The sequence below is a fragment of the Kitasatospora sp. NPDC006697 genome (assembly GCF_042869935.1).
Taxonomy (GTDB): domain Bacteria; phylum Actinomycetota; class Actinomycetes; order Streptomycetales; family Streptomycetaceae; genus Kitasatospora.
In genome coordinates, this window is the sequence record NZ_JBIAGU010000038.1 from 1 (window position 1) to 57,671 (window position 57,671).

Genomic DNA, 57,671 nt, shown 5'->3' on the forward strand with positions numbered 1-57,671 from the left:
CGAACGCGTCGGTCTCGCCCTGGCCGGAGCCCTCGCGCAGCACGGCGTAGGCCTGCGCGATGTAGAGCGAGGTGCCGCAGCCGACGACGGCCACGTGCTCGCCCGGCTTCGGGAGTCCGGCCGGGTCCAGGGCCATCGCCGTGCGCCAGCAGTCCGGCTGGCTGGCGATCTCGGTGGTGACATGGGTGGTCATGGGGTGGTCCTTCCATGACAGCCGCGAGCGCGGCCATGAGTGAATGTGCACTATTTATAGATGATCCGAGCAACATTGAGCAATCCTGCTCAGGATTCGGGCATCATGGGCTGTGGACGCCGCCGGGAGACGCAAAAGCCACCACCCGCGGCGCGTTCCCGCGGGTGGTGGCGTGTGCCGTCCGGGTGGGTCAGGAGGCCGGCGGTGTGCTGAAGGGAGCGGCCCAGGTCTGGTTGGTCTGGATCGAGCCGGGCGCGGCGCCGCAGCTGTACAGGTCCACCGGGGTGCCGCTGGTGGTGGTCGAACCACCGTAGACATCAAGGCACTTGGTGGTACCGGAGAGCTTCAGGTTGCCGTCCCGGTTGTAGCTCCAGGTCTGGAAGCCGGGGGCCGAGCCGCAGGCGGCGAGGCCGGCCCACTGGCCCTGCTGGCCGTTGATGACGCCGGCGCTGCTGGAACTCTGCGCGGTCAGGCAGAGGTTGGAGGCACCGGACTGGAGCGACTGGACGGAGCCGTCGGCGTTCAGCTGCCACTGCTGGTTGGACCCGCCGCTGCAGGGATAGAGGTCCAGCGCGGTGTTGGTGGTGCGGGACTGGTAGTTGTCCAGACAGAGCGACTCCTTGCCCCAGTTGTCCCGGGAGGCGGTGATCTGGCCGCGCGGGACGGCGGTGGAGCCGCTCGGCGGGGTGATCCGGAGCATCGCGCTGTCGTGCGAGGCGATGGTCAGCGGGACGGTGCCGGTGGAGGTGCTGGTGCTGTGCGCCCACAGGTCCCGGACGGTGAAGTTCGCGCCGCCGCCGGTGGTGAAGCCCAGGGCGTTCAGGTCCAGCGTGTAATTCGCGCTCGCGGCGCCCTTGTTGGTGACGACCACGGCCCGGCTGCCGTCGGCCAGCGGCTTGACCACCACGTCGATGCCGCTGCTCGCGGCCGGCGTGCCGTCGGCGTTGGCCGCGCCGCCCGAGACGCGGTAGCCGCCCGCGCCCAGCGAGTCCTGGTCCACGGCGATGACCTCGGAGTTGCCCAGGATCGCCACCGAGGCGTTCAGGTGGGCGGCCTCGGCCGGGTGGGCGCTGATGTAGGAGGGCTCGAACTTGCGGGCGTCGGTGGAGATCACCAACGGCGCGGCCAGCGCCGAGAAGAGCGACATCTGGCTGCGCTCCTCGGCGGTCGTCATGCCGTTGTCGCCGATCAGCAGCATGTCCGGGTTGCTCCAGTTGCCCGGGCCCTGGTAGCGGCTGAGCTCCACGGTGTTGTCGAAGCTCTGGTAGGCGCCGAAGTTGTAGCCGCCGCTGGGCAGCGCCTGGTTCCACGGGTCCTTGCCGTCACCGTAGTTCCAGATGTCCGGGCCGACCCGCCAGAGCTGGCCGAGCGGGCGCACCCAGTTCATCGAGGCGAACTTCGCGGAGCCGTTGCCGTACCCGGCCGGTGCGGAGATGTCGAAGCTGACGTTCGGCCGGGCGGTGCCGGCCGCGTTGGAGTTGGCGACGGCGGTGGCCAGGTCGCCGGACATCCGGGTGTCCAGCGTCTGGACCGGCTCCGCGTCGCCGCAGTTGTCGTACTTGAGCTGGTCGACGCCCCAGTAGACGAAGGAGTTGGCGTCGGCCTGCTCGTGGTACTCGCTGCCGTTGGCCAGGTTCGGCGCGGTGGGGGTGGCGGTCGAGCAGGTGTGGGTGCCGGAGGTCTCGTAGATGCCGAACTTGGCGCCCAGGCTGTGCAGGTAGTTCCCGTAGGCGGTCAGCTCGTAGTCGAAGCCGGGCTGCCTGGTGGCGTCGCGCACGTCGGTCGCGCCGCCCCAGTTGACGGCGCCGTGCAGGTAGCCGGAGCTGTTGCGGTACATCCAGCAGTCGTCGACCGTGACGGTCTTGTAGCCGTCCGCGATCAGGCCGCTGTCGGACAGCGCCTTGGCGTTGTCCTCCATGTACTGCTGGAACGAGTAGCTGATCTGGGGCGAGCCGTCCAGCGGGGCCTGGGGCGTACAGGTGGCCCGGGCCCAGTTGTTGAAGCCCATCGGCGGGGTGGTCAGGATCGGGCCGTTCGAGCTGGCCGAGGCGGTGTAGTTGGTCGCCGACTGGTTCACGCCGTCGTTCGCCTGGGCGGGGGAGGCGAGGAGCGGACTCGCCAGCAGCAGGGCTGCCAGCAGTGCCGGCGTGGCCCGGTAGTGGAGGTGCTTGTGCACGAGGACGCCGTCCTTGGTGTGGGGGATGCTTACAAGTGACAAAAACTGCCACGTTATGAGCAAATCTGCTCACCGATGGGCTGAGTTTGGAGGTCCCGGCGGCCGCCGTCAAGACTCCGAGGTCGGCGAGTTCACCGACGAGCCGTCAGCCGCTGCTCCGGACGGCCGCTGCTGCGTTCGCCGCGAGTCCGCGCGGATCCTCGACCCGGGGAACCGTTCAGCGGAGGGCATGCCGAAAGGGCTGCCGGCGCCGCTTGGTGCGGAGCGGTGCCGGCAGCCTGGCGGTGGCCGCGCCGACCCTCGACGGCGCGCCACCGCGCCCCGGCCGTCCCCGGCAGGGTGGGCCGCCACGTCCTCGTGGCGGCCCGGTGCGGTTTGCCGGGGACGGGCGGGTGACTGTGGGGGAGGGGAGGTGGTCCGGTACGGCCGGCGCACGGGGCGCGGGCCGCACCGGTGGAGGGTCGGCCACCCCTCAATGGCCACCCTCCGCGTCCCGCCCGGCAACCGGGACCTGGCCGTCGCATGGCTCAAGGCGGCCCCGGTGCGGGCGGGAGTCGGGGGACGGTGGCCAGCCCCGCCGGCCACCGTCCGGTCCGGTGGGTCAGTTCTCGGTGGTGTTGTGGGGGAGTTGGGACTGGATGAGGTTCATGACGGAGGAGTCGGCGAGGGTGGTGGTGTCGCCGACTTCGCGGCCTTCGGCGATGTCGCGCAGGAGGCGGCGCATGATCTTGCCGGAGCGGGTCTTGGGGAGTTCGCTGACGACCTTGATCTGCTTGGGTTTGGCGATGGGGCCGAGGGTCTTGCCGACGTGGTTGCGCAGGTCGGCGATGAGGTCTTCGCTCTCGGTGGCGGTGCCGCGCAGGATGACGAAGGCGACGATGGCCTGGCCGGTGGTGGCGTCGGTGGCGCCGACCACGGCGGACTCGGCCACGGAGGGGTGGCCGACGAGGGCGGATTCGACCTCGGTGGTGGAGATGTTGTGGCCGGAGACGAGCATGACGTCGTCGACGCGGCCGAGGAGCCAGATGTCGCCGTCCTCGTCCTTCTTGGCGCCGTCGCCGGCGAAGTAGCGCCAGTTCGGGTCGGCCGGGTCGTGGCCGTGGCCGAAGCGGGACCAGTAGGTGTCGAGGTAGCGCTGGTCGTCGCCCCAGATGGTGCGCAGCATGGAGGGCCAGGGTTCGGTGAGGACGAGGTAGCCGCCGGAGCCATTGGGGACTTCGGTGCCGTTGTCGTCGACGACGGTGGCGGCGATGCCGGGCAGGGCGCGCTGGGCGGAGCCGGGTTTGGTGGCGGTGACGCCGGGCAGGGGGCTGATCATCATCGAGCCGGTCTCGGTCTGCCACCAGGTGTCGACGATGGGGGCGTTGCCGTGGCCGATGTGCTCGCGGTACCAGATCCAGGCTTCGGGGTTGATCGGCTCGCCGACGCTGCCGAGCACCCGCAGGCTCGAGAGGTCGAACTTGGCGGGGATGTCGTCGCCCCACTTCATGAAGGTGCGGATCGCGGTGGGGGCGGTGTAGAGGATGGTGACGCCGTACTTCTGGACGATCTCCCAGAAGCGGCCCTGGTGGGGGGTGTCGGGGGTGCCCTCGTAGATCACCTGGGTGGCGCCGTTGGAGAGCGGGCCGTAGACGATGTAGGAGTGGCCGGTCACCCAGCCGATGTCGGCGGTGCACCAGTAGACGTCGGACTCGGGCTTGAGGTCGAAGACGGCGTGGTGGGTGTAGGAGGCCTGGGTCAGGTAGCCGCCGGAGGTGTGCAGGATGCCCTTGGGCTTGCCGGTGGTGCCGGAGGTGTAGAGGATGAACAGCGGCTGCTCGGCGTCGTGGGCCTGGGGTGTGTGCTCGGTGCTCTGGCGTTCGGTGATCTCGTGCCACCAGACGTCGCGGCCCTGGGTGAAGGCGGTGTCCTGGCCGGTGCGGCGCACGACCAGGACGTGCTCGACGCCGTCGACCTTGGTCAGGGCCTCGTCGATGGCGGGCTTGAGGGCGGAGGGCTTGCCGCGGCGGTAGCCGCCGTCGGCGGTGATCACCAGTTTGGCGTCGGCGTCCTGGATGCGGGAGGCGACGGCGTCGGCGGAGAAGCCGCCGAAGACCACGGAGTGGGCGGCGCCGATCCGGGCGCAGGCGAGCATCGCCACCACGGCCTCGGGGATCATCGGCAGGTAGACCGCGACCCGGTCGCCCTTGCGCACGCCGAGTTCCAGCAGCGCGTTGGCGGCGCGGGAGACCTCGTCCTTGAGCTGCGCGTAGGTGATCGAGCGGCTGTCGCCCGGCTCGCCTTCGAAGTGGATGGCGACCCGGTCGCCGTTGCCCGCCTCGACGTGCCGGTCCACGCAGTTGTAGGCGACGTTGAGCGTGCCGTCGGCGAACCATTGGGCGAAGGGCGGGTTCGACCAGTCCAGCGTCTGGGTCGGCTCGACGGCCCAGGTGAGGCGCCGGGCCTGCTCGGCCCAGAAGCCGAGGCGGTCCTCGGACGCCTGGGCGTACGCGGCCTCGGTGACGTTGGCGGCCGCGGCGAGGTCTGCGGGCGGAGCGAAACGCCGCTCCTCCTTGAGCAGATTGGCCAGGCTCTCGTTGCTCAACGCGAACTCCTCGACGGTGCAGGACGGTCCCCGAAATGCTTGAACGCGCACAATGTATCGCAGGTTCGAGCATCTTTGAGCATCGACTGTGCAGGAAAGCTCAGCGAGGGCTCTCCCGATGCCGGACCCGGTCCGGCAACGCTGAAGCCGCGCCGATGCGGGAACGCACCGGCGCGGCTTCAGCGGGTCCAGGCGGCGCAGGGTCGGGTCAGACGCAGACCACGTCCACGCCCTTGGCGCTGAACGCCTCGACCAGCTCCTCCGACGCGTCCGTGTCGGTGACCAGGACCGCGATCTCCTCCACCGGACAGACCTGGGCGAAGGCGCGGTGCCCGAGCTTGGTGGAGTCGGCCACCACGATCACCTTCTCCGCCCGCTCCGCAAGGAGCCGGTTGACGCTCGCCTCGCCCTCGTCATGCGCGGAGGCGCCGATCCCCGGGTCGATCGCGTTGACACCCAGGATGGTGAAGTCCAGCGAGAGCTCACGCAGGATCACCGGAGCCAGCGGGCCGGTCAGCTCGAAGGAGTTGGGCCGCACCACGCCACCGGTCAGCACGGTCTTGACGTACGGGCGCACCGCGAGCTCGTTGGCGATGTTGACGGCATTGGTCACCACCGTCAGCGAAGGCCCGTCGGCGTGCTCCGCGAGATCCGCGCGCACCGCCAGCTCGCGGGCCACCTCCGAGGCGGTGGTGCCGCCGTTGAGGCCCACCACGGCACCCGGCGGGACCATCCGGGCCGCGGCCTGGGCGATCCGCAGCTTCTCGTCCGCCTGCCGCGCCGTCTTGTACCGCAGCGGCAGGTCGTAGTTGACCCCGCTGGGCACCGCGCCGCCGCGGGTACGGGTCAACAGCTGCTGCCGGGAGAGCTCGTCCAGGTCGCGCCGCACGGTCGCCGTCGACACCTCGAGCAGCTCGGCGGCCTCGATGACCTCCAGCGAGCCCCGTTCGGCCAGGATCGCGAGCAGCCGGGCCCACCGCTCACGCGTGGCCATCAGGGCTCCCTTCGTTCTTGATCGCCTGTGATCGATCAAAGCCTAGCCAACACCGATCCGACCCGGAGGCGCGGCTGGAGTGGCAGGAGAAGGGGCGGTTCACGCGGTTCGAACAGTGCCTGGGACCGGGTGGGCCCCCGGGCGGCGGCCCTGCCGACCGCGCGGCCGCCGCCCGGGAGAGACCTCTCCGCCGGCGAAGCCGTCGGCGTGCGCTACGGCCCGAGCCTGCTGGTCGATCTCCACAGCGCCCACCAACGGGCCTGTGTCAGCTGTTCGGGCCCAGGACCCGGATCTCGGCCGCGGACGTCCACGGGCCGCGGTTGCCGGCCTCGCTCAGGGCCCGCAGGCGGACGTACCGGGCGGTGACCGGCGCGAAGTCGACGCGCTTGGAGGAGGCGTCGTCCGCCCAGGTCCCCGAGGCGACCGGGGCGCTCCAGGTGGTGTTGTCCGCGCTCACGGAGATCTCGTACCGGCCCACGCGGCCGTTGACCCCGCCGTCCTGCCGGGGCAGGTAGGTCAGGCCGCCGGCGGACTTCGACGCGCCCAGGTCGAAGCGGATCTCGTGCGGCAGTGGGGCGGGACCGCTGCTCCCGCTCCAGGCCGTGTGCCAGTACGTCGCCGGCAGGTTGTCCAGCGCGTTGGTGCCGAGCCCGTTCTCGGCGGCCGTCTCCTGGCTGTCGACGTACGTCAGCGTCACGGGCAGGACACCGGTGATCCCGGGGTCGGAGAGACCGGGGGCGCCGGTCTCCACGTGCCCGGCGAGGCGGCGGACGAAGTCGGTGGTGAGGTTGGAGGTGATGGTGACGTCGTACCAGTTGCGGCAGCTGCCGAGCGGCAGCGCCAGCGGCACGCTCGCCCCCGGTGCGACGGTGACCTGCTGCGGGGTGCCCGCATAGGCGTTGGCCACGGTCAGGACGGCCGTGCTGCTGCCGGCGTTGGTGAGGGTGAGGTCCAGGTTGCCGGTGGCCGCGTTGTGGCGGACCGTCACCTCCGGGCCGGCGGTGGTGCCGGGGTTGCGGAAGCGGCGCAGGAACCCGTTCGGGCCGTGCACGGTGAGGTCGGTGACACCGCCCGAGTACGAGCTGCTCCAGGTGTCCGTGAGGGACTTGCCGGCCTCCGTGGTGTACGTCCAGGGCCCGTCGGTGCGGTTCGGCGAGGTGACGAGGAACTGCGCGCCGGCGGACGGACCCGCGCTGAAGGTCAGGCCGTACCTCCCGGTGCCGGGGTTGGCCGAACCGTCTACGTAGGGCGCGTACTTGAGCGGCCGGGTGGGCTTGCTGCCCGGTTCCTGGGCGGGTTGGGCGCCGGTGGCGGGCGGGGTGGGGACGTAGTCGGGGTGGCGGTTGGCGTCCGGAGGCCGGTAGGCCGCGGTGGACGGCAGGGTGGCGGGCGTCGGGCTGGAGGCGGTGAAGTCGAAGGCGGAGGTCAGGTCGCCGCAGACGGCCCGGCGCCAGGGCGAGATGTTCGGCTCCCGGACGCCGAACCGGGTCTCCATGAAGCGGATGACCGAGGTGTGGTCGAAGGTCTCCGAGCAGGTGTAGCCGCCGGTGCTCCACGGCGAGACGACCAGCATCGGCACCCGCACACCGAGACCGTACGCGCCCGCCCCGTAGGCGGAGTTGCCCGCGAAGTAGTCCAGGCCCGTGTCCACCGTCGACAGGCCCTGGTTGGGGTTGGCGGGCGGGAAGGGCGGGACGACGTGGTCGAAGAACCCGTCGTTCTCGTCGTAGGTGATGAACAGCGCGGTCCGCGCCCAGACCTCCGGGTTCGAGGTGAGCGCGTCGAGGGCCTGCGAGACGTACCAGGCGCCGTAGTTGGCGGGCCAGTTGGGGTGCTCGGTGTAGGCCTCCGGGGCCACGATCCAGGAGACCTGGGGCAGCGTGCCGGCCTGCACGTCGGCCCTCAGCCGGTCGAAGAGCCCGCCGCCGTTCTTGATGTCGGTGCCGGTGCGGGCCCGGTCGTAGAGCGGGTTGCCGGGCTGGGCGTTGCGGTAGTTGTTGAAGTAGAGCAGGGCGTTGTCGCCGTAGGTGCCGCGGTACGCGTCGCTGATCCAGCCCCAGCCGCCGGCCGCGTCCAGGCCGTCGCCGATGTCCTGGTAGACCCTCCAGGAGACGCCCGCCTGCTGCAGCCGCTCGGGATAGGTGGTCCAGCCGTAGCCGGCCTCCTGATTGCCGAGCACCGGGCCGCCGCCGGTGCCGTCGTTGCCGACGCACCCGCTCCACAGGTAGAAGCGGTTCGGGTCGGTCGAGCTCAGCAGCGAACAGTGGTAGGCGTCGCAGAGCGTGAAGGCGTCGGCGAGCGCGTAGTGGAACGGGATGTCCTGGCGGGTCAGGTAGGCCATCGCGGTGGCCGACTTGGCGGGCACCCACTGGTCGTACCTGCCGTTGTTGAAGGCCTGGTGGGTCCCGGCCCAGTCGTGATTGAGGTCCTGGACGAACTGCAGGCCCAGGGTGTCGACCTGCGGGCGGAACGGCAGCACCTCGGTGCCCGACGAACTCGCCTGGTGCCAGACGGACTTGCCGCTGGGCAGGGTGACCGGGCGCGGGTCGCCGAAGCCGCGCACGCCCTTCATCGACCCGAAGTAGTGGTCGAAGGAGCGGTTCTCCTGCATCAGCACCACGATGTGCTGGACGTCCTGGATGGTGCCGGTGGTGCCCTGCGGCGCGATGGCGGCGGCCCGCGCGATGCTCTGCGCCAGGGTGGAGAATGCCACAGTGGCACCGGACAGCTGGAGGAAACGGCGGCGGTTCAGCTCTGCCATGGGGGATGACCTTTGGACACGGGGGTGGGGGAGCCGGCCTTGACGAGAGCCGGTGGGTGCGCGCAGAAACGGTGCATCGCGAGTGATTGCTTTTGCTCTAAAGACGGCAGCCTGAATCACCTATGGGCAAATCTGCGGGGAGGCTGTGCCTGCTGTCAAGGGCTCGTCGAGGCCGGGGCCCACCTGGGTCCGGGTCGCCCGTCGCGGCCTCCGAAGGCGGCAGGTCACGCACCGTCAGAGACCGCTGCCGGCGGCTCGGCTCCTTCGGCGGGGGCGCGACTGCGGCGGTTCCCGGCCGATGCGCCGTCACCCCCGCGACCCTTCCGTACCGCAACAGCCTGGGCTAGCCTGCGGGCACACCACTTCGCCAGGGGGAGGCAACAGTGTCCAGGATCCGTTCCGTCATCGCCTGCGCCGTGCTCGCGCTCGGGACCGTCACCGTCGGCGCCGCCACGGCTGACCGGGCCTCAGCCGACAGCTGCACCACCATCGGCTCGGCCGGCACCATGTCCTTGCACGGGACCGTCCTCGGCCACGTCTACCAGATCTACTGCTCCGGCTCGCGCACCGTGCACGGCCGCTGGATCGCCGACGGCACCGTCACCGGCCCGTTCTCCGTCGACGTCTACGTGCAGGGCCCCACCGGCGCCCAGCAGTGGTCCGGCTGGACCGGCTCCGGCTACCTGGACGGCCCGTCGATGAGCATCGACGCCGTCCCCAACCAGTACGACAAGACCTTCACCGCCAACATCAAGATCGTCGCGGGTTCCTGCAACGGCGCCTACTCCTCGTCCAGCTGGCACAACTACGCCAACGGGGCCGACTCGAACATGAGCGGCTTCGCGCGCTGCTGACGCGGCCGCCGCTCTGCCGCTCTGCCGCTCTGCCGCTCTGCCGCTCTGCCGCTCTGCCGCTCGCGGAGCCTGTACCACAACAGCGGCCGGTCGGAGCCCAAGGGCATTGCCCCGGGCGGCGGAACGAGAGCGGGCTGGTCCTCGGACACTGCTTCCCCCAGTTCGATCGACGGTACGGAATCCCGTCGCCCCGTCGACGGACCGCACCTCCGATGGCGTTCTGCCCCTGCCCGCTCCCGCGAACCCTGCCGGCGACCCGTGGTTTAGCCGTCCTCCAGCACGGAATCACCCTGGAGTCCGTGATCCACACCGCCGCCGCGCGGACGGCCCCCAGCCGCCTCGCCCGGACCGGGACCGCCGTGTCCGCAAGGTCACCGGACGCGACCGGAGGACGTCATGACCACGCGCAAGGGCTCGGCTGCGACGGCCTCCAGGATGCCGCCGCAGCCGAGCCGCCGCGGTCTCCTGTTCGGCCTCCTCGCGGACATCGTCATCCCGATCGCGTTGTACTACGGCCTGCGTGCCGCCGGCGTCAGCGTCTTCGCCGCCCTGCTGGCCGGCGCCCTCCTGCCGACCCTCACCACGGCCGTGCAGTGGGTGCGCACCCGCAGCCTGGAGGGCATGGCGGGCTTCGTCGCCGGGACCATGCTGCTCGGCCTCGCAGCCGCGCTGGTCAGCGGCAGCCCCCGGTTCATGCTGGCGAAGGACGGGTGGCTGACCGCCGTGGCCGGGCTCTGGTTCCTGATCTCGATCAGGGCCGAGCGCCCGCTGCTCTTCCACGGCGGCCGTCCGCTGCTCGAGGGGCGGTTCCGCTCCGACGGCACCTCCTGGGACGTGCTGTGGGAACGCGAGCCGGCCTTCCGGCGGATCTGGCGGGTCTCGACCGCGATCTGGGGCGTGGCGATGCTGCTCGACGCGGTGGCGCGGGTGGTGATGGCCTACGCCCTGCCGGTGGACCTGGTGCCGGGTCTCGGTGCCCTGCTCTGGCCGGTCACGCTGGTGCTGCTGCAGGTGGTCAACGGTGTCTACTACGAAGTGGCCGGGCTCTGGCGGCTGACCGCCGGCACGACGACGCGCCCGCCGGAAGGCTGAGCGCCCACCCGCTGTCCCCCGGCCACCGACGACGCGGAAGGCGATGCCTACTCTTCCCGCCGTAGCTTTACGCGAGTTTACCAACGGCACCTTGAGTCCGACGGAGCGGTCGATGCACAGTCAACTCGCGCTCACCAGCGCCAACTTGCCTTGTGTGCAAGCAAATTGAGTCCGTACCCGGATCAAGAAGAGGGAGTTCGATGACCAGGTCCGCCGCACGCCTCGCCGCTCCGCTGCTCCTCGCCCTGGCCGCCTTCGGCGCCACTGCCGCCCCGGCCCACGCGGCCACCCCGCTCACCGCGGGTTTCGGGACCGGTGCCTGCACGGACGACGGGCTGTACCCGGGCAAGGTGAACGTGGACGAGTTCGACTGCAGCGCCTGGGCCAGCGGGGGAACCGGCAGCTACACCTACACCTTCAGCGGTGTGGCCAACGCCACCTTCCGCGGCTCCTTCAGCCCCGACGACGGCTGGGGCATCTGCGTCCTGGGCCAGCGCACCACCGTCCAGGTCACTGTGACGGACTCCTCCGGAGCCACCGCGACCGCCCAGACCTCCTTCATCTGCGGCGTGCTCTAGCCGGCCTCGGCGACCCTTGCTCAGCCTATCGATATTCGATAGATTCCCATCGTGGATCGATCGGAGGCTGGGTCTTGGGACGACTGACCGTGCGTGCCCTGCACGCCGTACTCGCCGTGGTGCTCACCGGCAGCGTGCTCGTCCAGGTGTTGATGGTGTGGGCGCTGGTCAGCGGGAAGGACCAGGAGGGCGGCTCGCTCCCGCTGACCGCGCTGCGCGTGATCACGATCCTGGGCATCGGCACGGCCCAGGTCGCCCTGGGCTGCGTCTGGCGGCTGGTGGCGATGGTGCGGCGCGGGACGGTGTTCTCCCACGCCGCCTTCCGCTACGTGGACGGCATCACCGGCGCGATCGTCGCGGCTGCTCTCGCGTGGTTCGCGGTGACCGCCGTGAACGCACCCGGCCAGCGCGACGACCCGGGCGTCACCGGCATCATGTGCGGGATCGGCGTGGCCATCCTGGCCGTCGCGCTCATCGTGCGGGTGCTGCGGATGCTGCTCGCCCAGGCCGTCGCCCGCGATGTCGAAGCGGCCAGGATGCAAGCCGAGCTGGCCACGGTGATCTGATGCCGATCGCCGTCGACATCGACGTGATGCTGGCCAGGCGGAAGATGTCCGTCGGCGAGCTCGCGGACCGGGTGGGGATCACCCCGGCGAACCTGGCGGTGCTCAAGAACGGCCGCGCCAAGGCGGTGCGCTTCGCCACACTCGCCGCGCTCTGCGAGGCGCTCGAGTGCCAGCCGGGCGACCTGCTCCGCTGGGAGGCCGAGGACACCGCCGGCGAATGACCCGCGCCTGTCGGCAGGTCATCGCCGACCCCGGTCGGCCAGGGCCTCCCGGGGCCCCGCCCGCCCGTCCTTCCGCACTCAGCCCTTCAGGGCCTTCGCGGCGATGGCGGCCAGTTGCTGCTCGGCGGCGGCTTCCTTGGGCGCGTTGGTCGGCCCGGCGTCGCGGCGGTCGGCGAGGGCCTCGACGCTGTAGTTGCGGCCTCCCACGGTGAAGACGACCTCCGGGTTCCCGCCGTCGTCGCTGTCCTTGGCCAGGAAGGCGCTGTCGCCGATCCCGGTCAGCGGGGTCCGGGTCAGGCCGGTGGCCGTGGTCACCGTGTTGAACTCGTCGGCGCCGACCTCCGAGACGTCCACGTACGACATCCGGGAGCCCCAGGTGCAGGAGTAGGGCTTCTCGGTGGACGCGCCCTCCGCGAGGATCGGCGTCGAGGCGCCCATGATCCGGGTGACCTGGTCGTTCGTCAGCAGCGAGCACGGGTCGGCGGGCCGGTTCCCGGCGGGCTGCGCGCCCGTGCTGGCGGAGAGCGTCACAGCGGCCTGCGGCTCCGACGGAGCGGCCTGCGGGTCCGACGGGGCGCCGCTCGTCCCGGCGGCCGCCGCCGGGGTAACGGCGCCGCTGGTCGGGGCCGGCCCGGCCTTCGATGAACTGCCCGACGACGAACACCCGGTGAGCGCGAGGCCGGCCAGCACCGCGGCGGCTGCCGCGAGCCGGGCCCGCCGCCCGGTCCGACCGGGCACTGCGGAACGGATGTCAAAGGTCATGGCTGCGTTCCCTCCCATAGGCTGGGCCACTCGAGCCTGCGGACGTGGATCCACCCGGGTGACACACCGGCCCCGGCAGCCTACCCAGCACCTCCGATAGGCGCACAACTCCGTTGCAAAGCTGTCGGCTGACGGTTACTCAGTAACCGCGCCACGGCGGCCGGGGTGGTGGCCGAGTCGACTATCACGATGTCCCGGGACGGGGTGTGGCAGACGCCGCCGGAGCAGGCCTGGCCGAGCGTGACGGTGCGGGTCTCCACCGGGCGCCTCTCGCCGTAGGTCATGGTGACGGTGCCCGGGAGCGCGGGTGTGTTGGCGGAGGCCCACGACAGGGCGGTCAGCCCTGCGTCGGGCAGCGGGGGCCGACGAAGGGCCCCGGGTTCCGCGCCACCGAACCGCTCGCGCGATCGCCCCACCGGCGCCCACTGGCGCCTCCCGGGGCGGGGCGGGGTTCCCGCGCCTGCCCCGCCCCGGGAGGAGGGGTCACTGGTCGGTGTAGCTGAGGTCGCCCACGGTCCAACTGCTGATGTCGGCGATGGCGATGCGGTACATGCCTCCGGTGTGCGGCAGCCCGTAGCTGCCCTGGAGGATACGGGCGACATGCAGGTGCAGATGCGTCGGCCGAGCCGGGTGCGGGGCGCCGTCGCCGGCATCACCGGTGCCGTGGCCGGCGGGGTTCGCGAACAGGGCGGCGAAGGGCTTCAGGTGGTCGGAGGCCGTCAGGACTTCGGCGACCCGCTCGTGCCACAGGCTCTCCGGTGCCAGGCGGCCGGTGATGACGGCGCCCGGGACGACCACGGTCAGGGGCATCTGGTTGCTTAGCTCGGACTCAACCATCTCGGCGATGTCGACGAGCAGGGCATCAGGGTTCGACATGCCCCAGAGGATAGTTCCTGCGACGGCATACGCGCACGGCTGCTCCCGCCGGGGCGTCTCGCGACGCCATCCCGAACCACTCGCACCTCTGCGCCCCGGACCCTGGCCGGGTCGGCGCGAAGCTGCAACGATGGCTCGATGCGCATACTGATCATGGGCGGGACCCGGTTCGTCGGCCTGCACTTCGCCCGGGCCGCGCTCGCCGCCGGGCACGACGTCACCGTGCTGCACCGCGGCAAGTCCGGCCCCGACCTCCTTCCCGACGCCACCCACCTCCTGGCCGACCGCGACGCGGACCTGTCCGCGCTGCGCGGCCTGCGCTGGGACGCCACCGTCGACGTCAGCGCCTACCACCCACGCCAGGTGCGGAGCCTGGCGGCCGCTCTCGACGACCCCGGCGCCGCCGGTCACTACCTGCTGGTCTCCTCCATGGCCGTCTACGACACCCCCGACGCCCCGGGGTACACCGAGGACTCCCCGCTGCTGCCCGCCGACGGCCCCGAGGCCGAGGAGATCACCGCCGACAGCTACGGCGTCCTCAAGGTGCAGTGCGAGCTGGCCGCGCGCCGGTGCTTCGGCCCGGACGTGCTGCTGGTGCGCCCGACCTATGTGATCGGCCCGGAGGACTACACCCACCGCTTCGACCACTGGGTGCAACGGCTCGCCCGGGGCGGCGAAGTGCTGGCCCCGGGGCGGCCCGAGGACCCGCTCCAGGTGGTCGATGCCCGCGACCTCGCCGACTGGATGCTCGCCCTGCTCACCCGCGGCGCATCCGGCGCCTACCACGCCGCGACGCCCCCGACCGGCAGCATGGGCGACATGCTGGAGGCCGTCGCCTCCGCCGTCGCCCCGCCCGGCACCACGCTCACCTGGGTGGCCGACGACTTCCTGCAGGCCCGCGACATCCAGGCCCGGGCGCTGCCGCTGTGGACCACCGACGCCCACTCCCGGGCCACCCGCACCGCCGACCCCGCCGCCGCCCTCGCCACCGGACTCGACCTCCGCCCCATCGCGGACACCGCCCGCGACATCCGGCCCTTCGACCCCTTGCCCGCGGCCCTGACCCCGGAGCAGGAGGCAGCCCTGCTCACCGCCTGGCACCAGCGCTGACCCGTTGCCCGGGGGACGAGCGGTCAGGGGGTGATCTCGTACATCCCCGGGCCGTCCAAGTACCGCACCGTGTTGAGGTCGCGCTGCAGCACGGCCTCCACGGGGTGGCTGAGCTCGAGGGTGACCGGGTACTCGCGGTCGTAGGTGGTGGCGGCGATCCGGCTGCCGGGCTCGACCAGCACGTCGAGGGCGCGGAAGCTCGCCAGCCGCTCGACCTGATCGAGCGCGCGGTAGCGCCGGAGCAGGCCCGAGGACGGGGCGACCAGGGCGGCCCAGGCGAAGGCCTGGCGGCGGTCGTAGGACCGGCCTGCGCGGGTGTGGAAGCGGTCGGGGCGGACGTAGGCGTCGACGGTCCACTCGAGCTGGCCCTCGCCCAGCAGGTCGGCCGTGTAGGAGGGAAGGCCCGAGATCCGGGCGCCGGCCTCGACGAGGCGGGGGCCGTCCGGGGTCAGTTTGATCTCCAGGTGGGCCGGGCCGTAGCGGATGCCGAGGGCCTGCAGCACCCGGCGGCCGTAGGCGAGGAGCTCGTCGACCGGCGGCTCGTCGGAGCGCAGCAGGACCTGGGCGGTCACCAGGTCCCGCACGCCGTTGGCCTGGATCCGCTCGGTGCGCCAGGCGTCGGTCAGGTGGTGCACGCCCGCGCAGCTGACCGTGTTCACGATGTACTCGGCGCCTACCAGGTACTCCTGGGCGACCACCTCGGTGATCGGCTCGCCCAGCAGGGTGCGGCGGGCGAGCAGGCCGCGCAGGGCGGTGGCCGAATCCCGTGGGCGGTCGCAGAAGGAGACGCCGGCGCCCCAGTAGCCGCGCAGCGGCTTGACGACCACGGTGCCGCCCAGCTGCTCGTGCCAGGCGAGGAGTTCGGCTTCGTCGCCGGTGCGCAACTGCCGCATGCCGGGCACGCCGTGGGCCTTGACCGTCTCGATCTGCACGTACTTGTCGCGCCGCGCGGCGCTCAGGGCCGTGCCGTTGGAGGCCAGGCCGAGCCGTGCGGAGAGGGCGTCGGCGAGCTCCACGCCGGTCTCGCGGCCGGGCAGCACGGCCACCGGGTCCAGCGCGGCCAGCTGGTCGGTCAGGAGGTCCAGGTCGCCGTGGTGCACCAGGACGCGGGCGAACGCCCGCTCGTCCACCGGGTCGACTCCGGCCGGTCGGACGGCGGTGCTCCGGACCTGGATCACCTCGCCGCCCACCGCACCGAAGGCGTGGGTGAACTCGAAGGAGGTGCCGAACGCGTCGACGACCGCGACGCGGAATGCTGACATCGGGTGCCCGCCTACCGGTCGGCCGGCGCGGGGCCGGGGTGGGTGAGGTCCTCGCGCAGGGCGAGGAGCCGGTACACCGCGTTGGTGAGCACGTGCCGGACGCTGAACCCGGAGGTGCCGGGGTCCTTGCCGTCCAGGATGTCGTGCTCGCCGCCCTGTTCGCGGATGCCGCGTCGGGTCAGCCCGCTCCGGTCCCCGAACGCCTCGGGCAGCGCGTGCCGGGTGACACCCAGGTGCGCCATCCGGAAGTCAACGAACTTGTCGATCACCCGGACCAGTTGGGCGCGCCCGGCCGGATCGAGCCGCAGCCGGCCGTCGCGCAGGCGCTGCGCGACGTTCGCCCCGCGGCTGGAGTCGCTGCGCCACCGCGCGAGGACGGGCCGGGACCAGGAGGGGAAGTAGGACATCGACTGGTCCAGGAAGACGCCGTACCCCTCGGACGGTGGCAGCAGGGCCAGTTCGAGTAGTTGGACGCTGGGCATGAACGCACCGCTCGCACCGCGCGGGCCGCCGGGATGGCCCATGTGGTACGGGCGGAACCGGTTGAAGGCCTGCTGCGAGAGCCTGCGGTAGGTGGCCATGTACCGGGTGAACTCGGTCAGGCACTCGGCGACCTCGTCCAGCACGGCGGCCGGTCGTTCCACGGCGGGGCAGCCGCCGGTCGCCGGCCGGACCAGCGAACGCAGCCCGTAGGCAGCCGACTTCGCCCATGGCTCGGAGAGGTGGTGGCCGAGGTAGAAGTCCCGTTCGAGGGGCGCGTCCTGACCGGCGGAGAACACCCGGATGTCGCCGCTGCGCCGGTACTCCTCGCAGTTGCCGTCGATCAGGAGCTCGTAGCTCAGATGGGGATCCAGGGCCGGGAACCTGCCGCACTGGGCGGAGATCAGATCGGTCAGCCGGCGGGGTGCGGCCTGCGGCCCCGCGGGCGCGTAGCCGCCGAGCATGAAGAGCAGGTCGAGCTGGGTCAGGCGCGCGGTCCGCTCGTCGTCCTCGGAGAGGCAGAGCGGAGCAGCGACACGGAGTAAGTCCTCCTGCTGGAGGCTGAGTTGGGGGTAGGTCAGGTGACCCGCCGAGAGATCGTGGAGAGCGGCGGGCAGGCCGTGCAGGACGTAGTCGCGAAGCGGCGAACCCGAGCGGCCGGGGTCGGTACCGGGGATGCGGGTGGCGGAGGCCTCATGCCGGGGGTGTACGACGCCGTCGAAGAGCTTGCCGAGGCTCATGTCTGCTCCTGGGTTCCGGTCGAGAATGGGGCTCACCGCTGCGCCGGGAAGTCGGCGGCGGCGCTGGCGCCTGCCCACCTGCGCGTCTCCTCCGCGCGCGCCTCCCCGGCGGCCAGCGCGGCGGTCACGGCCTGGGCGCCGAGCAGCAGCCGGCGCGGCGGGTCCTCGTGGCCGACGACGTCGATGATCACCCGGGCGGCGCGGGCCGGATCGCCGGGCTGCGTGCCGTTGTTCTCCCGCCGGTAGCGGTTCATCGCGCCGACGGTCTCCTCGTAGTCGGCGCCGACCGCCCGCAGCTCCATGGACGAGCCCTGCCAGTCCGTCCGGAACGCGCCGGGCTCGACGATGACCACCTTCACCCCGAACGGGGCGGTCTCGGCGGCCAGCACCTCGGAGAAGCCCTCGACGGCGAACTTCGCGCTCTGGTAGGCGCCCATCCCGGGCGTGCCGCCGACCCGCCCGCCCAGCGAGGAGAACTGCACGAACACTCCCGACCGCTGCCGGCGCAGCACCGGCAGCGCGGCCCGGGTGACGTTGACGACGCCGAAGAAGTTCGCCTCGAACTGTTCGCGGAAGTCCTGCTCCGCCGTCTCCTCGATCGGGCTGCTGTTGGCGTACCCGGCGTTGTTCACCACCACGTCCAGCCGGCCGAACGAGGCGACCGCCTCGCTCACCGCGGCGCGCGCCGCCTCGGCGTCGGTCACGTCCAAGGCCGCGGTGCGGACCCGCGCCCCGTAGCGGGAGACCAGGTCGGCCAGCTGCTCCGGCCGTCGAGCCGTCGCCAGGACCTGCTCCCCGCTCTCCAGGACGGCTTCGGCCAGCTGCCGGCCGAAGCCCCGGGAAGCGCCGGTGACCAACCACGTGCGAGTCATGTCGAGCCCTTTCGCCCTGTCATCGGGACCCATCGGATCCATCCATCGCTCATCACCATCGGAACTATCGGAACTATCAGAAGTATCGGAACTATCGGACGCGGCACCTGCACCGCGCATCAGTCATCCGACGCTCCGTCAGCGACGCGGCGGCCGGAAGGCGGACGCACGCAGACGGTTCGTAGGATGGGCGAAGCTCCTCCGGGAGGAACTCGTACCGGGGGATATTCGGAGGGGACATGCCGCACCACTCGACACACCGGCTGCTCGGGCGGACCCGCGAAATGGCCGCGCTGGAGAGCCTGCTGCGGGAGGTGGGCGACGGGCGCAGCCGGGTGCTGGTGCTGCGCGGCGAGGCGGGCGTCGGCAAAACGGCGCTGCTCGACCACCTCGCCGAGCAGGCGGCACACCTGCGGACCGTCCGCGCGGCCGGCGTCGAAGCCGAGTCCGACTTCGCCTACTCGGCCCTGCAGCGCCTGTGCGCGCCGCTGCTGCCGCACCTCGACCAGCTGCCGGCCGTGCAGCGGGACGCGCTGCGCGTCGCGTTCGGCCTGAGCGCGGGGGAGCCGCCCGAGATGCTGCTGGTCGGGATCGCGGTCCTCGGCCTCTTCGCCGAGGCGGCGGCCGTGTCGCCGCTGGTGTGCCTGGTCGACGACGCGCAGTGGCTGGACCTGATGTCCCACCGGATCCTGGCGTTCGTCGGGCGCCGGCTGGACGCCGAATCGGTGGCGCTGGTGTTCGCCGAGCGGAGCACCGGCGAGCCGGCACAGGGCCTTGCCGGCCTGCCCGACCTCCCGCTGGGCGGGCTGGCCGACACCGACGCCCGGGTACTGCTCGACAGCGCGCTGCCGGGACCGGTCGACGCCCGGGTGCGGGACCGGATCGTCGCCGAGACCGGCGGGAACCCGCTCGCCCTGCTGGAACTGCCCCGGGGCCTGCCGGCGGCCGAGTTGGCGTTCGGCTTCGGCGGACCGGGTTCCGGCCCGCTGGCGACCAGGGTCGAGGACGGCTTCCGCCGGCGCGTCGACGCGCTGCCGGCCGACACCCGCACCCTGCTGCTGGTCGCGGCGGTCGAACCGGTCGGCGACGGACCGCTGCTGTGGCGAGCGCTGCGCCTGCTGGACATCGGGCCCGAGGCCGCGGCACCGGCGGAGGCCGCGGAGCTGATCACGCTGGGAGCCCCGGTGCGCTTCCGGCACCCGCTGGTGCGCTCGGCCGTCTGGCGCGGCGCCGACGCCGCCGCGCTGCGGGCAGCGCACCGGGCCCTGGCCGAGGCCACCGACGCCGAGCGCGACCCCGACCGGCAGGCCTGGCACCGGGCCCACGCCGCGGTCGGACCGGACGAGCAGGTCGCCGCCGCGCTGGAACGCTCCGCCGACCGGGCCCTGGCGCGCGGCGGCCGGGCGGCCGCCGCCTCCTTCCTGGAACGGGCCGCCGCGCTCACCCACGAGCCGGCCGAGCGAGCCCGGCGCGCACTGTCCGCCGCGGCGGCCTACCTCGCCGCGGGCCTGCCCGCCCGGGCACCCGACCTGCTCGCCGCCGCCGAACTCGCGCCGCTGGACCCCCGACAACAGGCCGACGCGGGCCGGCTGCGGGCCAAGGCCTCGGCCATGACCAACTCGGGTTTCGGCGAAGTGCGCCCGTTGCTCGACGCGGCGGGCCGCCTCGGGGACCTCGACCCGGCCGCCGCCCGGGAGACCTGCCTGGCGGCGTTCGGCGCGGCCGTCTGGGCCGGCCGGCGGGACGGGGAGGGACTGCGGCGAGCCGCCGAGGCAGCCCGCCGACTGCCACCGGGCGACGAGCCGGCCGGACTCCTCCTCGGCGCCCTGGCCGCGTGGACCCTGGACGGAGCGGCCACCGCCTTCGCGCCACTGGGCCGGGCCCTGCGCTCCCTCACCCGGGACGAGGACCTGGCCGCCACCCTGTGGCCGGCCGCGAACGCCGCCGGGGAACTGGGCGACCTGCGGGCCTGGCTGGACCTCACCGACCGGGCGGTGCGCTCGGCCCGGGCGACGGGCGCGCTGTCCGTCCTCGCGACCGCCCTGCCCGAGCGGGCGACCGCACTCGCCCAGGCGGGGCGCCTCTCCGAAGCCCGGGACCTGCTGGCCGAAGGCGCTGCCGTAGAGAAGGCCGAGGGCACGGCGGCCCGCCTGGCCGCGAGCGCCCTGATCGGCGCCTACCAGGGACGGGAGCGGCCGGCCCTGGACGAGATCGAGGCGATGGAACGGGAGGGCGAGCAGCGCGGCCTGGGCCGGCTCACCGCGATGGCGGCCTGCGCCCGGGCGGTGCTCCACAACGGGCTGGGCAACTATCCGCTCGCGAAGGAGGCAGCGCTGAGCGGCGCCGAGTACCAGGACCTCGCCGTGCACCACTGGACCTGCGGCGAACTGGTCGAGGCGGCCACCCGGGCCGGCGACCCGGCCGCCGCCGCCCTGGCCCGCGAACGGTTGGCCGACTGGAGCCGAGCCGGCACGCCCTGGGCCCTCGGCGCGCTGGCGGCCGCCGACGCCCTGACCGCAGCGCCCGAACAGGCCGAGGACCACTACCGCGAGGCCGTCCACCACTTCGCCCGGGGCGGGCTCACCGCCTTCGAGACCCGGACCCGGCTGCTGCTCGGCGAATGGCTGCGCCGCCGCAACCGGCGGGCCGAGGCCCGCACCGAACTGCGCGCGGCGCACCAGGCGTTCACGGAGACGGGCCTGGAGGCCTTCGCGGAGCGGGCCCGCCGGGAACTGCTCGCCACCGGCGAGACCGTCCGCAGGCGGACGACCGGCGAGCCGGTCCTGACCCCGCAGGAGGCGCAGATCGCCCGGCTCGCGGCCGGCGGGCACCCGAACGCGGAGATCGGCGAGCAGCTGTTCCTCAGCCCCCGCACGGTCGAGTGGCACCTGCGCAAGGTCTTCGCCAAGCTGGGGATCTCCTCCCGGCGCGAGATCGCCGGAGCTTTCGCCGACCGGTGAGCCGCTCACCGACTCACAGCCCCAGGTCCGCAGCCAGGCAGGAGAACCTGACCGCCTGGCTGTCCGGGTCGTACACGGCCGCCGCCTGACCCGCCGTCAGCACCGGCTGCTCCGCGACCATGTCCTCGAAGGCGACGCGCTCCGGGAGCGCACCGAACCGGGCCCGGCGGACCTCCGCGGCCTGCTCCTCCGTGCCAGCATGACTCACCATCTTCTCCTCCATAAGGTTCACAGCCGGTCGGCGTCCACGACGGCCTGGGCAAATGCGGTCGGCGCCTCCTGCGGCGCGTCGTGGCCGACGCCGGCGAGCACGCGGTGCTCGTACGGTCCGGCGAAGAGGTTCCGGTACCCGGAACCGTCGGTGCCGGCCAGGAACGGGTCCAGGGCGGGGTCCAGGGTGATGGCCGGCACCGTGATGACCGGCCGGGCCGCGAGCAGCGCCTCGTAGCGGTCGTAACGGCGCTCGCCGTCGGCCAGGCCCAGGCGCCAGCGGTAGTTGTGGATCACGATCGCGGCGTAGTCGGGGTTCTCGAACGCGGCGGCCGTGCGCTCGAAGGTGGCGTCGTCGAACTGCCAGGTCGGGGAGACCTCGTCCCAGACCAGCCGGCACAGGTCGTGCCGGTTCTGCTTGGTCTCCATCGCCAGCCGGCCGCGCTCGGTGGCGAAGTAGTACTGGTACCACCAGGTGTGCTCGGCCTTCGCCGGCAGCGGGTTCTGCTGCGACGGGACGTCGGTGACGAGGTAGCCGCTCACCGACACCAGGGCCCTGACCCGCTCCGGCCACAGCGCCGCGATGATGTCGGCGGTGCGCGAACCCCAGTCGAAGCCGGCCAGCACCGCCTTGTGGATCCCCAGCGCGTCCATCAGGGCGACGATGTCGAGGGCGATCGCGGACTGCTGCGCGTTGCGGACGGTGGCGGGGGAGAGGAAGGCGGTGCTGCCGTGGCCCCGCAGGTACGGCACGATCACCCGGTAGCCGGCATCGGCCAGCAGCGGCGCCACGTCGACGAAGCTGTGGATGTCGTAGGGCCACCCGTGCAGACAGATCACCGCCGGGCCGTGCTTCGGCCCCGCCTCGGCGTAGCCGATGTCGAGCAAACCGGCCCGGACCTGCTTCAGCTCGGCGAACGCGGTATGCGTGCCCGGGGCGATGGCCGGGATCACCGGGGCCGGCCGCGCGGAGCCGGCCGCGAAGGCGGCGGGCCCGCTCGCGCCCGCACCGGCCGACACGGCCGTGGCGCCCACGCCGAGACCGACCGCCCTGGTGAATGTCCGCCTGTTGATCATGTCGATCCTTCCTGGAGACTCGCCGGTCCGGCCGGCGCCCACCGATCACGATCCCGCAACCGTGGCCCCGTCGAGCCCGTACCGGACCCTGGTCGGCCCGGGCCAGGGTCCACCGGCCCGACACGGGACCGGCGCAGACGCCCACCGCGGGTGGCCCCGGCGTCCTTCGGCAGGCTGATCTCAGCGCCCGGCGAGGGCGTCGAACCAGGTGCGGACGAGGGGGTAGGAGGCGAACGCCGAGCCGTTATGGCCGGTGGCGTCCGCGTCGACCAGCGGCGCGTCGACTCCGGCGTGCGCCAGTTGCGCCTTGCAGGCAAGAGGCCTTCCTCGCCGCGCAGCGCCGTCGAGCCGGCTCCGTGCGGGGGCGTCAGACCTCGGCCGGCCACACCAGCGGCTCGGCCGCCGCCCGGTCCAGCTGGAGCACTCGTGCGGCCCGTGCGGCGAGCGGCCCGTCCGGGCCCTCCACCAGCTGGCGGGCCGCCCGGTAGCGCACCACGGCCTCCGGCGCGGCCAGCCAGGACTGCGCAGGGCCGCTCGCGCGGCTCCACAGCGCCGGCCGTCGGGACCGCGCCGTCAGCCGCAGGGCCGCCTCCGCGAAGCAGGCCCGGGCCAGCGTGTCCGGCTCCGCCGCGCCCGCTGCCAGGAGCAGCTCCAGGTCCGCCTCCCAGTCCGTGGCGGCGTCGCCGAGCAGCGCGGCCGCCATCGAGCGGACCTCCGGAACGGCGTGCGCCACCAGCTGACGCACCGGCTCAAGACGGTGCGTCAGCTGCTCGGCGACCTCCCGCTCCCAGGCCACCTGACGCTCGTACAGCTCGGGGCGGGAGCTGGACCGCAGCTGGTGCGCCCACTCGCCGAGCGAGTAGGCGGTGGCGTCGAGGACCGCCAGCGTGTCCGCCTGCCAGGGCGTCCCGCCGGTCTCCAGCGATGCCAGCAGCGCGTCGACCACCGCGGCCGAGGTGGCCGTCACCGCGCCGCCCTCGGTGCAGCCCAGCTGGAGCAGGGCCCAGGCCGCCTCCCGGGCATCATCCCGGTCAGTCGCGCCGGTCAGCGAGGCGACCAGGCCGGCGACCGGGTCGCCGCCGGTCCGGTCGGTGCTCATCGGTCCTCCTGCTGATAGGGCGTCAGAACGAGATGTCGAGGTACCTGAGGACGTCCTGGCAGAGCGGGCACGGCGTGCCGACCGTACCGTGCTCGGCGGCGAGCTTCGCGCTCTCGCCGAATACCTTCACCGTCCGCATCGCGCCGCCGCGGACTCCGGCCTCTCCCTCGGCCCGGTAGGCCTCGACGAGGCAGGCCATCTCCGCGCAGCCGCGCGGGGCGAGTCCGGCCCGGTCGAAGATGTCCTTCAGCTCCTGGGGGAAGTTCATGAAGCGCTGGTTCGTGCAGTAGTAGGTGGCACCGCTGGGCGAAGTGTATTCGGAGGCGTACTGGACGCCCTTCTGGCCGGCCGCACCGCGGACGGCATCGGCGAAGGTCGACAGCGGGTCGCCCGCGATCGTGCCGTCCTGGCCCGGGTCGTCGTCGCAGGAGCCCTTGTTCGTCGGCGGGGTGTACTTGCCGCCGTTGCCCCCCTTGCCGCCCTGGGGCTGGGTCTGCGGTCCCGGGGGGCTGTTGCCGGTCAGACAGGTGGCCGGGGTGCCACCGTCGCCGCACTTGCCGCGCGGGTCGGCGTTGCCCTGGTCGTTCTCGGGCTGCTGCGGCGGTCCGGGCTTGGGGACCGGGGTCGGGATCGGGTTGTCCAGCGGGACCAGCAGCTGCCACACCAGCGTCCAGGTGTGGGCGATCGAGACGACCGGAGCGCCGACCTGCACCCCGCCGACCAGGGTGGTGGTGACGGTCCGGACGAAGGTGTCGGTCCGCGTGTACAGGTACTTGTCGTCGTACCAGGAACTGTGCGTGGTCCAGGAGTTGACGGTGGTCCGGGTCACGGTCTGCGGCTGGGGCGACTGCGGCGGCCCGGGCTGCGGGTTGGGCGAGCGCACCGGGTTCAGCTGTCCGCCCGGGCCGACGCCGGCCCCGGGGTTGGTGGTCGGCCCCTCGTTGCTCAACGAGCCGTCCTCGTTGACCTTGAGCGCGTAGTAGATGCCGGCCACCACCACGACCACGATGGCACCGATCACCAGCGCTTCCAGGCAGCCGACGACGCAGGCGACCCCGGCCGCCGCGTCCACCGCCACGTCCTCGATCGCCGGGACGATCGCGTCAGCCACCTCGGGCAGCGCGTTCTCGACCTCCACGGCGCCCTTGCCCAGCAGGTTGATCCCGCCGCGCAGCAGCGAGGCAGCCTCCTTGAGCCCGCCCTCCGCCCAGCTGAACGGATCCTCCACGAGGTGCCCGGTCGGGTCCACGTTGCTGGTCGGGTTGCCGGCGCCGTACCCGTACAGATTGTCCGAGGCGGCACTGCTGATCGGCCCGGGCAGGCTGTCGCCGGCCAGGAACCCGCCCAGGCTCGGGTCGTACCAGCGCGCCCGCGCGTCCACCCGGCCGCTGGCGGCTGTCCAGCCGCCCTGGAAGCCGAGCGGGCTGAGCCCCGCACCGCGGCCCTGCGGCTCGCCGAACGGCCCGAAGGTCTGGGTGCCGCGCGAGCTGCCGTTGCCCGGGTCGGCGGCACCGATCACATCGCCGTGCACGTTGGTGAGCAAGGAGGAGGCGGACCCGCTGGTGGGCCTGGCCGCCAGCGGACGTCCCGTCAGGTCCCGGGCGTAGAGCCAGCTCCCGTCCGAGACCGGTTCGTCGCCCAGCCCGTCGTACTCGATGGTCTGGTTGTTGCCGGAGACCAGTCGGCCGAGGGCGTCGTAACTGTTGGTGGCGCTACCGTCCTTGATCAGCTGGTCGAAGGCGTCGGAGGCGGTGCTGACGGTGAGCGGCGAGCCCTCCGGCAGTGCGGTGGTGGTGGTCGAGGCGAGCGTGCCGCGCGCGGTCCACTGGTAACTGGCGGTCTGCTGCTGGCTGCTGGTGCCGGTCAGCCGGTTGCGCTGGTCGTAACTGGCCGTGGTGACAGCCGGGTTGGACTTGGTGGCGCCGACCAGCTGCCAACTCGTACTGCTGCTGCGGTTGCCCGCGCCGTCCCAGGCGTAGTCGGTCTCGGTGTTCTGACCCTGGTCCACCGCGCTGATCAGCCGGTTGTCGGCGTCGTAGCGGTACGTCCGGTTGTGCTGACCGGCCAGCGCTCCGCTGCCGGTGGTGGCGGTCAGGTTGCCGTTGGGGTCCCAGCTGTAGCCGAGCGTGCCGGTCTGCGCGCCGGAGGCGTCGTACCGGGTCTCACTCAGCGGGCGGCCGATGCCGTCGTAGCCGAAGGAGTACGAGGCGGCCACCGCGCCGCCACTCGCGGTGTCCTTCTCCGCGGTCAACTGACCGACGGGGTCGTAGGTGTAGCTACGGGTGCCCCCGCTCAGCGGGTCGGTGACCGAGGTGACCGCGCCTGCCGTGTCGTAGCCGAAGGCGGTGCTGCCGGCCGCCCCGCTGCGCACCGTCAGCCGGCCCAGCGCGTCGTACTGGTTGACGTAGCTGACGTCGCCGTCACCGGTGAAGCTCGGGTGGCTGTAGGCGTACAGCTCGCCGCGGTCGTTGTAGACGAAGTTCTCGGCGCCGTACGGCGCGTCGACCGAGGTCATCCGGCCGTCCAGGTCGTAGCCGAACTGGCGGATGAAGGTGGAGGCTTCGGCTCCGGTGCCGCTCTGGCTGGTCAGCTCGCCGAGCAGGTCGTACCCGGCCGCACTGGTCACCCCGCCCGGCGCGGTCATGGCCACCGGCTCGCCGAGCGCGTTGTAGCTGGTCGTCCAGGTGCGGTCGGCCAGGGCCGGGTGGGCGGTGGTGGCCGGCTCGACGGTCACCGAGGGCTGGTTCCACGCGTTGTACGCGGTCAGCGTGGCGTTGCTGTCGCCGTCGGTGACGCGGGTGCGGTTTCCGTTGGCGTCGTAGCCGAAGGAGGTGCTCGGGGCGGGCAGCACGGTGCCGTTGGCGTCGGTGGGCACCGGGTCGGTGAGCCGCGCCACTTGTGAGGCGGCGTCGTAACTTGCCTGCCATACCTTGCCGTCGGGGTCGGTGATGGCGGTCGGATTGCCAGCCGCGTCGTTGGTCCAGGCGGCTGTGGTGACCGCGGTGTTGTTCGGGTCGTAGGAGGTCTGCCGGATCCGTCGGCCCGCCAGGTCGTAGCTGGTGTCGCGGTGCCGGCCCAGGGCGTCGGTGGTGCGCACCAGCCGGCCGGCCACGTCGTAGCCGAAGCCGGTGGTGCTCCGGCCCAGCACGGTCTCGGTGACCTTCTCGCCGACCGCGTCGTAGCCGTAGCTGACCCCGCTGCCGCCCGACATCTGCGAGAGCAGGTCGCCGAACGGGTCGTAGAGGTAGCTGGTGGTGTACTGGGCCGGAGTGGTCGCGGCGCCGGGCAGGTACCGTTCGACCGTGGTGGTGCTGGACACCCGGCCCATCTGGTCGTACGTGTGCAGGGTCTGCGCGCCGGTCGGGTCGATCTCGGAGAGCAGCTTGCCGCCGTCGTTCCAGGCGTACGTGGTGGTGCCGCGGGTACCGCCGGCCACGGCCGCGGGCGCGGTCAGCCTGATCGGGCGGTTGCGGCCGTCATAGCCGAGATCGGTGCGCTGGCCCAGCTTGTCGGTGTGGCTGAGCACGTTGCCGTTGGCGTCGTAGGTCCAGCTCTCGTGCGGGGTGACCTGGGTCCCGTTCGGCTCGGTGGAGGTCGGGTAGGTGGTCTGGGCCCGGCGCCCGAAACCGTCGTAGGTGGTGTGCGTGACGTTGCCCCGCGGGTCCTTGACGTCGGTGAGCTCGCCGAAGGTGTCGTAACCACGGGTGGTCGCGGGCGTCGCCGTGACGGCGCCGGCGCCGCTGCCGTCCTCGACCGAGAGCTTCGGCTCGGTGACGGTGCTCAGCCGGCCCAGCGCGTCGTAGGCGTTGGTGGTGGTGTAGGCCGGGTCCGGGGTGGCAGTAGCGGTTCCGCGCGGATCGGTGACGGTGAGCACCTGGCCGCGCGCGTCGCGGGTGTAGGCGGTCACCAGGTCCGCGGTGGCGTCGTTGTGCACGACCGCGCGGACCAGCCGGCCGACCGGGTCGTACTGCTGGCTGCTGGTCTCGGTCCTGGTGCTGTTGGACAGCGTACTGCTGAGCAGCCGGCCGGCCACGTCGTAGCTACTGCTGGCGGTCCGGTTCAGCCCGCTCGGGTCGACCGTGCTGCTGAGCAGGGCGTTGGTGTTGTCATAGGCGTAGGAGGTGGTGCGGGTGCCGCCGGCCAGGTCGCTCAGGACGTTGCCGGCCGGGTCGTAGGTGTACTGGTGCAGCACCAGTTGACGCGGTGTCGAGGTGGGCGTGTCCAGGTAGCTGTCGAAGGTCTCGCTGAGCTTCAGGTTGTCGGCGGTGTACGTGTAGAGGACCCGGGCGCCCATCGCGTCGGTCGCGGAAGCCAGTCGGCCCGCCGGGTCGTAGGAGTAACTGGCCACGTCCACCCGGCGGGTGGTGGTCGGGGCGGCCGGGTTGTCGGCGAAGGCGGGGATCGCGATGTCCAGCAGCCAGCCGTGGTACTGCTCGTAGGTGTACTGGAAGGTGGTGCCGATGCCGTCGGTCGAGGTGACCAGGTTGCCGTCACCGTCGTAGGACTTGCTCGCGGTGCGCACGCCGTTGACGGTCACCGAGTTCTGCCGGCCGCGGACGTCGTAGCCGTAGACCGTGGTCCGCGCCGGGTCCCCGCCGGCCGTGGTCGCGGTGGCGTCGGACACCGTGCTGGTGAGCAGGTTGCCGTCCTTGTCGTAGCTGCTGCTGGTCTTCTTCTGGTGGGTCACACCGGTGACCGGATTGACCACGGCCGGGTCCGCCTCGCCGACCAGGTGGCCGGCGCCGTCGTAGACGTAGTCCGTCTCGCTGGCCGGGGTGCCGTCCGGTTCGGTGACCAGCTTGCGGGTCAGGTGGCCGAAGCCGTCGTAGAACTGGTCGGTCACCTCACCGGTGGCCGTGGTGATCCTGGTCTGCTCGCCGTAGGCGTCGTAGCCGTAGCCGGTGACCTGGCCGTCCGGGCCGGTCACGGAGGCGAGCAGGCCGCAGGCCTGCAGCGCGCCCGCGTTGGCCGGGTCGTTCACCACCACCGGGGCCAGGGTGGGGTTGCGGCCGCTGCCGGAGTCGCAGGTGTACTGGTAGGTGGTGGTCGCGCCGTTCGGTGCCGCGGCGGTGCCGGGGGTGGTGCGGCTGGTCAGCTGGCCGAAGGAGTTGTACGCCATCGTGGTCAGGTGGTGGTCGGCATCCGAGGTCTGCAGCACCTTGCCGGACCTGGGGTCGGCCGGGTTGTAGGCCTGACCGGAGTCGCCGGTGAAGTACAGGTAGCTGGTGTTGACCAGGGTCTGCGGGTCCCGGTACCGGCCGATGGTGGTGAGGTGGTTCCAGCCGTCGTAGTAGTAGGTGGTGAGGTTCTGGTTCTCGTCCATCACCCCGGCCACCCGGCCGAAGACGTCGTACGTCCAGACCTGGTTGTCCCAGTTCTGCGGGGTCGGCGTGCTGCTCCACCGGTTGAGCAACTGTCCCCAGCCGCCGTACTGGTAGCGCATGACCAGCCCGCTGGGCTGGGTCACCGCGACCACGTAGTCGGCGTTGGTGTCGATCGGGTCGCTCTTCGCGTAGCGCCAGACGTCGCCGCCCGTCACGGCCGGGTCGGGGTAGCCGACCTGGCTGACCCGACCGGTGCCGGAGTCGTAGCCGATCGACACGGCCTCGCCGGCGCCGTTCGGCGGGGTCAGCAGGTTGAGCCGCTGGTCGCTGCCGTACCGGTAGGTGGTGCAGGCGGTGACGTCCCAGCGCGGATTGCAGGCCGAGGTCAGCTGGTCCAGGGTGTAGCCGTAGGTCCAGGTCTGCACGCCGGCCTGGCGCACCGGCGGGGTGCCGCCGACGGTGGAGATGGCGGCGAGGTGGCTGGTGCCCCAGGTGACGTAGAGGTGGCGGACGGCGCCGAGGTCGATCCCGGTCAGCTTCCCGCCGCTGTAGCGCAGATACGTGGACTGGCCGCCGGGGGCGTTGATGCTGCCCAGGGTGCCGTCGCTGTTGAACAGGTAGACCGTGCCGTCGGGCATGGTGACCGAGCCGCGCCCGGCGTAGACCGCCTCGTCCGGCTGGCCGTAGGCGGGGACCCAGCTTCCGTCCGGGTTCTGGCCGTAGCGGATCTGCCGTCCGTCGGGGTAGCTGACCGTCAGGAAGCCCGCGCTGTCAACGTCCTGGCGCATGTCCAGCACCGAGGACCAGCCGCGGCCGAAGGCGCCGATCGAGCTGCTGGCGCTGTTGTACGTCCGGGCGATGGTCAAGGTGGTGCCGTCGATCGGCAGTTGGACGTCGGTCTCGGTGCGGCTGTAGTTGCCCTGGTACAGGTCCACGCCCACCGGGTCCGCCTGCCCCGGGCCCAGGTGGGTGTTGGCACCCGGGGTGACCACGGGGCTGAAGGCGGTCAGGTCGGACCACGGCGTGGTGTAGGTGTTGTCCTTCACCCGGGCCTGCCAGTAGAACGTGGTGTTCCACTTGAGCACCCCGGCAGGCGGCTGGATGCTGGTCGTCCCGTAGAACCCGCCCATGGTGACGCTCCGCCAGCCCGGGTCCCAGCAGGCCGGGTCCGTGGTGTCGGCGGTCGGGCAGACCTTGTACTCCACCCAGTTCGGCTGGGTGTTGTCCGCACTGACGTCGACGGTCAGGTAAGGACTGAGGTTGTCGACGGTGGAGTTGTTGGCCGGACCGAAGATGCTGCCGGTGGGCGCGTAGTGCGGCACCGTGATCGCGACGGCCTGGCTGGCGACCACCCCGAAACTGCTGAGGAAGGAGGTGCCGCCGCCTCCGGTGCCGACCCGCACGTCCCAGTTGAGCAGGAAGGAGCCGGCCGGCAGCTGCTCGAACATCCCGTCGATGTCGACGTAGTAGCCGGGCGGCAGGTCCGAGGTGAGCTCGGTGCCGATGCCGTTGAGGTTGTAGACGTTGCCGTTGGCGTAGTGCAGGTGGTAGCCGAGGTAGGTGCTGCTGGCCGACCAGGTGACGTTGGAGGTGTTGGTCACCCGCACCCGCTGGTAGCCGGGGGTGTCGTAGCGCGGCGCCGGGTCGGGGCTGGCGAGTATCTGGTAGGTGGCGCCGTAACTGACGGCGGTGGTGTCCGCGGACGTGGCCAGCGGCTCGGTCGTGCGGGCCGGGGCGGTCACTCCCGCGGCGACCGGGTGGACCTGTTGATCGGTCGCCTGATGGTGAGTTGACGGATGATCAGGCGCCACTGGCTGCGGCTTCCGGCGTTCGGCCACCGCCGCCTTGAACCGCTCCTGCGCGTCGTGCAGCGGGCCGCCGGCGGGTGCGGGCGCCTGGGTGGCGGCCTGGCTCGGGGGCTGGCGCTTGCCGGTCACCTGTCCGGGCGGCAGCGGTTTGCTCACCACCGGGCCGGGCAGTCCGCCCGGTTGGGCGAGGGCCGCCGCCGAGGAGGTCGCCTGGATCAACGAGCAGACCAGCGCGATGACCACCGCCACCGTCAGCAGGACCCGTCTCAACGCGCGCATGCCCGAACCACCCCGTCCCCCTGGTGCCCAACCGCCACGGTGAGCCCGGTAGTTCGGGCGCGCCCCAAGGGTGGCGGAGGGCGGGTGGCGTTCGGGCGTCCGCGAGGTAAAGCTTCAACCCCCGCCTGGCGTCGAGTCAGTTCTGCCAGCGTGTCGGTCAACCAGCCGGCCCGGAACTGCTCCAGCTCGATCCCCACGCCGGGCACCCGGCGGTGCAAGCGGTCCTCCGCAGATAGGCCGGCGCCGACTCCCGCGACTCGCTCCGCGCGAACCGGTGAGGTGTCGCCGAGAAGTGGCAGCACCTGCATGGCGGCGCAGGAGCTCAGCCTGCCCTCTGCGGATCGGCGACGCTGGTGCGGAAGACCGGCCAGCAGACTTCGGTCCGCCACAGTGCGCTGTCCGATGTGTGGCGTTGGCCGACCAGGTAGTACTCGCGGATCGGGCCGTCGACGGCGAGCGCGTGGCGGGTGACGTAGGCGGCCAGCGTGCCGTAGGCACGGTCGACCTCGGACGGCGGCCCGCAGTGCTCGAGGACGGCGAGCTCCACTGCCGGGACCAGCAGCGGTGTGACTCGACCGACCGGCCGGACGGGGCCATCACAGGGCACGAAGACGGTGGCCTGCCCGCGGTGCAGGGTGAACAGCTCATCCGCGTACACGCCGCCGGCGTGGCCGGTCTCCCGCAACCCCTGGCCGGCCACGGTCGCGAACAGCTCGCCGAGGGCGCCCTGAAACCACGCTCCGGTGTCCTGGGCATCGACGGTCGCCGTGATCGCCGCGGCCTGGACGGCGCCGACGCTGCGCAGCTCGATCGCAGGCGAGTCCGCGGCGGCCGGCGGAGACAGGAGGTCACGCAAGGCCGCCACGGCGCGCTGGGTGCGGCCCAGCTCCTCCTCCAGTCGGTGCAGGTGCGCGTTGATGTGCTGGTTGCGGGTGGGGACGTCGGCGGTGGCCAGGACGGTCCGGATCTCCTCCAGGGGCATTCCGAGGTCACGGAAGCGGCGTACGACCTGGGCGGTGGGGATCTGTTCGGCCGAGTAGCGCCGGTAGCCGGTCTGAGGATCGACGTCGACCGGTTCCAGCAGCCCGATCTCGTGGTAGTGGCGCAGGGTTTTGACGGTCATGTGGGTGGCGCGGGAGAAGTCCCCGATCGACAGGTAGCTGATCACCTGTCGATTGTGCGGCCTCCGGTAGGGGGAGAGTTCGGCGGCACGGTTGCCTTGACTCTCCCGCGACGGCCGCCGCGAGCCTGGTGCCCACGGCCGGAACCCGGCCGATCACCCACCGAACACCGGAGTTGACCCACCATGTCGCAGACCACCGCAATCGACGTCGACCGGATCGTGCAGCGCTACGTCGCCGTGTGGAACGAGCCGGACCCGGCCGCACGCGAGCGCGCCGTCGCCGAGCTGTGGGTGCCGGACGGCGTCGAGTTCGTCGAAGGCGCTCAGTTCCGCGGCCGCGCCGGCCTGGTCGACCGGGTCTCGGAGGCGCACGGACTGTTCGTCGCCACCGGCGACTACCACGTCACGGACGACGACCACGTCACCGTTCACGACGACGTCGTCATGTTCACCATCCAGCTGACGCATGCCAAGGGCCCCGAGGCCGACGAGGTGGCCTTCGCGGCCCGGGTCTTCCTCGTGCTGGACGACGACGGCCGGATCCTGCAGGACTACCACCTGACCGTCCGGCCGCTGCCCGAGGCGTAGCGCCTGGCCGGGCCGTCCGGCGAGGTCGATCGCCTCGCACGGCTGAGGGTCTTCCTCGCTCCGCGGGATACCACGCCAGACGGCCCGGAACCGGCCGAATGCCGGAGGCAGCAGCCCACGCTCAAGGCCGGGCACAACCAGGGCCCCGAGACAAGCACCCGACTGCTCTCGATCCTGGAGGACACCGATTCTCGGCAGCGCAAGCAGCGGGCCTGGTGAGAACCCCTTCCCACGCCACTGAGCAGTCCGAGCGGACCACCCGGGCGAGGGTTGGGCTTGCCCGGAAGGGGCTGGCCAGCCGCGATGACCAGGCGGGCATGGGCGTCGACGACGACCCATGTGGGTGACAGCTCGAACAACCTCAAGTCGATCACCGCAGGTAAAGCGACAAGCTAACCTCCCTCCCACGCGGGGTCGGTGAGTCCGGAGCGGGCTGCGGCGTATCGCGAGGCGAGGGGGCCGTAGGTAAGACCGTGCAGCAGCAAGCTCATCAGGACCGTCATCGTCATCACTTGGCCCGCCAGGTCCGCCTCGTGCGGGGACCTGGCGGACAGGCTGATGAAGGCGAGCAGTCCGAACACGATGGAGGCCAGGCCGCGCGGTCCGAGCCAGGCGAGCAGCCAGCGGTCGGCCGGCGGGATCCCGGTGCCGAGCAGGCAGAGCAGGACCGGAGTGACCCGGACCAACGTCAGGGCCACTGCGGCGTACGCCACCACCCGGCCGTCGAAGTCGCCGGTGAAGGCCGTGGTGACCACTTCGCCGAAGACGAACCAGAGCGCGAGCGAGAACAGCGTTCCCAGGTCCCCGACCAGGTGCAGCGCCTTGGGCGGCAGGCTGCGGGAAGCCGGGGTGAAAGCGAGCCCCGCGACGAACGCCGCCACGAAGCCGTTGCCGTGCAGCACGTTGGCCAGCGCGTAGGCGCCCAGCGGCAGTGCGACGATGCCCAGCCGGACGGCGGACTCCCGGGCCCACCCGGCCCGCCAGGAGCGCCGGAGCAGCCAGCCGCCCGGCTTGCCGACCAGCAGGCCCGCGAGCAGGGCCCACAGCAGGGAGGTGAACGCGGTGTGCAACTCCCCGGTCGGCTCCGGGCCGTGGAGGCCGTGCGACTCGAGGCCCGCCAGACACAGCAGGAAGACCGGGGCGACGATGCCGTCGTTCAGCCCGCTCTCGATCGTCAGCACCGCGCGTAGCCACGACGGCAGGCGCGGGTCGCGGATCAGGTCGGCCGCGGGCGCGAGGTCGATCGGCACGGTCACCGTGGCGAACACCGCCGCCAGCCACCAGCCGCCGGCCGGGAAGAGCAGCCGGCCCAGCAGCACGGCCAGGCCCAGCGTGAGGGGGAGGGCCAGCACCAGCAGGCGGGCCAGCAGTCGCCGCTGCCGGTGGACGGCGCCGGCCGGTACCTCGGTGGCGTCGACGAAGAGCGCGACGGCGAGGATGACCTCCACCGCGTGCTCGGCGTTCGACGTGGTCAGGCTGATCGTGACCAGGGGGTGCGGTCCGACGGTCAGCGCCACCCCCGCCGCGGTCATCACGACCGGAGCCGTCACGCTCCACCGGGCCAGCCGGCCCGAGACCAGGGACCAGGCCAGGAGCGTGCCCATGGTGACTGCCAGCGCGATCACGCGCATCCGTCCCTTCTCGCGGCGGCGTCCCTGTGCCGTGGCCGGACGGTATCCGGGTAGGAACAGGCCCACGGTCCGTGCCCGCGCGCGCCGAACAGCGGCACGTCCGTACCGAACACCGCCGCACGACGGGCTCCGGCGGCTCGTGACCTGCCTCGGCGGGTCCGCGGGCCGCAGCGGCACTCGGCGAGGGGATGTCTCATCCGGCTGTGCGAAGCCAGGTCCGGGCGAGCTCGCCGACCCACGCCGTAGCCTCCTCGGGGGTCGGCGGGGGTGCGGCGACGACGACGAGTTCGGTGACGGACGCCGCGGCGAGTTCGGCCAGGTGCTCCGGGGTTGCGTCGCGCGGCGCCACGGCGATGGTGAGGCCGTCGATGGCGCGGCCGTGGCGGGCGCACTCCTCGGCGAGCACGGCGACGTGCGCCGGGACGTCGGCCATCGGCACGTTGAAGCCGTACCAGCCGTCGGCGAGCGCCGCCGCACGACGCAGGGCGGTGGCGCTGTTGCCGCCGACCAGGACGGGCAGGTGTCCGCCGCGCAGCGGCTTGGGGTTGACCCGGATCGCGTCGAAGCGGGTGAACTCCCCGGTGAAGGAGGCCGGGTCGTCCGACCACAAGGCGCGCATCGCGGCGAGGTACTCGTCGGTGCGGCGCCCGCGTCCATCGAACGGGACACCGAGGGCGGTGAACTCCTCGGCCGACCAGCCGACCCCGATCCCGAGGCTGAACCGGCCGGCGGACAAGACGTCGAGCGTGGCGGCCTGCTTGGCGACCACGACCGGGTTGTGCTCGGGGAGCAGCAGGACGCCGGTCGCGAGCTCGATCCGGCTGGTGACCGCTGCGGCGAAGCTCAGCGCGAGGAGTGGGTCCAGCCAGTCCGTGTCCGGAGGCACGGCGATCCGGCCGTCGGGGGAGTACGGGTAGTGCGAGGCGGGGGCGTCCACCAGAACCACGTGCTCGCCGCACCACAGCCGGTCGAAACCGTGCGCCTCCGCAGCTGCGGCCACGGCCCGGATCACCTCCGGACGGGCGCCGTCACCGATGCCGAGCGCGTGCAGACCTACCCGCATGCTCCGCCTCCTCACCGCCACCCTAAGCACCGTTCCCAGGCGAGGACGACCTGGCACGCCGTCAGGGAGCGGCGGGATACGTCATCGAGGCGAATGGATGCGGCCCGGCGGCCGGCGCCTCCCCGTACGCCGCTCCTGCTGCCTCGCGCGGATGGCGGCGCGGCAGCCGAGGCGCTGCCGGCCACCGCACGTCGGCCGCCCGCGACCCGTTGGCAGGCGGCGACAGACCCGCCACCCGGCCCAGGGGTCGCCGCCTGACCGTACTTACCGAGTCGGCCGGGGCCGCTTCGACAGCTCGGCCGCGGTCTGCTTCCACGTCGCGCGGCAGCGGGCCGCGGTCGAACAGAGCACCAGCTCGGGGGCGGTGCCGGTGACCGGATCGTCGCCGAACAGCCCGGCCGCTTCGGCCTGCCAGTCGGGGCACCCGCTGATGTCGCCTGCCAGGAAGACCGCGGGCCGGCCGCCGGGGTGGTACTCGCTGGGGGACTCGGAGTACTCCATCAACCGCTCCGTCGTAGACGTGCAGGGTGGCCAGCGCGGCGTCGGTTCCGCAGCCGGGGCACAGGCGCCAGGCGGTGGTGGGGTCGGGGAGGAACCACGCCGTCCTCCTCGTCACCCACCGCTTCTCCTCCGTACGCAACGCCGACAACATCTACGTACTCGAGCGGGGAAGATCACCGACAGTGCTGGGTGTGGCCACTGGAGGAGGAAGCCGTGGCGGAGCAGGGGGCCGGCTCGGCCGTGTGTCTGGCACCGTCCTGTGGGCCGAACAGTCACTTCGCCGAATGATCACCTGGTTGCGAGTGGCGGTCCGGTCGGGCGCATGCAGACGGAGCACCGAGCGGGGCGTGAAGGTGAGTATCCGTACTCAGGACACGCTCCCGGGCTACCGGGAGGCTGTTGGCGATGCGTACTGATGAGGGGGAGAAGAGGGAACCGGGTGCCCGGCCGCGCTATGGCCTCATGGCGCTATTCGGGTCCACGCCGGTCGTGCTGGTCGGCTCGGACCGGGCCGCGAGGCACATCACTCCCCGAGGACCCGAGGACCCGAGGCGTCCAGGGCCATCCGGACAACAACGGTCACGAACACCCCGTCGTCCCGACCTGGCGAGTCGCGTTGCTGGCGGGCCTCGTCACGTCGTATCCGTACCAGTCCGAGGCGGCCGGATCCTTCGCCGTCCGCCACGTCACCGAAGCCCCCGATCCCACACCGGACTCCTTTTGATGCGATCAACAGCACATCGAGCACATCGAGCACATCGGCACGAGAGCAGACTCCTGTGGGCCAGCCGACCGGGCCTGTGGGCGCTGACCGAAATCGCCGCGACACCTCGGTTCGGGCCGCTGCGGCGGGTGCCGCGGGTCGGCTGGGTGGCGAGCGAGCCGACGCTCATCCGGGCCGTACTGAATGATCACGAGCACTTCACCCTGCTCGGCGAGGGCGGTGTGGGTCACCTGTGGGAACAGATCCTCGGCCCGTACGTCTCCCGCCTCTTCGACGGAGCCGGCCACGCGGACCTGCGCCGGCGAGCCCGGGATCTGTTCACCGAGGAGAACTCGGCGGCGCTGGTCGAACGGGCCGCCGGGACGGTCTACGCCGACCTCGCCGAGCGCCTCGCGGCCGGCGCGACGGTCGACATCGCCGCGGCGGCCAGGCTGGCCGTCGGGCGCTTGATCAGTGACCTGCTGGGTCTTCAACTCTCGCCGGGCAGTCCGGACTCGACCTGCCTGGAGACCTTCGCCGCCGGGGTACGGCTGGCCGCGCTGGCCCGCGACTCGGCCGTCTCGACCGAGCTGTCACCGGAACGGGTCGCCACGGCCCGCCGGATCCTCAGAACCCTGACCCGCGGCGTCCCGGCAGCGTTCGCCGGCGCCGGCACGGACACCCTCCTCGGTCGGTGCCGCGAGGCGGGGCTCACGCTGGAGGAGGCCGGCGGACTCGCCTCGCTGCTGCTCGTCGCGGGCACCCAGACCGCTGCCAGTGCCATGGCGCGGACCATCGCGCTGCTCCATGACACCGGTCAGCAGGAATCGCTCCTCGCGGCACCGGAGCTGATCCACGACGCGGTCCGCGAGGGACTGCGGGTGGCCACGCCCGCGCCGGTGATCGGACGGCACGTCAGCGCCGATGTGACGCTGGCCGGGCGCCGGCTGCACAGGGGCGAGCGGATCCTGCTCATGACCTACGCCGCCGACAACGCGGCGGGCGGGTTCGATCTGGCGCGCCCGTACGACCCACGCACGCGCCAGCTGTGGTTCGGCGCGGGCCGGCACCTGTGCCTGGGTGCGCCTGTGGCGCGGGCGGAGGTCGCCCGGATGGTCGCGGCGGTCTGTGAGGCCCGTCGCCCGTACCGGATCGTCTCGCGCAGCTATGCCAGGAAGGTGATGATCCCGTCCTACGCCTCACTTGTCGTCGCCCTGGCCTGAAGCCGAGCAGGCTGGGGTCGTGGTCCTCGACCTGACGGCTGGTTTCCGCTTCGGCGTCTGCTTCGCTTGAACGGCGGATCGGCCTCTCGCGGGTGGAGCAGACCGTCACCTCGGCCCACCGACATGACTGCCCAGGTCACTGCGCTCAAGGCCGCAGGCGTCAACGCAATAGTCCGCCGCCTGTGCGAACAAGGACCTGACCCGCGTCGGCATCATCGCGGCACTGCGCGGCCTCACCGCCTTCGACGACGGGATCATCGGTCCGAATGGCGTACGCGCGGTGGGGGTTCCGCCCGACTGAACGGAGGATGGCTCGCGAGCCCCCACGCCCCACGCAAGGAGACGACGTGACCACTCCCGACCTCGCCGACCGTACCGACTTCGAGAACGCCGACCGGGGATTCCTGGCCCCGCCGGAGCACGAGAAGATCACCACCGCCGACGGCCGGGTCGCCTGGGACTTCAGCGACACCGCGTTCCTGGAGGGCGACTGCCCCCGGACCGTCAACCCGAGCCTGTGGCGGCAGTCGCAGCTCTGCGCCCGGGCCGGGCTGTACCAGGTCACTGACGGCGTGTTCCAGATCCGTGGCTTCGACCTGTCGAACATGACCCTCATCGAGGGTGACACCGGCGTGATCGCCGTCGATCCGCTGATCTCCGCGGAGTGCGCGGCCGCGGGTCTGGCGCTCTACCGGAGGGTGCGCGGCGACCGGCCGGTGACCGGTGTGATCTACACGCACTCGCACATCGACCACTTCGGCGGCATCCGCGGAGTGCTGGAGGAAGGCTCGACCGCACCGATCCTGGCGCCGGAGGGCTTCATGGCCGAGTCGGTGGCGGAGAACGTCTACGCCGGCACCGCGATGCTGCGGCGCGGCAGCTACTACGGCGCACTGGGGATGCGGCGCGGACCGGAGGCGCTGGTCAGCATGGGACTTGGCTTCACCGGGTCGGGCGGCACCCAGGACCTGGTCCCGCCGACGAAGTCGATCACGACCACGGGGGAGGAGGCCACTGTCGACGGAGTCCGCTTCGTCTTCCAGATGACGCCAGGCACCGAAGCGCCCTCCGAGATGAACTTCCTGCTCCCCGACCACCGGGCGCTGTGCATGGCGGAGAACGCCACCCACACCCTGCACAACATCCTCACCCTGCGCGGCGCCCTGGTCCGTGACGCGCACGTGTGGTCGCACTACCTGGGCGAGGCACTGGGGCTCTTCGCAGACCAGGCCGAGGTCGTCTTCGCCTCGCACCACTGGCCCACTTGGGGCGCCGAGAACATTCGCTCCTTCCTGGCCCTCCAGCGCGACCTCTACGCGTACCTGCACGACCAGACGCTGCGGCTGATGAACAAGGGCTATGTCGGCGCCGAGATCGCCGAGATGATCGAGATGCCGCCGGCGCTGCAGGCCGCGTGGCACACCCACGGCTACTACGGCTCGGTCAGCCACAATGTGAAGGCGGTCTACCAGCGCTATCTGGGCTGGTACTCCGGCCACCCGGCCGACCTGTGGGAGCACCCGCCGGTCGAGACGGCCAAGCGCTACGTCGACTGCATGGGCGGGGTGGACCAGGTCCTTTCCAAGGCCCGCGCCTACGCCGTCGACGGCGACCTGCGCTTCGCAGCGCAGTTGCTCAAGCACGCGGTCTTTGCCGCGCCGGAGAGCACCGAGGCGAAGAGCCGACTTGCCGACGTCTTCGAACAGCTCGGCTTCGGCGCCGAGAACGGCACCTGGCGCAACTGCTACCTGGTCGGCGCGCACGAGCTGCGCCACGGCGTCATCCCGACCGGGATCCACGCCTCCAGCCTGATGGGCGCCTTGACGGTCCCGCAGTTCTTCGACTCGCTCGCCATCCGCGTCGACGGCCCCAAGGCATGGGACCTGCGGATCGTCACGGACTGGCACTTCACCGACCTGGACGAGCGCTACCGGCTCACCCTGACCAACGGCGTGCTCTCATACACCGCCCTCGCCACTGCGGGGGCCAACACCCCCGACGCGACCTTCACCCTCACCAAGCCGCAGTTCATGACGATGCTGGCCGGCCGCGGCCTGGACGGCGTGACGGTCACCGGCGACGCCGAGGTGCTCACGGCGCTCATGGGCGTCCTCGACGAACCCGACCCGAACTTCCCCGTCGTCACCCGCTGACGCGCCGCGACCGATGGGCCCCGACCGGCGGCTGGGGCCCCTCACTGCTCCGGTTGGCGCGGCTGGGCGAGGAGGTCGGCCTCCTGTCGAGCCTGCAGTATCTCCAGGCCGAACTTGAGCGGGACTGCTCGCAGGACTTGTGGATCCTCACAGGACGGCCGCATCAACGTGAGTCGGGCCAGTTCCTGTACGGCGTTCCAGATCTCGTCCGGGCGGCAGTCGAGTCGGTCAGCAAGATCGCGGGAATTGAACCGCGGGCTCTGGAGCAGGGCGCGATACACCTGCTCCACGATCGGGGCGACTCCGAATGATTCCAGCATGAGCACCCTCTCCGTCTCTACGGGCGGGAATGGAGGGAAGGCTGCCACATGGCGGGGTGCAGTGCAGCGTGGTGGCTTCACCGAGACTGTCACCTGGGCCTGCTCGGTGACCCCGTGGACGGCAGTGGGCACCGGGGTCCACGGACGCCCCTGTCACCCAGAGCGGCGGCGGCCTGTCCTGGACAGGCGAGGGAGGCTCTGCCGAACTGACCCTGACCGCGTTCAGCTGCGACACCAACGGCAAGGTCAACAGCGCCAGCTTCCTGGTGATCCTCTCCGCCCTCGACGGAACACGACTCCAGTCAAGCCGATCCACACCGCTCCGACCGTCGACGCGGCCCGGCCCACTACTGGAGGCCGACCGCGAACGCCCCGGCACCGCCGAACACCTCGCGGCCCTGCCCGGCGTCCTTCCGTGCCCCAGTAGTCGTGGTGGCCGGGTCGGCGAGAGCGCAGGTCGGCGCGGGCAGCGGCTCGAAGCGGCCCCGGGGGCTCCGACCCGCGACAGCCGTCCCCGCCACGGCCGGGGGCCCCGAGGTGATCCGCAGCCTCGGGGCCCCGCCGTACTCACTGCCTGTGCGACGTCAGTTGCCCGCTCCCACGTAGAGGGCGACGGCATCGCCCGCGCCGATGGTGGCGGTGAAAGTGCCGTCGGACGCCACGGTGTAGCGCGGCCCGCTGCACCCGCCGCCGCTGCTCGGGTCGCCGTGCTGGACGTCGCAGTAGCTGCCGGCCGGCAGCGAGGTCTGGAACGTCTGCGTGATCGGCCCGGACTCGTGGTTGATGGCCACATAGCCCTTGCTGCCGCGGCCGAATGCGATCGCGTTGTTGCCGTTGGACCACCAGTTGGTCACCGCGGTGCCGTTGACGGCGTTGCGGAAGCCGACCATGTTGGCGATCTGCCGCCACTCGTGCTGGCACTTCCAGCCGTCCTGGTAGCACGCCGTGACGGCGCCGCCGTTGGGCGGGCCGGCGTCGATGTCGGTGAACTCGTAGCCGGAGTACACGTTCGGCGACCCGTAGGGCCACGCCAGCAGGTAGACGTTGGCGAGGGTGTAGGTGTTGCCGTACTTGTAGTTGAGCGTGGACCCGTTCCGTTCGGTGTCCCAGTTGTCGGTGAACGTACGGGAGTTGGCGCTGGGCAGGTAGCCGGCGCCCCAGGAGTCGTTCCAGTTGTTCAGGTAGGCCAGCTTCTCGCTGCTGAAGATGCGCTTCAGGTCGTAGGCGCCCATGAAGGCGTCCACGTCGCCGGTGCCGGTGTACTCGCCCGGCTGAACGGCCTCGCCGCTGCCGTAGATGACCTCCTGCGCCCAGTAGATGCCCGGGTTGGTCAACTTGGCCTTGATGGCCGAGAGATCGGTGGCCGCGATGTGCTTGGCCGCGTCGATGCGGAAGCCGTCGACGCCCTTGGCGATCAGGCTGTTGAGGTACGCGGCGATGGTGGAGCGGACGTAGTCGCTGCCGGTGTCCAGGTCCGCGAGGCCGGACAGCTCGCAGTTCTGCACGTTCGAACGGTCGGCGTAGTTGCTGATGTTGCTGCGGCAGGAGTGGAAGTCCTGGTCCTGGTAGTAGCCCGGGTAGTTGTACTTGGTGTACACCGTCCCGCCGGTGCCCGTCCCGGAGCCGGCACTCATGTGGTTGACGACGGCGTCGGCGACGACCTTGACGCCCGCGGCGTGGCAGGCGTTGACCATGTTCGAGAACGCCGTGGCGTCGCCCAGCCGTCCGGCGATCTTGTAGCTGACCGGCTGGTACGAGGTCCACCACTGGCTGCCCTGGATGTGCTCCTGGGGCGGTGACACCTCGACGTAGCCGTAGCCCTTCGGGCCGAGGAAGTTGGTGCACTCCTTGGCCACCGAGGCGTAGGACCACTCGAAGAGCGTGACGGTGACGGTCTTGGTGCCGGGTGTGGTCGCCCCGGCGGTCGAGGGGGCGGAGAGCAGGCCGGCGCCGGCCGTCAGAGCGGCGAGGGCCGCGGCGGTGACGCGTCGGCCTGACCGGAGCGGAGCGCGGTGTCCGCGCGGCGCGGAACCGGGGCTGTCGAGATGGTGCACGGTGTCTCCTGTGGGGGCGGGAGCGCTGCAGGGCGGTGGAGGGGGGTCCGGGCGTGCTGTGGGGGCAGCCGGAACCGACGCCCGGCAGGGAGGTGGTGGGGAGGGGGTGGGGAGGGCATGGCATGGCATGCCGGGGGAGCCGCGCCTTGCTGCAAACTCTATGAAACTTGCTGGAAACTTTCTGCCGCCGACCGTAGGGGCGGCGATGAGCGGCCGTCAAGAGTCGTGCAATCCGGAGCCGAAACGGTTCGCCGGCTTGCCCAGCGAGGTCGAACGCAAGCCGAGCGCCCGCGCGCCGTGAGCGGTCAGTCGGAGGGGCCGCTGTCCACGGAATGGTCAGGGTGAGCCGGGCGCAGGACCGCGGTGGTACCGTCCCACTCATGCAGCACACTGCCGCCCTCGCCATGATGCGAATGATGCCCCGAATGTCGGAGGCGCTTCGCTAGCGAAGCCGTGTGCGCGCAGGACGCGACGGACCCTCCGGCAACGGGGGGTCCGTTTTTCGTTCGCCCCCGTCACCTCCCTGGTTCGCCGCTCCGCCGCCCCGCCCGTCCCCAGCCGTTCCCGCGCTGCCCCGCGCAGTCGCCTCCATCCACAGGGAGAACACCGCCATGACCCGTCCCCCGGTCATCTCGCTCACCGACTGTGCCGACCCCAACGCGGTGGCCCGGCAGTCGGCGAGGATCGCCGCCCTCTTCGGGGCCACGCCGACCCTCCTGCCGCTGACCGGGCCGGACCCGGAGGGCGTCGCCGCGCTCACGCTGCTCGACCTGCTGCGGTCCACCGAGCTCACCGGCGAGCCGGTCCACCCGATCGTCGTGCTGGTCAACATCGCGCCCAGGGACGGCTCCTGGCCCAACGGAGCGCCGTTCTGCTACTTCCGCCACAAGAAGCACCTGGTGATCAGCACCCTGAACCCGCGGGTCCTCGCGCCGCTGTCGGCCTACCTGGAGTTGGCGGAGGTCCAGGTCACCGACGTGCGCGAGGTGCTGGAGGCGGCCACCGCCCAGTGGGCCGAGCTGACGCGGGACCAGGTGGAGGAGATCACCCGGACCCAGTTCCGCAGCCTGTGGTACGTGCCGTTGCTGGCCCGCTGGCTGGTCGACCGCCGTCCCGTCCCGGCCCGGCCGCACCCCCTCGTCGAGGCCGACCGGCCGGCGGCGGGTGGCGCGGTGCGGGTCGCGGTGGTGGACAACTTCGGCAACTGCAAGCTGGACCGCCCGGTCGCCGCCATTCCCGGCCACCGCGGCGCGGCCGGCCTGGCCGTCCACAGCGCCCGCGACGGCCGCCGGATCCAGGTGCGCTGTTACGACCGCCTGCCCGACGTGCCGTACGGCGAGCCGGGCATCACCACCGGGAGCTCGGGCGTCGGTTTCGCCGAACTGGTCGTGCGGGGTGGGTCCGCGGCCGAACTGTTCGGCCTGCGCGAAGGCGACCACGTCCTCGCTGTCACGGGTTGACGCTTTACCGGCGTCTCGAATGACGGCCACCGCGATTGACATCGCACCGCACTGCCCGGAATGCTGACCCGCATGTCCGGAATCCCCTGCTTGGTACGCCGTCGGCACGTTGACCACGTGCGCTGCGCCGCCGACCTGTGTCGCTGAGCGCGCTGCCCCACCTCTCTTCTCACGTACCGTCTCATTTCGGACAGCTTTTCCAGAGGAACTCCCGTGCCCCTTTCCCGCTCCTCCATTTCGCGTTCGTCCATTTCGCGTTCGTCCCTCGCCGTGTCGCTCGGTGCGGCCGTGGTGCTGGCGGCGTCCGCCTGCGCTCCGCAGCCCCAGAGCACGGCCAAGGCCGGCGCCTCGGACACCGGCAACTGCGCGACCAGCCCGAGCCTGCACCAGCAGGGGCAGCTGACCATCGCCACCGACTCGCCGGCCTACGCGCCGTGGTTCGACAACAACGACCCGTCCGATGGCAAGGGCTTCGAAAGCGCCGTGGCCTACGCGGTGGCGGGCAAGCTCGGCTTCGGCCCGGACAAGGTGAAGTGGGTGGTCGAACCGTTCGACAACTCCTACGCCCCGGGGCCGAAGAACTTCGACTTCGACATCAACCAGATCTCCGCCACCCCGGAGCGGGCGAAGGCGGTGGACTTCTCCACCACCTACTACACGGCCAACCAGGCCGTCCTGGTGCTGGACAAGTCCAAGTACGCGGGCGCCACCTCGCTGGCGGCGCTCAAGGACGCCAGGATCGGCGTGCAGGTGGCCACCACCAGCTACCAGGCGGCGCTCGACGAGATCAAGCCCAGCCAGCAGCCGAGCGTCTTCAACACCACCGACGACGAGGTCAACGCCCTGCAGAACGGCCAGATCGACGCGCTCGTCACCGACCTGCCGACGGTGTTCTACCTGGCCAACGCCCAGGTTCAGGGCGGCAAGATCCTGGGCCAGTTCAACTACGACCACGGCACGCCCGAGCAGTTCGGCCTGCTGCTTGGCAAGGACAGTGGGCTGACCGCGTGCGTCAACCAGGCGCTGGCCGCGCTCAAGACCGACGGCACGCTGGACAAGCTCACCACCACGTGGCTGTCGGCTTCGGCCAACGCCCCCGAACTCAAGCCGTAGCAGGGGCCGCACGATGAAGGACGCGACCACGGTCGAGGCGGGCGAACCGGACCGGCAGGCCGACCCGCAGGCCGCCCCGCAGGACGAGCAGTACCGGCCCAGCGAACGGCAACGCGAGCGGGAGCGGTTCCGCCGCGCCCGCCAGCGCCGCAACCGGTGGATCGCCACCCTGTGCACGCTGGCCGGCCTGGTCGCGGTGGCGGCGGCCGTGGTCGCCTCGCCCGGCTGGGACCGGCTGCACAGCCGCTTCCTGGACGGCGCGGAGTTCCGCAGGACCTTCCCCGCCGTCCTGGACGGTTTCTGGCTCAACGTCCAGATGTTCCTGATCGCCGAGGTGCTGATCCTCGTCCTGGGCCTGCTGCTCGCCCTGGTCCGGATCACCCGGGCGCCCGGCCTGCAGCCGCTGCGCCTGGCCGCGACCCTCTTCGTGGACGTGTTCCGGGGAGTGCCGACCCTGCTGCTGGTCTTCCTGGTCGGCTTCGGCCTGCCGGCCCTCCAGTTGCAGGGCACCCCCTCCCAGCCCTGGGTGCTCGGGGTCATCGCACTGGTGCTCTCCTACGCCGCCTACGTCGGCGAGGTGCTGCGGGCGGGCCTGAACTCGGTCCACCCCGCCCAGCGCAGCGCCGCGCGGGCGCTCGGGCTCAGCGAGTGGCAGACCCTGCGCCGGGTGATCCTCCCGCAGGCGGTGCGCAACGTCCTGCCGCCCCTGCTCAACGACTTCATCGCCCTGCAGAAGGACACCGCGCTGGTGGCCGTCCTCGGGCCGCTGGAGGCGCTGCGGGCCGCGCAGATCAAGTCGAGCTACGACTTCAACTACACCCCCTACCTGGGGGCGGCGGTCCTCTTCATCGCGGTGACCATCCCGCTGACCAGGTACGCCGACCGACTGCAGCGCCGCGCGGCGCAGCGCACCTGGGCGGAGGCCGGCCGGTGAACGAGCCACTGCTGCGGATCCGCCAGTTGCGCAAGGCCCACGGCTCGCGCCTGGTGCTGCGCTCGATCGACCTGGATGTCGCCGAGCACCAGGTGGTCTGCCTGATCGGTGGATCCGGTTCGGGCAAGTCCACCCTGCTCCGTTGCGTCGACCTGCTCGACACCGTCGACGACGGCACCATCCACCTGGGCGGGACCGAGCTGACCGACCCCCGCCTGGACGCGAACCTGGCCCGCCGCCGGATCGGCATCGTCTTCCAGGCGTACAACCTGTTCCCGCACCTGAGCGTGCTCGACAACATCACCCTCGCACCTCGCCAGGTGCACAAGGTGGCGCGCAAGCAGGCCGAGGAGTCGGCCCGCGAACTGCTCGCCAGGTTGGGCCTGGCGGACAAGGCTCACGACTACCCGGACCGGCTCTCCGGCGGCCAGCAGCAGCGGGCCGCGATCGCGCGGGCCCTGGCCACCGACCCGCAGGTGCTGCTCTTCGACGAGATCACCTCGGCGCTCGACCCCGAACTGGTGGGCGAAGTGCTGGACGTCGTCTCGGACCTGAAGGAGCGTGGCCTGACGATCCTGATGGCCACGCACGAGATGGGCTTCGCCCGCCAGGCCGCCGACCAGGTCTGCTTCCTCCAGGACGGCGTGATCCGTGAAAAGGGCACCGCGGAGCAGGTGCTCACCGAGCCCCGCCAGGAGTCGACCCGGCGGTTCCTCTCCCGCGTGCTGGAACGCTGGTAGCAGTCGGTCAGGTCGGTGCGGCGACCGCGGTGTCGAGGTGGCAGCTCGGGCAGGCGCCGGCCCGGAGCGGCCTCCACCAGGAGAACGGCCGGTGCGACCGAGCGAAGCCGGACGGTCTCGGCGTGGAGCCCGTCCGCGCGGTCGGCGGCTCCGGAAGCCGGCGGCGCGAGAGCGAACTCCGGCTCCGGATCCTGCCGCAGCGTCAGGTTCAGCGCGCGATTCCGCGGCGCCGGGCCCGCTGCCGGCAGGTGGGCCCGCAGTAGCGCACCGGGCGACCGGTGGACCGGACCGTGAGCGGCGCCCCGCACTCGTCGCAGCACGCGCTCGCATCGCGACCGTCACGCATCGCGCGGCCCGGGTGGGTCGCGGTGCCGCCTGTCGGCGCGCTGCCTGGAGAAGCTCGCCGCGTATCTGGACCAGGGCCCGGCCGCACACTGAAGGTCTCCGGCAACCGCTCCGGACGCGTCTCGGTCGCGGGGCTGATCGCCGTGCGACCCGGCTCCCGAACGCGGCTGTCCCACCGCATCCGGCGGCACACCGGCCGCAAGGGCGAGCGGAGGAGCCTGTCCGAGCGCGACTACATCGGCCTGATCGACGGCATCCACCACCTGGCCAAGGCGCCGATCGTGCTGGTCTGGGACCGCCTGAACACCCATGTCTCCCACGCGATGCGCGAGTTGGTCGCCGCCAGGAACTGGCTGACCGTCTACATCCTGCCCGCATACGCGCCGGACCTGAACCCCGTGGAGTGGCTCTGGGCGCACGTCAAGCTCAGCCTGGCCAACCTCTCCTCAGTCGCCGTCGACCGCCTCGAAGCCCTCGTCCGCAACCGGCTCAAACGACTCCGGTACCGCCCCGACATCCTCGACGGCTTCCTCGCCGGCACCGGCCTGTCCCTGGACCTGCCACCACCATCACCCTGAAACGCCGAAGTCAGTAGGTGGTCGTCCCGCTCGCCTCGCCGGCGTCGGCCTCGGCCTGGCGGACCCAGGACCGCAGGGCCTCCTTATGGATGCCCAGGTCGCGGGCGACGTGGGCCACCGGGCGGCCGCTCGAGCGGACCTCGCGCACGGCGCGTTCACGGAGTTCATCGGGGTACTTGCGTGGTGCTGGCACTGCTCGTGGTTCTCCTTACGCCTGGATCGTAACAAACCCAGACATCAGGGACTCCACGAAGATCAGTACAGCTCAGTTGAGGACTCGCGGCGGTGGTTGAGGTCGGCGTCTTTACGGCTGGGGGGTCGGGCCCTGCTCGCCGGTGTCAGGGCGGGGCCGGGGTCGGCTGCCGGGGCGGGTGCTGAGCCAGGAGCCGGCGTCGTGCAGAGCGGATTCGAGCGGGCCGAAGAGGACGCCGGTGGCGGGCATGATGCCGCCGGGGCCGAGGTCGTCGGCGAGTCCGGTGTCGGTGGCGATCTTCGCGAGCGGGGGTTGGACTCCGGCAAGGATCAGTCGGCCGCCTGCTTGGTGGAGTTCTTCGGCCTTGCGGCGCAGGAGCTTGATCATGGCGGAGGAGGGGACGTCGGGGAGGTTGCGCACCACGAGGATCAGGACGGCGTTCGGTGCGGGGGCGGGCCAGTCGCGTTCGATGCGGGGCAGTTCGGCGAAGAGGCTGACGCCGTTGTAGTCCAGGACGGTGACCTGTCCGGGGCTGAGGCGGGTGGGCGGGACGGCGGTTGTCCAGTGGCCGTCGCCCACGGGTTGCAGGGCGAGCAGGCGTCCTTGGCGGGCGGCCTGGGCGCAGTACAGGAGCAGGGACAGGACGGCGCCGAGGATGATCGCCTGTTGGAGGGGCAGTTGGGTGGTGGCGAGGAAGGTCAGGGCCATCGCGGTGGTGGACAGGGGGGAGGTCTTCAGGACGAGACGGATGTCGGGGATCTTGCCGGTGATGAGTTCGGCGCCCACGACGATGATCAGTCCGCCGATGACCGGCATCGGGATGTGCTCGGCCAGGGGCGCGAGGGTCAGGACGATCGCGGCGAGCCACAGGCCGGAGAAGATCCCGGCCCAGCGGGTGCGGGCCCCGGCGGAGACGGCGACGCCGGTGCGGGAGAGGGAGCCGCCGACCGGCAGGGACTGGAACAGGCCGCCCGCCACGTTGGCAAGGCCCTGGGCGGTGAAGTCCCGGTTGGCGTCGGACTTGGAGCCGTCGGGGTTGGGAACGGTGGGCGAGATGCCCGCGGCCTGGGCCAGGGCGACCAGTGCGATGGAGACCGCGCCGCCGATCAGGTGGGGGAAGGCCGACCACTGCGGGGCGGTGAGGTGCGGGAGCGCGGAGGGGATGTCGGCGATGCCCTTGACCAGTTCCACGTCGGTGCCGAGCAGCGCCACGGCGATGCTGACGGCCGCCATGGCGATCAGCAGCGCGACCGTCCTGAGCCGTTTCACCGCGTGGGCGATCGCCCACACGCCGATGGTGGCGGCCGCGGTCAGGGTGTCGGCGAGCTGCCAGGAGCCGACGTGGACCATCCAGTCGGCCAGTTGCGTCAGCTTGTTGTGGCCGTGCGGTTTGTAGCCGGTGGCGTCATTGAGGACGCCGGTGACGATCTGCACCGCGATGCCGACGGAGAACCCGGTCATCACCGCGTTGGAGACGAAGGACAGCACCACGCCGAGCCGCAGCACGCCCATCAGGAGCATCACCAGGCCGGTCATCACGGCGAGCATGGCGATGTTGCCGCTGCTCGCGGGGTCGAGTCCGGCGTCGGCCAGGACGCTCTGCGCGGTGAGCGAGATGGCGCTGGTGAGGGTGGTGACCATCAGTACGGTGCGGGCGGTGAGGGAGCCGACGATGGCGGGCACGACGCCGGAGAACAGGCCGGCGACCGGGTTGAACCCGGCGATCGCGGCGTACGCCATGCCCTCCGGGATGGAGAACAGGCCGGTCACGAGCCCGGCTGTGACGTCGGCGGGTTTCGGCCCCGCGAGCCGTGGAAGCCGGGGCGTGCGGTTCATCCGGACAGGGCGGAGACGGCGTCCCCGACGTACTTGGCGCCGAGGACCACCAGGACCACGGTCATGATCGCGCTGTTGTGGAAGGACATCCACGCCTTCCACTCGCCCAGCACCTTCGCGGACCTCTGCCCGCCGAGGAGGTAGACGCCGAGCGGGAGCAGGGTGCACAGCGAGCCGATCAGCACCATCAGCACGGCCGCCACCGCCTTGCCGCCTGCTGAGGCGGTGCTGGTGGAGATGGTGACGGCGCCGCCGACGGCGAGGACGAGGTTCTTCGGGTTCGCGGCGACCAGGGCCGCGGCGAGGCCGGCCGATTTGGCGGGGGTGAAGGTGTCGATGGCCCGCATCCATTTCGGCGGTTCGGCGACCTGGCCTTCGCGCGGGTGGCCGTGCCACTGCTTGGCGCCCAGGAGGAGGAACAGCACGCCGAGGGCGAGCTTGAGCCAGTACGACCAGGTCGGTTTGTCCGCGCCGGTGTCGATGTTGGATCCGGCCAGCACCACCACGGTGGTCACCGCGGCCAGGGTCGCCGTCCAGCCCGCGGTGAAGGCCGTGCCGTTCGCCTTCCCCTTCGGGGTGGAGAGCATCAGGATCACTGCGATCAGCGGTAGCGGACTGATGGCGATGCCGACCGCGGAGGCCAGCATCGAACCGATCGCCTCACCCACGGGTGCCTCCTCGTCTCATTGGTGTACCGGGGCGGGCGTACGGGTCGAGACCGCGGTGCCGACAGTGGAGGGGCCCGCTCGGGTCCGGCCACGCGGCCCCGGCCGTGGTACCGGGGTTCAGATGCGGACGGCCAGTTGGGGCCGTTGCCAGCGGCCGTCGAGGACTTCGGGGGCCGGACCGTAGACCCGGATCGCGATGGTGAACGGGCCGTCGGGGGCGGGCAGCCAGTTGGCCGCCTGGGCGGGGTCGGCGGGGCGTTCGCGCTGGATGTGGAGGGTGAGCGAGCCGTCGTCGCCGTACACCAGGCCGGGGGTGCGGTCGCCGATCGAGTAGCGGTCGACGGGGTTGTCGACGAGCAGCCGCTCGGGCAGGCGGTACATGGTGGCCGACCAGAAGAAGCGGGCGGGCGGGAGCTCGCCGGGCGGGAAGTGCAGGACGTAGTCGCGCTTGCCGGCGTCGGGCGGCCGGTTGCCCTGGTCGTCGGCGAGCCAGCCCGCGTACCAGGCTTCCTCGGCGGGCAGCCCGTACAGGCCCTTGTCGACGCCGACCGCGCGGGTCAGGTAGTCGCTGCCGTGCTGGGCGCGGGTGCCGAACCAGCCGGTGGAGTCCTGGGCCCGGGAGGCGGCCCCGGTGAGCGCGGCCCGGCCGTCCGCGATCCCCTGCCGCAGTTCCTCGCGGACCTGCTCGGCGAGGGCGGCGGGTTCGAAGTCGCCGCTGCCGATGCCGAGTTCGCCCAGGCGGGCGCGCAGGTCGGCGTCGGCGGGAAGGACCGGGAAGAAGCCGAGCAGGAAGTCCAGCAGGGTGAAGAACTCCAGGCTGTCGAGCGCCTCCTCCCGCCAGACGGGCCACTGCGGCTCGACCGCCCGCACCGGGTCGGTGCCGAGGTGCGCGCTGAGCGGCTTCAGCATGTACCGGGACTGGATCTTCTCCAGCTCCGGAACGTCGTCCGGGCCGCCGAGGTAGGTGCGGCCGAGGATGCCGACCAACTCGGTGTCGGCGCGCAGGACACCGTCGAAGCCGTCGGCCGCCACGTCCCGGTGCTGCGGTCCGGCGACCAGGTAGCGGCCGGCCTGCCGGCCGGTGGTGCGGGAGCCGATGAAGCCGACGTAGCTGGTGTCCAGGTCGTGGACGGGGATCACGTAGTAGCGGTCCATCGCCGGGACCTCGATCACCCAGGGCTCCGCCCGCAGGTCGAGCCAGGCCCAGGAGTAGGGGGTGTCGTTGTTGGGCGTCACCACGTCGGTGTTGGCCGCAGTGAAGGGGCGTGGGTAGTGCCGGAAGACGCCGAAGCCGCCGACGTGGCGGGGATCGGAGTCGTCGATGGCCTGCGGGTACATCGTCCGGTAGTTCTCCAGCAGCGGGTATCCCCAGATCCAGGCTTCGGCGGCGGTCTCTCGTACGGTCACCGGGCCGGTCGGGCTTCCACCGTCCATGTCGCACCCTCCCTCGAATAGCAATAAATGAGACATATCACGCCGATGGTTGCGACGTCGGTGGGGACGCGACGCCTCCCGGAGGTGTCGGGTCGGCGGGGCGGCGCTTCAGGAGGGGAGGATGTCGCCGAGCTTCCAGGTGCGGTCGAAGTACGATTCGAGCGGTCCGTAGAAGCGGAAGTAGCAGAACCAGTGCTTGCCCGGCAGGGTCTGCACCCAGTTCGACTCCCCGTCGGCGGGGGGTTCGGGGCCGAAGTGCAGGTCGACGGAGCCGTCCGCGTTCAAGCTCAGGTCGGGGTCGCGCGAGCCGCGGTCGCCGCGCTGCTGCGGGTTGTCGATCAGGCAGCGGGTCGCGGCGTCGTACACGGTGGCGGACCAGAAGAGCTTGGCGGGCACGTCGGCGGGCACGTGCAGGGTGTAGGTCCGGCCGCCGTCGAGCCACCGGCCGTCGGCGTCGGTGTAGCAGCCGAGGTAGGCCTGGCCCATGCCGGGGGTCCGGCTCTTCATCGCGGCGGAGAAGCTGACGGCCTCGTAGAACCAGGCCGCGCGTTCCAGGAGCTGGTCGTGGTGCTCGGCCCGCTGGTCGGAGCGGTCCAGCATCAACGCCAGGTCCCACTGCCGGTCGGGCCAGTAGCGCGAGCCGTCGAACCGCTTGGCGAAGGAGTTCGCCTGCGCCATCAGCTCCCCCGCCGCGCTCGCCCGGGTCAGGACGCGGGTCAGGCGCTCGTCCGGGGCGAAGGGTAGGCCCTTCTCGATGCCGAGCTGCTTGAGCATGGCGAGGAAGAAGCGGTCGCGTTCGTCGACGACCTCGTCCTGGTAGACGGCGTGCAGGCGCTGCCAGTACTCCAGCCCGCGCGGCTGGTCACCGGACCACGGGCGGCCCTGCGGCGAGACGATCCGGGTGGCGGGCGTGCTCTCGCGCTGTCCGTACGGGTAGAGCCGGACCGCGGCCACCAGTTCCTTCGAGCGGGCGGGGTCGGGGTCCAGGGTGCGGAACCCGAACATGATGTTGGTGCCGGTGGACGCCAGCACCCGCAGGCCCTCGGCGTCGGCCGGCGCCTGCTGCCCGGGGGCGAGGACCAGGTAGCGGCCGCCCTCGCCCCTGTCGGGTCCCATCTCGCCCATCGCCGCGATCTCGCGCTGCCAGAAGTCCGACACCCCGCCGGCCGTGGGCCCGGCGGGCAGCTCGATCACCAGCGGCCCGGTGACGGACAGGTCGACGAAGTTGAGGAGGTAGGGCGTGGTCGCGTTCGCGGTGATCAGGCCGAGCCGGTCGCGGTAGCTGACGTAGTGGACCAGGTCGAATGGCCCCGCCCCGAACACCTCCCGGTGCACCTTCTGCCACTGCGCGTACGACACCAGCGGCAGCGCCCACAGGTACGCCTGACAGGCCATCTGGTGGTCGAGCTCGTCGAAGACCAGGCCCAGGTCCGCCCGCTCGGGCAGCTCCCCGTCCATCCGCACCGCACCGAGCCCATCGGGAAGCCGCACGTCATCGCTCATGCCAAGACGCTACGAGCGATCCGCAGCGTCCGCATCCCGGCCCTGAGCGGGGCACGGTGCCGGGCAGGAGACGGCGTCAGGGGCCGAGGACGGCGACGAGGAGTCCGGGACCGGGATCGTTGCCGCCGCGGACGAAGCGACATGACCCTTGTCCAAGGCACAGCGGGGCGAACGAAGCGGAACGGCTCGGGCCCGGCCGGGCCGGGCCCGAACGCCTCGGGCCCGGCGGCGCGGACGGTCACTTCGCCTGGCGGCCCAGGGCTTCGAAGGCCGCGGTGGTGGTGTAGGTGCCGGTGGGCAGGTAGGGGCCCATGACGGTGCGTTCGTCACCGGGGACGCGGGTGTTCTGCACGGCGTGGCCGAAGGCTGCCGTCGGCCAGGTGCAGCGACGGCCGGGGCAGCCCGGCGCCGCCGGTGGCGTCGCGGCCCCGGTCGGGCAGGTAGACGCGGTAGAGCAGGGCGATCTCCCCCTGGCCCGGCACGTCGGCGTACAGGGTGTTGGCAGCGCGGGCGGCCGCATCGGCGGGGCGCTGCGCGCCCACCACGGTCGCCGTGTAGGAGCGGTGCGCCTCGCCCGCGCGGCGGGCGCCGGGCAGGTACGGATTGCTGGAGCCCGCGTCGGGAGCGGTGGAGACGTCGTTGAGGGCGTCGGTGGGGGCGTGGGTGGTGACGTCGTAGCTGTTCAGCGACTGGTAGCGGGCGTGCGCGTACTCGCCTTCGAAGGTCAGCGTCGCGCCGGCCGGCAGCGTGAACACCGCCGCCCAGTACGTCGCTCCGCTGTCGGGGTAGGCGTAGTTCTGCTCGCGGCTGGCCAGGCTCGGGGTGGGGCCGAACCAGAAGCAGTCGGCCGTGACCCGCCCCTGGTCGGTGCGGCCGCCGTGGGCGGCGGCGAGGGCTGGCGGAGCGAGCACGCGCGAGTGGTTCCTGCGCGCCGAACGCATCGACATGCGCGAACTCGCCACCGCCCTGCGCGTCGGCCGCACCACGCTGTACCGCTGGTTCGGCGACCGGCCAGCCCGAGAAGCGGACTGCCCGGCACGGCGCGCGTCCCGACCTCCATGCACCAGTGCTCGACGAACTCCCGGGCGTCGTCGCTCAAGGCGATTCCGACCAGGGCGTTCGCCGCTTCGCCCTCGTGCGAGCGGTCACGCAGGGCCCGCTCCAACGTCTCGACCACCACCTCGTGGGGCAGCGCGGGAGGGTTCTCGAAGCTCAGGTGAGAATGCATCCCGCGAGACTACGTGCCCCGCGCGATCCGCACTCGACCGGCAAGAACGAGGCGAACGTTGCCTGATGCGGCACTAGATCCTCACAGGCCAGATGCCCCGGAGCGGGCTTGCCAGGCAACGCCGGCACCCCGACGAGGAGGGCAGCACGGCATGCCGCCGGCACCGAGAGCGACGCCACAGGAACGGAGACCGTGAATACGTGCTGGAAGCCGTCGAACAGGGGGGCGGGCGGGGTCGCAGATCTTGGCCGAAAGGTGCTGTTCGACCATTGGTGTCGACACGTAGCGATCGGCAATCGGATTATTTTTCTGGGCTTTGAGGTGACGAATCGGTGGACAACCCGTTGTGGTCGACAGCCGCTGCGCGCCCGGGTCCTGCGGCCCGGGGCGACTGCGGCCACGCTATACCGGGCGTGCTCCGGCTGTCTCGGTCGACATCCGACGGGCCGTCACGGACCGGCCACCACAACAGCCCGTGAGTTGAAGGGTGGTTCGGATCGACTCGGCAGGTGGCCGCGGCCCCGGTGACCGGCCGGAGCGCCGGCCCGGTACGCCTCGGGCCTGTCCCGCCGGTGGCGAGCACGGGGCCTTCCTCGATGCCGGGTACGGCAAGCAGATCGCGCTGGTCGCCGGCCAGGTCGGTGAAGCCGGCGCGCTGCTCGCGCATCCATCGGCCCGGCTGCTCGCCTTCGAACACCGTTTCTACGGGCAGCGCGGGCCAGTCGGCCTGTCCCTCCAGGGCGAGCCACCACATGCGCGCGACGGCGTCGGCGCGCTGCCAGGTGGTCGACCGGGTAGGGCACCACCACCTGATGATCCCGGGCTGGCCGTACTCCTTCGTCGCCGCGCTGGAGAGCGGCCGCAAGAGCGGTCTCGATGTACACGGTGCAGGCCGTCCAGAGAGCGGCGGTCCATGCCGCGTATCGACGAGCGGCATGACCGGTCCAGCCGTTCGTGGTCTCGCGTTGCTTGGTGCCGTCCATGGTCCCCGTGGTGGAGTTTCGAAGTCCTTCGGGGGCTGACGCGGTGGCGAGTGTCTACCGACTGGGCTTTGAGTATGGCCATGGAGCAGCTGGGCGGTGGCGTGCTGCTGGCGCCGCTTGCAGTTGGGGTGCGGGTCCGGGGGCTCGCTAGGGGTTGCCGAGTTCCAGTCCGGTGATCATCGCTTGTACTCCGGCGCGGTACATCCGCTCGGCGGCTGCGGTGTCCTCGCCGGTGACGCCCCAGGTGGTGAGGGGTGCCCGCAGGACGTCGGTGAGTTCGAGGCCGACCAGGCCGTGCATCACGCACCAGAGGCAGTATGCGGCCCGGGTGGCGGCCGGGCCCTGGGTGCCCGAGCGACGCACCGCCCCGATCACCGGGGCGAAGGCCGCTTGGAGGACCTGGGCGTGCAGTCCGCCGGTCGGCTCGAAGTCCGGCAGCGGGCGGCTGAACATGAAGAGGTAGCGCTGTGGTCCGTCCAGGGCGAAGTCGCGGTAGGCGTAGGCGAGTTCCCGCAGGTCGTTGATCGGATCGTCGGTGGTGGGGACGGTGCCCAGGGCCTGGGTGAGCAGTTGGAAGCTGCGTTGGTACAGCGCCTCCAGCAGCCCCGCGCGTCCGCCGAAGCGGCTGTAGACGCCCATGGTCGAGGAGGCGGCCTCCTCGGCGACCCGGCGCACGCTGAGCTCGCCGACGCCGTGCGCGGCCAGTACCCGCAGGGCGGCGTCGACCAGCCGCTCCGCCAGTTCCGCGTTCGCTGTGCTGTCGGCTGTGGCGCCGCGTGCCATGGGTGTGCTCCTCCTCTTGTTCCGGTCGGGCCGCATCAACCCTAGTGGAGGCACTAGTGGAGGCCCTGGTGGCTGCTCGGGAAGACTGCTATAACGGTCGTAATAACAGGTGCTATATGGAGGAGGGGCTTTGCCCACGACCGCACCCGCGACCCAGCCCACCACGTCGCCCGCCACGCTCTACCGACTCTCGGCCGTCGCCGGGTTCCTGTGCGCGCTGATCCTGCTGATCAACGCCGGACGCCGTGGCGGCGTGATCGCCAACTCCGACCTCACGCACGTGATCGCCCCGCTCGGGGAGGTCTTCGGCCTCGTCGTGATCAGCGGCCTCTACTTCCGCCAGCGCGGCCGGGGAGGTCGGCTCGGGCTGGTCGGCTACGCGATGAACTTCGTCGGCATGGCCGGCCTGATCGGCGCCGAGTTCATCCTCAACCTGATCTTCCCGGCCCTGCCCGCAGCCCAGGTCACCGCGCTGCTCGCAGGGCCGACCGGGGCGGTCTTCAAGGTGGCCTCGCTGCTCTTCCTGGTCGGCGCCGCGCTGTTCGCCGCAGCCCTGTGGCGGGTCGCGCTCCTGCCGCGCCCCGCTGTCCTGCTCTATGCCCTCGGCTGCGTCCCGATCGGTCTGCGGGGTGTCCTGCCGGCCCTCACCCTCCCGATCGGCCTCGCGGGGGTCTCCGCAGCCCTGGTCTGGCTCTCCGTCGAACTCCTGCGGGAGAAGTGATCCGGGGCCGGTGCGGGGCGTCGGCCGGACCGACGTCCCGCACCGGCCCGACCATCGCGTCACAAGGAGACGGGCTCCACACGCTGTTCGACCGGCCCCGCCGTCCTCGAAGGGACGGCCTCCTTCCTCGTGCCCGTCACCCCTGCCGTGCCCGTCGTACACCGCAATGCGCTGCGCCTTGGGTTCGCGTCCGGTGTCGGGGAGATCGCTACAGCCCACCACGGAGCGATCCACGCCACCGAACCGGAGCGAACTCAGCTTGAGCTCAGCGCCCGCGCGAGCGCGTCGACGGTCACACCGACGATCGCCCGGAGTTGCTCCGGGCTCGACCCGGCCCGACCCATCACCGCGAGAGACTGGTTGACGGCCGCTACGTGGACGGCGAAGTCCTCGGCGTTCTCGTCGGACAGTCCGCCGGCCTTCAGTGCGGTGCGCAGGCGCGGGCGCTGTCGGCCGAACAACTCTCTGACGCGCTCCGCGACGCTCGGGCTCAGCGCCGGACTCGCCATGACCGACTGGGCCATCAGGCATCCGTCGGGCACGGCGGGGTCGGCGATGCGCCCCAGGGTGACATCGAAGAACGCGCGGACGGCGGCGACGGGGTCCTCGGCCGCGCACGAGAGGGCGGCGTCGAACTGGTCGCCGTAGCGGGTGGCGTAGCGATCCAGGCAGCGGAGGAAGAGCGCGTCCTTGTCGCCGAGCGAGGAGTAGATCGAGCTGCGGTTCAGGCCGGTCGCCCGGGACAGGTCGTCGAGCGAGGTGTCGGCGTAGCCGGAGCGCCAGAACTGGATCATCGCGGCGTCCAGCACCGTGTCCATGTCGAACTGCTTCTTGCCTGCCATGCGGCCCATCCTCTCATCTTGGACCGATCAGTTCAAGATGTGCTAGCGTCGAATCACGGTCCACGCGCCTCGA

43 protein-coding genes and 2 pseudogenes are annotated in these 57,671 nt (G+C 71.7%); 16 read left to right on the plus strand and 29 right to left on the minus strand.

The genetic code is table 11. The features are described from left to right. The 6 genes and pseudogenes from ACFYNO_RS35805 to ACFYNO_RS35830 all read right to left on the minus strand — a co-directional run. Window positions 1-193: pseudogene (locus ACFYNO_RS35805) on the minus strand (sugar isomerase); the annotation flags it as partial. Between the two features lie 190 nt (window positions 194-383). Then, entirely contained in the window at window positions 384-2,369 is a 1,986-nt protein-coding gene (locus ACFYNO_RS35810) for a ricin-type beta-trefoil lectin domain protein (RefSeq protein ID WP_388021728.1), read from the minus strand. A 601-nt stretch (window positions 2,370-2,970) separates the two neighbouring features. Then, window positions 2,971-4,953, minus strand: coding sequence for an acetate--CoA ligase (acs, locus tag ACFYNO_RS35815; protein ID WP_388021729.1), 1,983 nt, complete (start codon window positions 4,951-4,953; stop codon window positions 2,971-2,973). A 208-nt stretch (window positions 4,954-5,161) separates the two neighbouring features. Beyond that, window positions 5,162-5,947: a DeoR/GlpR family DNA-binding transcription regulator gene (locus ACFYNO_RS35820; RefSeq protein ID WP_388021730.1), complete on the minus strand. Its 786-nt coding sequence runs from the start codon at window positions 5,945-5,947 to the stop codon at window positions 5,162-5,164. A 265-nt stretch (window positions 5,948-6,212) separates the two neighbouring features. Continuing rightward, window positions 6,213-6,644 (minus strand): discoidin domain-containing protein, encoded by a 432-nt coding sequence (locus ACFYNO_RS35825; protein ID WP_388021848.1) that lies wholly within the window; start codon window positions 6,642-6,644, stop codon window positions 6,213-6,215. Window positions 6,645-6,659: 15 nt separating this feature from the next. Next, window positions 6,660-8,708: pseudogene (locus ACFYNO_RS35830) on the minus strand (phosphocholine-specific phospholipase C); the annotation flags it as partial. 383 nt (window positions 8,709-9,091) lie between these two features. On the opposite strand from ACFYNO_RS35830, the gene ACFYNO_RS35835 reads away from it, so the two are divergent. The 5 genes from ACFYNO_RS35835 (at window position 9,092) to ACFYNO_RS35855 (ending at window position 12,019) form a co-directional block, all read left to right on the plus strand. After that, on the plus strand, window positions 9,092-9,562 hold the full coding sequence (locus tag ACFYNO_RS35835) for a hypothetical protein (protein ID WP_388021731.1): 471 nt from the start codon (window positions 9,092-9,094) through the stop codon (window positions 9,560-9,562). A 396-nt stretch (window positions 9,563-9,958) separates the two neighbouring features. Beyond that, window positions 9,959-10,654, plus strand: coding sequence for a VC0807 family protein (locus ACFYNO_RS35840; protein ID WP_388021732.1), 696 nt, complete (start codon window positions 9,959-9,961; stop codon window positions 10,652-10,654). A 200-nt stretch (window positions 10,655-10,854) separates the two neighbouring features. Continuing rightward, on the plus strand, window positions 10,855-11,232 hold the full coding sequence (locus tag ACFYNO_RS35845) for a hypothetical protein (RefSeq protein ID WP_388021733.1): 378 nt from the start codon (window positions 10,855-10,857) through the stop codon (window positions 11,230-11,232). 74 nt (window positions 11,233-11,306) lie between these two features. After that, window positions 11,307-11,798 carry a DUF2975 domain-containing protein gene (locus ACFYNO_RS35850; protein WP_388021734.1) on the plus strand — a complete coding sequence of 164 codons (492 nt, stop codon included), beginning with the start codon at window positions 11,307-11,309 and terminating at the stop codon, window positions 11,796-11,798. Continuing rightward, a complete protein-coding gene (locus tag ACFYNO_RS35855) occupies window positions 11,798-12,019 on the plus strand; it encodes a helix-turn-helix domain-containing protein (protein ID WP_388021735.1) in 222 nt (73 codons plus the stop codon). Before ACFYNO_RS35850 ends, ACFYNO_RS35855 begins: the two co-directional genes overlap by 1 nt. Window positions 12,020-12,097: 78 nt before the next feature. Here the strand turns inward: ACFYNO_RS35855 and ACFYNO_RS35860 are convergent, their stop codons facing one another. After that, window positions 12,098-12,781 carry a hypothetical protein gene (locus ACFYNO_RS35860; RefSeq protein ID WP_388021737.1) on the minus strand — a complete coding sequence of 228 codons (684 nt, stop codon included), beginning with the start codon at window positions 12,779-12,781 and terminating at the stop codon, window positions 12,098-12,100. A 483-nt stretch (window positions 12,782-13,264) separates the two neighbouring features. Next, on the minus strand, window positions 13,265-13,657 hold the full coding sequence (locus tag ACFYNO_RS35865) for a hypothetical protein (RefSeq protein ID WP_388021739.1): 393 nt from the start codon (window positions 13,655-13,657) through the stop codon (window positions 13,265-13,267). A gap of 138 nt (window positions 13,658-13,795) precedes the next feature. Between ACFYNO_RS35865 and ACFYNO_RS35870 the strand changes: the two genes are divergently transcribed. After that, window positions 13,796-14,767 (plus strand): NAD-dependent epimerase/dehydratase family protein, encoded by a 972-nt coding sequence (locus tag ACFYNO_RS35870; RefSeq protein ID WP_388021741.1) that lies wholly within the window; start codon window positions 13,796-13,798, stop codon window positions 14,765-14,767. 23 nt (window positions 14,768-14,790) lie between these two features. On the opposite strand, the gene ACFYNO_RS35875 is transcribed toward ACFYNO_RS35870, so the two are convergent. The 3 genes from ACFYNO_RS35875 to ACFYNO_RS35885 are packed head-to-tail and all read right to left on the minus strand — an operon-like array spanning window position 14,791 to window position 18,121. Further along, window positions 14,791-16,029 carry an ATP-grasp domain-containing protein gene (locus ACFYNO_RS35875; protein WP_388021743.1) on the minus strand — a complete coding sequence of 413 codons (1,239 nt, stop codon included), beginning with the start codon at window positions 16,027-16,029 and terminating at the stop codon, window positions 14,791-14,793. A gap of 11 nt (window positions 16,030-16,040) precedes the next feature. Further along, a complete protein-coding gene (locus tag ACFYNO_RS35880) occupies window positions 16,041-17,249 on the minus strand; it encodes a hypothetical protein (protein ID WP_388021745.1) in 1,209 nt (402 codons plus the stop codon). A 32-nt stretch (window positions 17,250-17,281) separates the two neighbouring features. Then, the gene (locus ACFYNO_RS35885; protein ID WP_388021747.1) at window positions 17,282-18,121 is read right to left on the minus strand and encodes an oxidoreductase; all 840 of its coding nucleotides are present in this window, start codon (window positions 18,119-18,121) and stop codon (window positions 17,282-17,284) included. A 239-nt stretch (window positions 18,122-18,360) separates the two neighbouring features. Here ACFYNO_RS35885 and ACFYNO_RS35890 point away from each other — a divergent pair, with 239 nt between their 5' ends. Continuing rightward, on the plus strand, window positions 18,361-21,081 hold the full coding sequence (locus tag ACFYNO_RS35890; RefSeq protein WP_388021749.1) for an AAA family ATPase: 2,721 nt from the start codon (window positions 18,361-18,363) through the stop codon (window positions 21,079-21,081). A gap of 13 nt (window positions 21,082-21,094) precedes the next feature. Here ACFYNO_RS35890 and ACFYNO_RS35895 read toward each other — a convergent pair whose 3' ends face one another. From ACFYNO_RS35895 to ACFYNO_RS35915, 5 genes are all read right to left on the minus strand, one after another. Continuing rightward, entirely contained in the window at window positions 21,095-21,292 is a 198-nt protein-coding gene (locus tag ACFYNO_RS35895) for a hypothetical protein (RefSeq protein WP_388021750.1), read from the minus strand. A gap of 17 nt (window positions 21,293-21,309) precedes the next feature. Then, window positions 21,310-22,368, minus strand: coding sequence for an alpha/beta fold hydrolase (locus tag ACFYNO_RS35900; protein WP_388021752.1), 1,059 nt, complete (start codon window positions 22,366-22,368; stop codon window positions 21,310-21,312). Window positions 22,369-22,735: 367 nt separating this feature from the next. Then, entirely contained in the window at window positions 22,736-23,467 is a 732-nt protein-coding gene (locus tag ACFYNO_RS35905) for a hypothetical protein (protein WP_388021753.1), read from the minus strand. Between the two features lie 22 nt (window positions 23,468-23,489). Next, window positions 23,490-30,878 carry a DUF6531 domain-containing protein gene (locus tag ACFYNO_RS35910; protein WP_388021755.1) on the minus strand — a complete coding sequence of 2,463 codons (7,389 nt, stop codon included), beginning with the start codon at window positions 30,876-30,878 and terminating at the stop codon, window positions 23,490-23,492. 322 nt (window positions 30,879-31,200) lie between these two features. Continuing rightward, window positions 31,201-32,046: a MerR family transcriptional regulator gene (locus tag ACFYNO_RS35915; RefSeq protein WP_388021757.1), complete on the minus strand. Its 846-nt coding sequence runs from the start codon at window positions 32,044-32,046 to the stop codon at window positions 31,201-31,203. A gap of 138 nt (window positions 32,047-32,184) precedes the next feature. On the opposite strand from ACFYNO_RS35915, the gene ACFYNO_RS35920 reads away from it, so the two are divergent. Further along, window positions 32,185-32,589, plus strand: a complete 405-nt coding sequence (locus ACFYNO_RS35920) for a nuclear transport factor 2 family protein (protein ID WP_388021759.1) — start codon at window positions 32,185-32,187, stop codon at window positions 32,587-32,589. Between the two features lie 392 nt (window positions 32,590-32,981). On the opposite strand, the gene ACFYNO_RS35925 is transcribed toward ACFYNO_RS35920, so the two are convergent. The 3 genes from ACFYNO_RS35925 to ACFYNO_RS35935 all read right to left on the minus strand — a co-directional run bounded on the left by ACFYNO_RS35925 (window position 32,982) and on the right by ACFYNO_RS35935 (window position 35,784). Continuing rightward, on the minus strand, window positions 32,982-34,220 hold the full coding sequence (locus ACFYNO_RS35925) for a cation:proton antiporter (protein WP_388021761.1): 1,239 nt from the start codon (window positions 34,218-34,220) through the stop codon (window positions 32,982-32,984). Between the two features lie 193 nt (window positions 34,221-34,413). Then, window positions 34,414-35,283: an LLM class F420-dependent oxidoreductase gene (locus tag ACFYNO_RS35930; protein ID WP_388021763.1), complete on the minus strand. Its 870-nt coding sequence runs from the start codon at window positions 35,281-35,283 to the stop codon at window positions 34,414-34,416. Between the two features lie 264 nt (window positions 35,284-35,547). Continuing rightward, window positions 35,548-35,784 carry a hypothetical protein gene (locus ACFYNO_RS35935; protein ID WP_388021765.1) on the minus strand — a complete coding sequence of 79 codons (237 nt, stop codon included), beginning with the start codon at window positions 35,782-35,784 and terminating at the stop codon, window positions 35,548-35,550. Window positions 35,785-36,654: 870 nt separating this feature from the next. Between ACFYNO_RS35935 and ACFYNO_RS35940 the strand changes: the two genes are divergently transcribed. Together ACFYNO_RS35940 and ACFYNO_RS35945 are read left to right on the plus strand one after the other, a co-directional pair. Then, complete coding sequence (locus ACFYNO_RS35940) at window positions 36,655-37,710, plus strand: cytochrome P450 (protein ID WP_388021766.1); 1,056 nt, start codon at window positions 36,655-36,657, stop codon at window positions 37,708-37,710. Window positions 37,711-38,057: 347 nt separating this feature from the next. After that, the gene (locus ACFYNO_RS35945) at window positions 38,058-39,863 is read left to right on the plus strand and encodes an alkyl/aryl-sulfatase (protein WP_388021767.1); all 1,806 of its coding nucleotides are present in this window, start codon (window positions 38,058-38,060) and stop codon (window positions 39,861-39,863) included. Window positions 39,864-39,904: 41 nt separating this feature from the next. Here ACFYNO_RS35945 and ACFYNO_RS35950 read toward each other — a convergent pair whose 3' ends face one another. Further along, window positions 39,905-40,183: a hypothetical protein gene (locus tag ACFYNO_RS35950; RefSeq protein ID WP_388021769.1), complete on the minus strand. Its 279-nt coding sequence runs from the start codon at window positions 40,181-40,183 to the stop codon at window positions 39,905-39,907. A gap of 584 nt (window positions 40,184-40,767) precedes the next feature. Next, window positions 40,768-42,144 (minus strand): alpha-amylase family protein, encoded by a 1,377-nt coding sequence (locus ACFYNO_RS35955; RefSeq protein WP_388021850.1) that lies wholly within the window; start codon window positions 42,142-42,144, stop codon window positions 40,768-40,770. 704 nt (window positions 42,145-42,848) lie between these two features. On the opposite strand from ACFYNO_RS35955, the gene ACFYNO_RS35960 reads away from it, so the two are divergent. The 5 genes from ACFYNO_RS35960 (at window position 42,849) to ACFYNO_RS35980 (ending at window position 47,407) form a co-directional block, all read left to right on the plus strand. Next, window positions 42,849-43,697: an SAM hydroxide adenosyltransferase gene (locus tag ACFYNO_RS35960; protein WP_388021771.1), complete on the plus strand. Its 849-nt coding sequence runs from the start codon at window positions 42,849-42,851 to the stop codon at window positions 43,695-43,697. Between the two features lie 270 nt (window positions 43,698-43,967). Then, a complete protein-coding gene (locus tag ACFYNO_RS35965; protein WP_388021773.1) occupies window positions 43,968-44,810 on the plus strand; it encodes an ABC transporter substrate-binding protein in 843 nt (280 codons plus the stop codon). A gap of 13 nt (window positions 44,811-44,823) precedes the next feature. Then, a complete protein-coding gene (locus ACFYNO_RS35970) occupies window positions 44,824-45,744 on the plus strand; it encodes an amino acid ABC transporter permease (protein WP_388021775.1) in 921 nt (306 codons plus the stop codon). Beyond that, window positions 45,741-46,484 (plus strand): amino acid ABC transporter ATP-binding protein, encoded by a 744-nt coding sequence (locus ACFYNO_RS35975; RefSeq protein WP_388021777.1) that lies wholly within the window; start codon window positions 45,741-45,743, stop codon window positions 46,482-46,484. Before ACFYNO_RS35970 ends, ACFYNO_RS35975 begins: the two co-directional genes overlap by 4 nt. A 434-nt stretch (window positions 46,485-46,918) precedes the next feature. Next, complete coding sequence (locus tag ACFYNO_RS35980; RefSeq protein WP_388021852.1) at window positions 46,919-47,407, plus strand: transposase; 489 nt, start codon at window positions 46,919-46,921, stop codon at window positions 47,405-47,407. A 10-nt stretch (window positions 47,408-47,417) separates the two neighbouring features. Here ACFYNO_RS35980 and ACFYNO_RS35985 read toward each other — a convergent pair whose 3' ends face one another. The 7 genes from ACFYNO_RS35985 to ACFYNO_RS36015 form a co-directional block, all read right to left on the minus strand. Next, window positions 47,418-47,600 carry a transposase gene (locus ACFYNO_RS35985; protein ID WP_388021779.1) on the minus strand — a complete coding sequence of 61 codons (183 nt, stop codon included), beginning with the start codon at window positions 47,598-47,600 and terminating at the stop codon, window positions 47,418-47,420. Window positions 47,601-47,711: 111 nt separating this feature from the next. Further along, window positions 47,712-49,436 carry a SulP family inorganic anion transporter gene (locus ACFYNO_RS35990; RefSeq protein ID WP_388021780.1) on the minus strand — a complete coding sequence of 575 codons (1,725 nt, stop codon included), beginning with the start codon at window positions 49,434-49,436 and terminating at the stop codon, window positions 47,712-47,714. Next, entirely contained in the window at window positions 49,433-50,104 is a 672-nt protein-coding gene (locus ACFYNO_RS35995; protein WP_388021782.1) for a GAP family protein, read from the minus strand. The genes ACFYNO_RS35990 and ACFYNO_RS35995 overlap by 4 nt, the downstream gene beginning before the upstream one ends. 117 nt (window positions 50,105-50,221) lie before the next feature. Beyond that, window positions 50,222-51,538 (minus strand): DUF1254 domain-containing protein, encoded by a 1,317-nt coding sequence (locus ACFYNO_RS36000; protein ID WP_388021783.1) that lies wholly within the window; start codon window positions 51,536-51,538, stop codon window positions 50,222-50,224. 108 nt (window positions 51,539-51,646) lie between these two features. Then, entirely contained in the window at window positions 51,647-53,041 is a 1,395-nt protein-coding gene (locus tag ACFYNO_RS36005) for a DUF1254 domain-containing protein (RefSeq protein WP_388021785.1), read from the minus strand. Between the two features lie 326 nt (window positions 53,042-53,367). After that, window positions 53,368-53,952 (minus strand): hypothetical protein, encoded by a 585-nt coding sequence (locus ACFYNO_RS36010; protein WP_388021787.1) that lies wholly within the window; start codon window positions 53,950-53,952, stop codon window positions 53,368-53,370. A gap of 1,447 nt (window positions 53,953-55,399) precedes the next feature. Beyond that, a complete protein-coding gene (locus tag ACFYNO_RS36015) occupies window positions 55,400-56,035 on the minus strand; it encodes a TetR/AcrR family transcriptional regulator (RefSeq protein WP_388021789.1) in 636 nt (211 codons plus the stop codon). Between the two features lie 130 nt (window positions 56,036-56,165). Here ACFYNO_RS36015 and ACFYNO_RS36020 point away from each other — a divergent pair, with 130 nt between their 5' ends. Further along, a complete protein-coding gene (locus ACFYNO_RS36020) occupies window positions 56,166-56,756 on the plus strand; it encodes a hypothetical protein (RefSeq protein ID WP_388021790.1) in 591 nt (196 codons plus the stop codon). Between the two features lie 254 nt (window positions 56,757-57,010). Here the strand turns inward: ACFYNO_RS36020 and ACFYNO_RS36025 are convergent, their stop codons facing one another. Next, complete coding sequence (locus ACFYNO_RS36025; RefSeq protein WP_388021792.1) at window positions 57,011-57,598, minus strand: TetR/AcrR family transcriptional regulator; 588 nt, start codon at window positions 57,596-57,598, stop codon at window positions 57,011-57,013. Between the last annotated feature and the right edge of the window lie 73 nt (window positions 57,599-57,671).

Excerpts from the sequence above, each read along its gene's own strand:
- ACFYNO_RS35890 (WP_388021749.1), top strand. The coding sequence starts at position 18,361 with ATGCCGCACCACTCGACACACCGGCTGCTCGGGCGGACCCGCGAAATG.
- ACFYNO_RS35910 (WP_388021755.1), bottom strand. The coding sequence starts at position 30,878 with ATGCGCGCGTTGAGACGGGTCCTGCTGACGGTGGCGGTGGTCATCGCG.
- ACFYNO_RS35860 (WP_388021737.1), bottom strand. The coding sequence starts at position 12,781 with ATGACCTTTGACATCCGTTCCGCAGTGCCCGGTCGGACCGGGCGGCGG.
- ACFYNO_RS35875 (WP_388021743.1), bottom strand. The coding sequence starts at position 16,029 with ATGTCAGCATTCCGCGTCGCGGTCGTCGACGCGTTCGGCACCTCCTTC.
- ACFYNO_RS36015 (WP_388021789.1), bottom strand. The coding sequence starts at position 56,035 with ATGGCACGCGGCGCCACAGCCGACAGCACAGCGAACGCGGAACTGGCG.
- ACFYNO_RS35845 (WP_388021733.1), top strand. The coding sequence starts at position 10,855 with ATGACCAGGTCCGCCGCACGCCTCGCCGCTCCGCTGCTCCTCGCCCTG.
- ACFYNO_RS35950 (WP_388021769.1), bottom strand. The coding sequence starts at position 40,183 with ATGCTGGAATCATTCGGAGTCGCCCCGATCGTGGAGCAGGTGTATCGC.
- ACFYNO_RS35970 (WP_388021775.1), top strand. The coding sequence starts at position 44,824 with ATGAAGGACGCGACCACGGTCGAGGCGGGCGAACCGGACCGGCAGGCC.
- ACFYNO_RS36000 (WP_388021783.1), bottom strand. The coding sequence starts at position 51,538 with ATGGACGGTGGAAGCCCGACCGGCCCGGTGACCGTACGAGAGACCGCC.
- ACFYNO_RS35930 (WP_388021763.1), bottom strand. The coding sequence starts at position 35,283 with ATGCGGGTAGGTCTGCACGCGCTCGGCATCGGTGACGGCGCCCGTCCG.
- ACFYNO_RS35885 (WP_388021747.1), bottom strand. The coding sequence starts at position 18,121 with ATGACTCGCACGTGGTTGGTCACCGGCGCTTCCCGGGGCTTCGGCCGG.
- ACFYNO_RS36025 (WP_388021792.1), bottom strand. The coding sequence starts at position 57,598 with ATGGCAGGCAAGAAGCAGTTCGACATGGACACGGTGCTGGACGCCGCG.
- ACFYNO_RS35870 (WP_388021741.1), top strand. The coding sequence starts at position 13,796 with ATGCGCATACTGATCATGGGCGGGACCCGGTTCGTCGGCCTGCACTTC.
- ACFYNO_RS35880 (WP_388021745.1), bottom strand. The coding sequence starts at position 17,249 with ATGAGCCTCGGCAAGCTCTTCGACGGCGTCGTACACCCCCGGCATGAG.
- ACFYNO_RS35935 (WP_388021765.1), bottom strand. The coding sequence starts at position 35,784 with ATGGAGTACTCCGAGTCCCCCAGCGAGTACCACCCCGGCGGCCGGCCC.
- ACFYNO_RS35905 (WP_388021753.1), bottom strand. The coding sequence starts at position 23,467 with ATGAGCACCGACCGGACCGGCGGCGACCCGGTCGCCGGCCTGGTCGCC.
- ACFYNO_RS35820 (WP_388021730.1), bottom strand. The coding sequence starts at position 5,947 with ATGGCCACGCGTGAGCGGTGGGCCCGGCTGCTCGCGATCCTGGCCGAA.
- ACFYNO_RS35895 (WP_388021750.1), bottom strand. The coding sequence starts at position 21,292 with ATGGTGAGTCATGCTGGCACGGAGGAGCAGGCCGCGGAGGTCCGCCGG.
- ACFYNO_RS35960 (WP_388021771.1), top strand. The coding sequence starts at position 42,849 with ATGACCCGTCCCCCGGTCATCTCGCTCACCGACTGTGCCGACCCCAAC.
- ACFYNO_RS35920 (WP_388021759.1), top strand. The coding sequence starts at position 32,185 with ATGTCGCAGACCACCGCAATCGACGTCGACCGGATCGTGCAGCGCTAC.
- ACFYNO_RS35990 (WP_388021780.1), bottom strand. The coding sequence starts at position 49,436 with ATGAACCGCACGCCCCGGCTTCCACGGCTCGCGGGGCCGAAACCCGCC.
- ACFYNO_RS35900 (WP_388021752.1), bottom strand. The coding sequence starts at position 22,368 with ATGATCAACAGGCGGACATTCACCAGGGCGGTCGGTCTCGGCGTGGGC.
- ACFYNO_RS35840 (WP_388021732.1), top strand. The coding sequence starts at position 9,959 with ATGACCACGCGCAAGGGCTCGGCTGCGACGGCCTCCAGGATGCCGCCG.
- ACFYNO_RS35865 (WP_388021739.1), bottom strand. The coding sequence starts at position 13,657 with ATGTCGAACCCTGATGCCCTGCTCGTCGACATCGCCGAGATGGTTGAG.
- ACFYNO_RS35925 (WP_388021761.1), bottom strand. The coding sequence starts at position 34,220 with ATGCGCGTGATCGCGCTGGCAGTCACCATGGGCACGCTCCTGGCCTGG.
- ACFYNO_RS36005 (WP_388021785.1), bottom strand. The coding sequence starts at position 53,041 with ATGAGCGATGACGTGCGGCTTCCCGATGGGCTCGGTGCGGTGCGGATG.
- ACFYNO_RS35855 (WP_388021735.1), top strand. The coding sequence starts at position 11,798 with ATGCCGATCGCCGTCGACATCGACGTGATGCTGGCCAGGCGGAAGATG.